Below are 57671 nucleotides of genomic sequence, written 5' to 3' on the forward strand. Positions count from 1 at the left end.
GGTTGCCATCCAACTGACGGATACGGCAAATTCGCTCCATCGCCGCCTTTTCTTCCAGTTTGCAGCCCAGCGCGTAGCCAGAATCCGTTGGGTAAACAATCACCCCGCCCTTGCGCAGCACTTCAACCGCCTGGTTAATCAGACGCTGCTGCGGATTATCTGGGTGAATATAAAATAACTGGCTCATCTGTTACTCCTGAAAATGATACATGCTGGCAACGCGAAAGCTTATTGGGCTGCGGTTTTCGCCTGCTGTGGCCAGTCACGCCACACCGGCTCAACGCCGCCGGGTAGCCACAGCTTTCGTCCCAGTTCGATCCACGAACAGGGCTGATGAAAATCAGAGCCCTGTGACGCCAGTAATTGGTAATCCTGCGCATACTTTGCCAACAACGTGCGTTCATGCGGTGCCTGCTGACACTGCGCCACTTCCATGGCATCGCCACCGTTTTCGGCAAAATGCGCCAGCAAACGCTTGAGCCACTTGGCCGTCAGTTCGTAGCGGCCAGGGTGCGCCATCACGGCTTGCCCACCGGATTGATGAATTACATCAATAGCTTGTTCTATTGTACACCACTGTGGCGGAACATAGCCGGTTTTCCCCTTCGCGAGATACTTTTTGAATACCTGCGCCAGATTATCGGCCACGCCGGTTTGCACCAGATAACGGGCAAAATGACCACGCGTCACCGCGCCATCTCCCGCCAGTTGCTGTGCTCCGGCAAACGCATCGTGAATGCGCGCTTTCGCCAGCCGCACGCCAATCTCCTGCGCTCGCAGGTTGCGGCGCTGCGTCTGTTCGGCCAGCAGTTGGGTCAATGCGGGATGCGCAATGTCCATGCCTAAGCCCACAATATGAATCTCGTGGTTTTCCCACAGGGTGGAAATCTCCACACCGTTGACCAACTGCAACGGCAACGCCTGCTGCACGATCGCCGCAGCAGCCTCTGCCAAACCATTAATAGTGTCATGGTCGGTAATCGCCAACACACCAACGCGCATCTCAACTGCGCGCTGGACCAACTGCGTCGGCGTCAGATAACCGTCGGAGGCGGTGGTATGGCTGTGGAGATCGTACAGGGTAAAAGCGGAAGACTGTGGGCTACTGTCTGTCAAAAGAGATGTCCTGCAATGGCTTGGCTTTCTATCATAACCGTTATAGTAGGCTAGACGGAAATCTATTATCCCTTCGCCTTCAGCCCCAACGCCCTTCCACCTACTCCTGTTTAATGACAAGATTTCATGCTTGGCGCTAAGCTGTTGTGTGAAAAGAGGGTTGACTTTACACTCCCAAACTAGTTTACTAGTACACAAGTTCACGGCAATGGCCGTGCTGGATGATAATCAAGAGAGCATAAGATGATTAAGCAAACTTCTCTTCTTCGTTGGTGGCGTGCCTCCCTTTCACGGGCGGAGTAATCGCGCATACCTGTCATCTGACACTGCAGATTCCCTAAGCCCGCTAGTTACGCGGGCTTTTTTACGGAAAAAATTTAACTGGAACTACCGATGATGAACATCAAACCACAACTTAACCTGCTGACGGCGCAGGCCGATTACCGCGGCGATCCCACGGCGATTTTCCACCAGCTGTGTGGCGCCCGCCCGGCCACCCTGCTGCTGGAATCAGCAGAGATCACCAGCAAGCAGAACCTGAAAAGCCTGCTGGTGATCGACAGCGCTCTGCGCATCACCGCTCTGGGCCGTAAAGTCAGCATTCAAGCACTCACCGCGAATGGCGCGGCGCTGTTGCCGTTACTGGACGAAGCGCTGCCGAGCGCAGTGCAGATCCAGGTGCGCCCGAACAGCCGTGAATTGGTGTTCCCTACCATCGACGCCGTGCAGGATGAAGATGCGCGCCTGCGTTCACTGTCGGTTTTCGATGCACTACGCACCTTGCTGACGCTGGTCGATGCCCCGGCCGAGGAACGCGAAGCCATGTTGCTCGGCGGCCTGTTTGCCTATGATCTGGTCGCCGGGTTCGAAGCGTTGCCGGAACTGCGCCACGACCAGCGTTGCCCTGATTTCTGCTTCTATCTGGCAGAAACCCTGCTGGTTCTCGATCACCAATGCGGCGTTGCCCGTTTGCAAGCCAGCGTGTTCACCGGTGAAAGCAGCGAGTCACAGCGTTTGCAACAGCGTCTTGAACAGATTCAGGCCCACTTGCAGCAGGTTCCCCAAGCGATCCCCCATCAGAAGCTGGAAAACATGCAGTTAAGCTGCAACCAGAGCGATGAGGAATACGGTGCCGTGGTCAGTGAACTGCAGCAGGCGATCCGCCATGGCGAAATCTTCCAGGTAGTGCCTTCACGCCGTTTCTCGCTGCCGTGCCCGGCACCGCTGGCCGCCTACCAAACGTTGAAAGACAGTAACCCGAGCCCTTACATGTTTTTCATGCAGGATGACGAGTTCACCCTGTTCGGCGCTTCACCGGAAAGCGCACTGAAATATGATGCGACCAACCGCCAGATCGAAATTTACCCGATCGCCGGTACCCGCCCGCGTGGCCGCCGTGCCGATGGCTCTTTGGATCTGGATCTCGACAGCCGCATCGAATTGGAAATGCGTACCGATCACAAAGAGCTGGCCGAGCACCTGATGCTGGTCGATCTGGCGCGCAACGATCTGGCGCGTATCTGCGAAGCGGGCAGCCGCTATGTGGCTGACCTGACCAAAGTCGATCGTTACTCCTTCGTAATGCACCTGGTTTCCCGCGTGGTCGGCACCCTGCGCGCCGATCTCGACGTGCTGCACGCCTATCAGGCCTGTATGAACATGGGCACCCTGAGCGGCGCACCAAAAGTGCGTGCTATGCAGCTGATTGCCGCCTCCGAAGGCTCACGCCGCGGCAGCTACGGCGGTGCCGTGGGGTATTTCACCGCCCATGGCGATCTCGATACCTGTATTGTCATCCGCTCAGCCTATGTTGAAGACGGCATTGCCACCGTGCAAGCCGGTGCCGGTGTGGTGCTGGATTCCGTTCCCCAGGCAGAAGCCGATGAAACCCGTAATAAGGCACGCGCCGTGCTGCGTGCCATCGCCAGCGCGCATCAGGCCAAGGAGGTGTTCTAATGGCCGATATTTTGCTGCTCGATAACGTCGATTCCTTTACCTACAACCTGGTTGATCAACTGCGCGCCAGTGGTCATCAGGTAGTGATTTACCGTAACCAGATCGCCGCCGATATCATCGTCGAACGGCTGCAACAGATGGAACAACCGGTGCTGATGCTCTCCCCCGGCCCTGGCACCCCAGCGGACGCCGGTTGCATGCCAGAACTGCTGCAGCGGCTGCGCGGCCAGATGCCGATTATGGGTATCTGCCTCGGCCATCAGGCCATTGTTGAAGCCTATGGCGGCCACGTGGGGCAAGCCGGTGAGATCCTGCATGGCAAGGCGTCTGCTATTACTCATGATGGCGAAGGGATGTTTGCTGGCATGCCGAATCCGCTGCCAGTTGCGCGCTACCACTCGCTGGTCGGCAGTAATATCCCAGCCGAACTGACGGTAAACGCCCGCTTCGGTGACATGGTGATGGCGGTGCGCCACGATCGGCACCGCGTCTGTGGTTTCCAGTTCCACCCTGAATCGATCCTGACTACCCACGGCGCGCGTCTGCTTGAGCAGACATTGGCCTGGGCTCTGACGAAATAATTGAGAGAAAATGACTATGCAACCTATTCTTCAAAAGCTGTATCGATCAGAGTCGATGGACCAGCAGGAAAGCCAGCAACTGTTCAGCGCCATCATGCGCGGCGAACTGGAGCACAGCCAGTTGGCTGCCGCCCTGATCAGCATGAAAATTCGCGGCGAACGCCCTGAAGAGATTGCCGGAGCGGCCAGAGCATTGCTGAATGATGCGCTGCCATTCCCACGGCCGGATTATGATTTTGCGGACATCGTCGGTACCGGCGGCGACGGCACCAACAGCATTAACATTTCGACGGCCAGCGCCTTTGTTGCAGCAGCTTGCGGTGCCAAAATCGCCAAACACGGCAACCGCAGCGTTTCCAGCCGTTCGGGATCTTCCGATCTGCTGGCGGCGTTTGGCATCAGCCTGGATCTGCCAGCCGAAAAATCGCGCCAGGCATTAGATGAGCTCGGCGTGTGCTTCTTGTTTGCACCGCAGTATCACACCGGTTTCCGCCACGCGATGCCGGTGCGCCAACAGTTGAAAACCCGCACGGTGTTCAACGTGCTCGGCCCGCTGATCAATCCGGCGCGCCCGCCGCTGGCGCTGATTGGGGTTTATAGCCCGGAACTGGTGCTGCCCATCGCCGAAACCCTGCGCGTGTTAGGCTACCGACGCGCGGCCGTGGTGCACGGCGGCGGGATGGATGAAGTGGCTATTCATGCCACCACCCACGTGGCCGAGCTGAATAACGGTGAGATTGAAAGCTATCAACTGACGCCACAATCCTTTGGGTTGACGAGTTATTCGCTGGACTCCTTGCTGGGAGGATCACCGGAAGAAAACCGTGACATTCTGGCAAGGTTGTTACAAGGTAACGGTGAACCGGCTCACGCCGCAGCGGTCGCCGCCAACGTAGCGCTGCTGATGAAGTTATTTGGGCAGGAAGATCTGCGCCACAACGCGCAACAGGCACTGGATATGATTCACAGCGGGCAGGCCTATGGCCGCGTCACCGCTTTGGCAGCAAGAGGATAAGTAATGCAGCAGGAAACCGTGCTCAACAGGATTGTTCGTGATAAAGCGCAATGGGTCGCGGCACGAAGCCAACAGCAACCACTCGCCCACTTTCAGCATGAGATTGTGCCAAGCAACCGTGGTTTTTATCAGGCGCTGCAAGGAACCCAAACGGCATTTATTCTTGAATGCAAAAAGGCCTCACCTTCAAAAGGTGTGATCCGCGAAAATTTTGATCCGGTGGAAATCGCTGCGGTCTACAAGGATTTCGCCTCGGCGATTTCTGTGCTCACCGATGAAAAATATTTCCAGGGCAGCTACGATTTTCTGCCGCTGGTGAGCAAAACCGTTACCCAGCCGGTATTGTGCAAAGATTTCATTATCGATCCGTACCAGATCTACCTGGCGCGCTATTATCAGGCCGATGCCATCCTGCTGATGCTGTCGGTCTTGAATGACGAGCAATACCGTCAGTTGGCTGCGGTGGCCCACGGCCTGAATATGGGCGTGTTGACCGAGGTGATCAGCGAAGAAGAGCTGCAACGCGCGGTGCAGCTTGAAGCCAAAGTGATCGGCATCAACAACCGCGATTTGCGCGATCTTTCGATCGATCTCAATCGCACCCGCGTCTTGGCACCCCAGGTGCCGCAGGGCGTTACGGTGATCAGCGAATCGGGGATCAACAACTACGGTCAGATCCGCGAGCTCAGCCACTTTGCCAACGGTTTCCTGATCGGCAGTGCGCTGATGTCGGAAAGCGATCTGCGCAGTGCGGTCTGCCGGGTGATCCTGGGTGACAACAAAGTCTGCGGCCTGACTCGCCCGCAAGATGCCGCCGCCGCCTATCAGGCCGGTGCCAACTACGGTGGGCTGATCTTTGTTGAGCGCTCACCGCGCTGCGTCGACATCGCCCGCAGCCGCGAAGTGATTGCCGCAGCGCCGCTGAAGTACGTTGGCGTCTTCTGCGACGCACCGGTGGAAACCCTGGCGCATACGGCAGAACAGCTGGGCCTGTATGCCGTGCAACTGCACGGCGCAGAAGACCAGGCCTATATCAGCGCCCTGCGCGCCAAGCTGCCCGCGGCCTGCCAAATCTGGAAAGCCTTGAGCGTAAAAGAGCACCTGCCCGCCCGCGATCTGCAGCATGTGGATCGTTATCTGCTGGATAACGGTGCCGGTGGTACAGGAGTGCGTTTCGACTGGGCGCTGCTGCAGGGGGAAACCCTGAGCAATATGATGCTGGCCGGTGGCTTGAATGCCGACAACTGCGCCGCCGCCGCCCAGCTCGGCTGTGCGGGCCTCGACTTTAATTCCGGCGTGGAGAGCCAGCCCGGTATCAAGGATGCGACGCGCTTAGCGGCGGTATTCCAGGCCCTGCGCGCTTACTGAACATAATTTAACGGATAACAACGGGAAACATCATGACGCTGCTTAACCCCTACTTCGGCGAATTTGGTGGTCAGTATGTGCCACAAATTCTGATGCCGGCCCTGAAACAACTTGAAGAAGCCTTCGTCAGCGCACAGCGCGATCCAGAGTTTCAGGCAGAGTTTATCGATCTGCTGAAAAACTATGCCGGCCGCCCAACCGCGCTAACGCTGTGTAAAAACCTGACCGCAGGCACCAAAACCAAGCTCTACCTGAAGCGTGAAGATCTGCTGCACGGCGGTGCGCACAAAACCAATCAGGTACTTGGCCAGGCGCTGCTTGCCAAGCGCATGGGCAAAACCGAGATCATTGCGGAAACCGGCGCCGGCCAACATGGCGTAGCTTCCGCGCTGGCTTGTGCGCTGCTCGGGCTGAAATGCCGTATCTATATGGGCGCAAAAGACATTGAGCGCCAATCTCCGAACGTATTCCGCATGCGCCTGATGGGCGCTGAAGTCATCCCGGTGCACAGCGGCTCCTCCACGCTGAAAGATGCCTGCAACGAAGCGCTGCGCGACTGGTCTGGCAGTTACGATAAAGCCCACTACATGCTCGGTACGGCGGCAGGCCCGCATCCTTACCCTACCATCGTGCGTGAATTCCAGCGGATGATCGGGGAAGAAACCAAAGCCCAGATGCTGGAGCGCGAAGGCCGTTTACCGGATGCGGTGTTGGCCTGTATTGGCGGCGGCTCCAACGCCATTGGCATGTTTGCCGATTTCATCGACGACGCCAGCGTCGGCCTGATCGGTGTTGAACCGGCTGGCATGGGTATCGAAACCGGCCAGCACGGCGCCCCACTGAAGCATGGCCGGGTCGGCATTTACTTCGGCATGAAGGCGCCGATGATGCAAACCTCCGAAGGGCAGATCGAAGAGTCTTACTCTATTTCCGCCGGGCTAGACTTCCCTTCCGTCGGGCCGCAGCACGCCTATCTGAACAGCATCGGCCGAGCGGAATATGTGTCGATTACCGACGATGAGGCACTGGAAGCGTTCAAAGCCTTGTCGCGCCACGAAGGCATTATCCCGGCGCTGGAGTCTTCCCATGCGCTGGCCTATGCGCTGAAAATGATCCGTGAAACCCCGGAAAAAGAGCAGATCCTGGTGGTTAACCTGTCTGGCCGCGGCGACAAAGACATATTTACCGTTCACGATATTCTGAAAGCTCGGGGAGAAATCTGATGGAACGTTACCAGCAACTGTTTAAACGCCTGGAAGGCAACAGAGAAGGCGCGTTCGTGCCGTTTGTCACCCTGGGCGATCCTAACCCGGCGCTGTCACTGCAGATTATCGACACTCTGGTCGAAAACGGTGCCGACGCGTTGGAACTGGGGATCCCGTTCTCCGATCCGCTGGCCGATGGCCCGACCATCCAAGGTGCCGCCCTGCGCGCTTTCGCCTCTGGCGTCACACCAAGCCATTGTTTTGAAATGCTGGCGGCGATCCGCCAGAAGCACCCGACCATTCCCATCGGCCTGCTGATGTATGCCAACCTGGTGTTCCACAAAGGCATCGATGCTTTTTATCAGCACTGCGCAGAAGTGGGGGTGGACTCGGTGTTAATCGCTGACGTTCCATTTGAAGAGTCGGCACCGTTCCGCGCGGCGGCAACGCGCCACGGCATCGCGCCGATCTTTATCTGCCCACCGAATGCCGACGACGATCTGCTGCGTGAGATCTCCTCGCATGGCCGCGGCTACACTTATCTGCTGTCGCGCGCTGGGGTCACCGGCACAGAAAGCCGCGCACAGTTGCCACTGCATCATCTGGTGAACAAACTGCGGGAATACCATGCGGCACCGCCGCTGCAGGGCTTTGGTATTTCTGAACCTTCGCAGGTGAAAGATGCGCTGCAATCTGGCGCTGCCGGTGCGATCTCCGGTTCGGCAATTGTCAAAATCATCGAGCAGAACCAGGCACAACCCGCAGAAATGCTGGCTAAACTGGGCAAGTTTGTGCGCGAAATGAAAGCGGCAACCCACGCCTGATCCCCATCAAATGCCGGGTGCAGCCGTTGGTGCCCGGTTATGAAACCGTTCAATGTCGTGTTGGGTGGGTATACGGCAGATGAAACAGAGAGAGGCACCGCGCGGTGCCTCTTTGCTGTAAAGCGATATTAGAAACGGTAACCCGCACCGAACATGAAGACGAACGGATCCAGGCGCGTATCAATATTCTGATGTTGATCACCGGCGTCAAAGCGAACTTGAGTCTCGATGTTCATCCACCACACTGACATGTTCAACATCCAGTGCTCATCCAGGTTGTAATCCAAACCAGCCTGAGCTGCTACACCCCAAGAGTTTTTCAGGTCCAGATTGCTCAACCCGGCACTCTTGCCTGTGTCATTGAATTTTTCATCAAAGAACATGGTGTAGTTAAGGCCAAGGCCCAGATAAGGACGCAGTTTGTCCTGCTTGTCACCGAAATAGTACTGTGCCATCAGCGTTGGTGGCAGATGTTTCACGCTGGCAATATCACCGCTTACCGCGCTGCCGTTCAGAGATACGTTGTGGCTGAACGGCGTCACCGCCAACAGTTCAACGCCGATATTGTCCGTGACCATGTAACCGAAGGTTAAGCCCAACTGAGTATTGTTGTTGACACCAAACGATCCCTGACCAAGAACATTATCCGAACCCGCATTTGGGCGCACCGTCGCGGTACCCGCACGGAACAGGAAATCACCCGCCTGATGCGCACTTGCAAACATGGGGGCCATCATAGCCGCCAATACCACCAGAGTTGTCTTTTTCATTATCCATTCCATTTGTGTGGTTTACAGTCTCGACGAATATACCTATTAAAGGGTATTTTTGATCCAATCGAGATCACATCTTATGTGTAAAAATTTAAATTCATACCAAAAATAAGGATACCTAAGCCGCTAATAAATCAAGAATTGATCTAAATCAAAAAAGCCGTTTGTTGCAAAAAATGATATGTGCACCAATTTTCAGTTGCTAAAAAAATTACCGCTGAGTAACTTTGTCGTTCATGTTGGTTTTGGTTGGTGGCCGTGAGGAGTCACTGGGCAATCAAGATGAGCGAAATTCAAAATCCCTGTATGAGTTGCGGCGCCTGCTGCGGTTATTTTCGAGTGTCATTCTATTGGGCTGAAGCGGAAGATGGCGGCGGCACCGTGCCTTTATGTGTCACTGAACCCCTAACCCCTTTCCTGCGCTGTATGCAGGGCACCAACGGCAAATCTCCCCGCTGTAGCGCCCTGCTGGGCGAGATCGGTAAAGCGGTATCCTGTTCGATCTATCTCAATCGGCCAAGCCCGTGTCGTGAGTTCACGCAATCTGGGGAGAACGGCGTGCATAATGAAGCCTGCGATCGGGCTCGTGCCTGTTACCAACTGCCACCCCTGCCGTTTTCTGCTCCGAACAGGTTAATCGCCGAAGAAATAGGCGCTGTGCAACTCACGGGGTGCCACAGCGGCGCGGAACAGGGTACAATTACCTACTGATTTGTCTTTGTTCTCGACGCCAAGGAGTCTGCATGCCTATCACGGCCAACACGTTGTACCGTGACAGTTTTAACTTTTTCCGTAACCAACTGGCCAGTATCCTGTTACTGGCTCTGTTGACCGGGCTCATTTCTGTGCTGCTCAATCAGGCTTTCAGCCCGGATGTTGAGCAGTTAAAACTGCTGAGTGCCACGGAAAGTGATTTTACGTCAACCGCCGGTATGGGGATCCAGGAAATCATCCAGCAAATGACACCAGAGCAACAAATGGTGTTGTTAAAAGTCTCTGCGGCCGCGACGTTTTCTGCTCTGGTGGGTAATGTGCTGCTGGTAGGTGGAATGTTGATGCTGATCCGCCTGGTTTCCCAAGGCGTACGCACCAGCGCGCTGCGGGCTATCGGTACTGCTGCACCGCTGCTACCGCGGCTGTTGCTGCTGCTGTTTATCTGCACCCTGCTGATCCAACTTGGCCTAACGCTGTTCATCGTGCCCGGTGTGATCCTGGCGATCTCATTCTCGCTGGCGCCGGTGATTTCTGTTGCCGACCAGAAAGGCGTGTTTGCTTCAATAAGATTGAGCTGCAAGCTGGCCTTCGCCAATGCCCGTGTGATTGTTCCTGCCATGATGCTGTGGTTGGCCGCCAAGTTGCTGGTGCTGTTTATGGTCAGTCATCTGTCGGTTCTGACGCCAAATGTCGCCAGCGTGGTCCTAACGGCACTCAGTAACCTGGTTTCAGCGCTGCTGCTGATTTATCTGTCACGCCTGTATATGTTGCTGCGCGACTAATTTATTCACTGGATATGTCAAGGGCACGCTTCGGCGTGCCCTTTTTGCTTAAGGCTCTGCTTGTTCCTTACTTTGAATCAGCTTCAGGGCCAAATAGAGGTCTGGCACCAGAATCAGGTCCTGATCGCGCCCCACGCGGTTGATACGGAACCAGCGCGTCAGTTCGGTGCGCCGCCCAGCCAGCACCAGCTTTACGTTACGCTGTAACAGATCGCGCTTCAGTTCATCAATGGCTGCCAATACGCTGATATCTGCATGAGTAAAACTGGCGACCGCGTCAATCACCACCCAGCGTGGTTGAAATGGCGTGCTGTCTACCAGGTTCAGGATACGCCGCTTGAAATAAGCCACGTTAAAATAGGTCAGCGGTGAATTGAAACGGTACATCATCACCCCCGCGACCGCTTTCACGCCATTATTATTCCCCATCGAGTGAATCATGCCTTCGTCGTTCACCCCCAGCAATTGCTCGGTTGGGCGGAAAACGGTACGCAGAAATTGCATCAACCCAAGCAATACCGCCAGACCGATGCCACTGATCACCCCCACCAGCAGCACACTGATGAACGTAAACACCGCCAGACGAAACGCCTGCGCGTTGCGCCGACGCAGGATCCAGATACCCCGGATATCAAGCAGCGACCAGGCGGCATACATCAACACCACGCCCAAGCCCGCAACGGGAATAAACTGCAGCGGTTCGGTCAGGAACAGCAGCACGATGGCAATCACTACCGCGGCAATGATCGAAACCAGCTGGCTCTTGCCACCGTTGGCATCGTTTACCGCCGTGCGTGAGTCCGCACCGCTGATAGCGAACCCTTGCGACAGCGCAGAAACAATATTTACCAGCCCCAGCGCGCGGAACTCGGCATCGGCATTCACTTCGTAGCCATTTTTTGCTGCAAAGCTCCGGGCAGTCAGCATCATGCTGACAAAGCTCACCACCGCCAGGTTCAAGGCAGGGATCACCATGTCACGCAACAACCCTGGCTGAAAATCTGGCCACTGAACGATGGGCAGCGTGCCGCTGAAACCGCCAACGGTGATAATACCGTGCTGCTGCAGATTACCCGCCCAAGTGACAAAGGTCGCCAACATGATGGCAAACAGCGGAGCTGGCCAGTTTGGCCGCAGTTTTTTAACGCCGAACAACACGAGCAGCGTCAGCAGAGAAACGCCGATAGTCAGCCAGTCGCTGCGCAATAAGTTACCCGGTAACGCATAAATCCGTTCGATCAGTTGCGCAGGATGGGTGCTGAAACCAGCGACCTTACCAATTTGATCGACAATAATGGTCACCGCCACGCCGTTCAGCAGCCCGCTGAGAATGGGCCGGGATAACAAATCTGCCAGCGCCCCGAAGCGTAAGCGGCTGGCAAGCACGCACCACCCTCCCATCATGGCGGTCATCATGATGGTTAGCTGCCAGTGCAACTCCAGGTTCCCAGCGGCAAGCGGCGTTACCACGGCGGCGATCACCGCACAGGTGGCGGCATCCGGGCCCACGATCAACTGGCGCGATGAGCCGAAAATCGCGTAAGCAATCATCGGCAAAATACAAGAGTAGAGCCCGACGACCGGGCTGACGCCCGCCAGTTCGGCATAAGCAATCGCCACTGGCAACGCCACTGCTGCCACCGACAACCCGGCACGGATATCCGGTTTTAACCAACTGCGTTCATACCCTAACAAATGAGTCAAACCAGGCGTCAGCGCCTGGAGAGATTTCCACTGCATAGCTATTTTCCATAGTAAATTATCTGTCTATTATTAGGTTTACTATGCGATGCATTGGCCTCGCAAGGCAATAACCCTGCAGAGAATCGTAAGTTTATGCAAATTCCGCCCCAGCCAGCGGAAATCTGTTGGCCAAACACCGATAATCAGCGCTTTCCTGCAGTACACAGATCTCGCCGAATCCGGTATAGTCGGCCGATAAACTCATGATGGATTGATTTATGAAGCAGTTTCTTGATTTTCTGCCACTTATTGTCTTTTTCGCTTTTTATAAGCTCTACGATATCTATGTTGCCTCCGGTGCCTTGATCGCCGCTACCGCCTTGGCCTTGGTCTTTACCTGGTTCAAATATCGCAAAATTGAGAAGATGACGCTGATCACCTTCGTGATGGTGGCGGTATTTGGTACGTTGACGCTGGTGTTCCACAACGATCTCTTTATCAAGTGGAAAGTCACCGTTATTTATACCCTGTTCGCTCTGGCGCTGTTGGTTAGCCAACTGATCCTGAAAAAGCCGTTGATCCAGCGCATGCTGGGGAAAGAGCTGACGTTGCCCGATAAAGTGTGGAGCAACCTCAATCTGGCCTGGGCGCTGTTCTTCCTTGCCTGCGGCCTGGCCAATATCTACGTGGCGTTCTGGCTGCCACAAGACGTCTGGGTCAACTTCAAAGTCTTCGGCCTGACCGCACTGACGTTGGTATTTACCCTGGCTAGCGGCATCTATATTTATCGACATATGCCAGCAGAACAAAAAAAATAGCCAGTGCTGATGCCCACGTGATTTGCCGTGGGCGCTATTAATGTGATTCCTTTTTGATAAAGCAGACCGTGATGACACAACAACGACCTTTACCCAGCGGGGAGCTGGTACTGCGCACGCTGGCTATGCCAGCGGATACCAATGCCAACGGCGATATTTTCGGCGGCTGGCTGATGTCGCAAATGGATATCGGTGGTGCGATCCTGGCAAAAGAGATTGCCGAAGGGCGCGTAGTGACCGTACGCGTCGACGGGATGACCTTTCTGAAGCCCGTCGCGGTTGGCGATGTGGTCTGTTGCTATGCCAATTGCATCCGTACCGGCCACAGTTCCATTACCGTTAACATTGAAGTGTGGGTGAAAAAGGTGTCTTCAGCGCCTATCGGCCAGCGCTATCGCGCCACGGAAGCGGTATTCACCTATGTAGCGGTCGATGCTGAAGGTAGCCCGCGAGCACTGCCGGATGGCAAGACGAACTTCCGCACCGGCACCGAAGAATAACTATCACAAAATGCACAAGGGCTGCCAGATACCTCAGGCAGCCCTTTTTAATGCTCAAACAACATCAGTTCAAATCGGTTGAACCATCAATTTTAAAAATAAAGTTTTTCGTCAGATTCTGTGCCGCTTTAGGTTCATAACGCCATTTGCGCATCGCCTGTTTCGCTTCACGCTCGAACATGTTACGCGGCTCTGCCGACAGGATACGGATATTCGTCACGCGCCCATCGCTGTCGATGTCAAACTGTACTTTTACCTTACCTTCAATTTGCAGCGCCAATGCCCGCGCGGGATAGATCGGTTTAGTCAGACTCAACGCCTTTGGCCCCAATTCGCGTGAATTCCCGGGCGCGGGCGCGGCAGGTGCCTGTTTGATCGGCGCGTTGTCGATCGATTTAGCCAGTGAATCACTCTCAAAAGGCGAAGGCTCACGCGGTTCGGCTTTCTTTACTTCACGCTTCACCTGCTTTTCAACCTTTGGTTTGGGCTTCGGTTTCGGTTTTTCAGGCACCGGTTTCGGGATCGCGACCGGCACCGGCAGTGGCTCAGGGAGCGGTTCCGGCTCGGGTTCTGCCTGTGTTTCCGGCTCTGCGGCAGCAGGCGGCGGTGGCTCAGCCAGTGCTGCCATATTGACCATCATGACGCTTATGGGAGCATCTTCTTGTTGCTTGGGCAACTCCATCACTTCTTTTACTGAAGCATAAAGCAAGGCAGCCACCAAGGCACTGTGCAAGCCAACGGAGAGAACGATTGGCACGGAAAAACGGCGAATAAGGAACATCTTCTTTAGCGGCATAATGATTCTATTTCCTCTGGTCCGCCAAGTTTAAATGCAAATGGTAATCATATTCAATAACGAAAACCGAACTATCGGTTTAATCATGACCAAAGCCTGTTAATTAGTAGGGATATTAACCTCTGTTTAGCCTTTATCCTGTGCTTTTTACTCAGATTGCTCATCTTTCGTTTCCAGCAGCACAAAATTGTGTGGATCGGCGTTCCCTTGCCACCCGTTTTACGCTAATTTGGCATCACCGTTCTATAGTAATGATTTTAAAGGTGAAACATGCTTTATCTGATCTACGCGCAAGACGTCCCCGATTCACTGGAAAAACGCTTGGCCGCTCGCCCGGCGCACTTGGCTCGCCTACAGGCGCTGCGTGATGAAGGCAGATTGGTCGTTGCAGGGCCTAATCCGGCGATCGACAGCAACGATCCCGGCAGCGCCGGTTTTAGCGGGTCTACCGTGATCGCAGAATTCGCCTCTCTGGAAGCCGCAAAAGCCTGGGCCCAGCAAGACCCTTACGTCGCCGCTGGCGTGTATGCGGATGTCACGGTAAAACCCTTCAAGCAGGTATTTTAAGCAAAAAAAAGCCAGCACGGAGTGTGGCTGGCTAAGTGGGTTCTTCGAGGGAATTCTTGTTTGTTAAATAGTTATGGATTAAACATACTCCCCGAATGATATGGCCGCCACCTATCGCTGTGATAGGTTAATCATGTTGAACCATTTCGTTGAGAACCCATTTTTGCATATCGGCAAACATATCGTCCCACTCTGATTGTTCAATATCCATAAAACCAAAAAAGCGCAGCATAAAGGCCCCTTCAGTTGCCAGAAATGCCAATCGCGCTTTTCTGCCCTGCTCAGTGTTCAGATCCAACCCTGCAATACGGCCGCGATACCATTCTCGCGTGCTACCCAGATGCTCCGGCGTTTGTATTAATGTGGCCATTAAGCCCGCCGCTTTGGCGCTGGATGCCTGATCGGAACTGCGTGTGGCCTGCATATGTGCCTGCACAACGGTAATCGGAGCCGGATCGTTACCCGCAATGCTGTCAAAAACCCGGTCATAAGCTTTGCCCCAGCGTTCAAACATTGCGTCAATCAAAGCATCCTTATTACCGAAGCAATACTGCACCCCACCTTTAGAAATCCCCATGGCTTTAGCCACCGAATCAATGGTTAACCCAGCGGCACCTTGGGTAGCCACAATCTCCTCTGCTGCATCCAGCACTTTGTCACGATCAATGCTTCGTTGACGTCCCATTAAGAAATCCTCTTTTCAATACGAACGTATGGATTTATATTATAATCAGTATACCACTGCAGACATTGGGTGGTTACCACAAGATGGCGCAGCCGCGCCGTCGGTTTTTTAGGATAAAATTATGCACGCCCAAAACCGCTGGTTAATCCTGGTAATGATCTCCAGCGCATTATTTCTCATTATTACCGATATGACGGTGCTCTATACCGCCTTGCCGCGCCTGACCCAGGCGCTGGATGCCACTGCATCACAAAAACTCTGGATAGTGAACGCCTATCCCCTGGTGGTCGCCGGATTGCTGCCGGGAGCCGGTATGCTAAGCGATCGCCTTGGCCATAAGAATATGTTTATCGCCGGGTTACCGGTTTTTGCCCTGGCTTCGCTGTGCGCCGCCTTTTCCCCCAGCGCGCAGTGGCTGATCGCGGCACGTGCATTTCTGGCCGTCGGGGCTGCCATGATGATGCCCGCCACCTTATCCATCGTGCGCCACGTGTTTACCGATGAGCGTGAACGCGCGCTGGCCATCGGCATTTGGGCGGCGGTTGCCTCCGGTGCCGCAGCGCTTGGCCCCGTCGTCGGCGGAGCCTTACTGGCCTATTTTTGGTGGGGAGCGGTATTTCTGATCAACGTGCCGGTAGTGATGCTGGTACTGCCCTTGGCATGCTATTTGATCCCGCAATGCGGCGGTGATAATAAGCGCCCTTATGATGTGCTGGGTTCGATACAGATCATGCTCGGCCTGGTAGCGGCTATCTATGCGTTAAAAGAATTGAGTAAGCCCAGCCTTTCGCTGCGCGACTTTGCCCTTGCAGTAACGCTCGGCCTCCTGTTTCTGACGCTATTTGTGCGCCGCCAGAAGCACGCCCTGCATCCAATGATCGATTTTTCTCTGTTCCGCAACCGTATGTTTGCCAGCGGTGTCGGTGTGGCGATCATGTCGATGATCGCACTGGTTGGGGTTGAACTGGTCTTGAGTCAACGCCTGCAACTGGTGCTTGGAATGTCGCCTTTAATGGCCGCGCTGTTTATTCTCCCTATTCCAGTCGCCTCTGCGCTGGCTGGCCCATTAGCCGGGATGTTAATGCCACGCTATGGTGAGCGCAGTATGTTGATCGGTGGTTTTATCCTCACCGCGCTGGGTATTCTTGGCGTCGTTCTCTGGTATCAGGGCAACGTGGTAATGCAGCTTATTTGTCTGTTTATTATCGGCTTTGGTCTTGGCGGCGCCATTACGGCCGCGTCTACCGCCATCATGCTGAATGCCCCAGAAGAGAAAGCCGGTATGGTGGCCTCTATCGAAGATGTTTCCTGGGAACTGGGAGGCGTGCTGGGCATCACGCTATTAGGCGGCTTGATGACGGCGGTCTACAGCCATAGCCTGGCACTGCCAGATAGCCTGCCGGTGGGCGATCTGGCCTATGACAGCATTGATGAAGCGCTGCGCTTAGCGGGTAATATGAGTGCTGACAGTGCGTCAGAGCTGATCCAACTGGCGCGCTCTGCGTTCGATCGGGCATTTATCGCCGTATTGATAGCTGCCACCCTGCTGGTGAGCCTAGGCGCCGGGGTATTAAAATTCGCCCTGCGTCAGTAAAGGTTCTACTCTTTTTGTACTATCGGTTTGAGCGATTATAGTGATACTTGCTATCGTCTTTAACCTTGAGATTAATCCAGTTATTGTGTCAACGAGATCATTGGAACCCACAATCAGGAGAAGATCATTATGGCAACGGCAAAGAAAACAGCAAAAACGCATATTGGCCTGGATACCAAGCAATCAGCAAAACTCTCTGACGCTCTGAATGCATTACTGGCAAACTATCAGGTGCTGTATATGAACGTGCGTGGTTATCACTGGAATATTTCCGGGCCGCACTTCTTTGAACTGCACGTTAAATTTGAAGAGACTTACAACGATCTGTTGCTGAAAGTTGATGAGTTGGCGGAACGTATTCTGACCCTGGGTTCGCAACCGCGTCATGCTTTCAGTGACTACCTAAAAACCGCAGACATCAAAGAAGATACCAACGTAACCGACGACAAAGGCACGCTGCGCGGCCTACTGAACGGTTACGCCATTCTGCTGCAGCAGCAGCGTGAACTGCTGACGCTGGCCGCCGATGCCGGTGATGAAGGCACCTCCTCACTGATGAGCGATTACATCAAAGAGCAGGAAAAGCAGGTGTGGATGCTGAACGCCTATCTGGGCAAATAAACCTTACCAAAAACAGTCCCATCGCGGGACTGTTTCTGCTTCACCATTCATAAGCCACAACGAACAACAATGCGCGGCGGTGCTGATCGTCCAACCGGCGGCGCACGCGAATGATATGCCGGTTATTACAGGACTGGCGTTCCAGCCAATGGCGCCTGCGCCGCTGGCTCTGTCGCAGCATCCGCCAGCGCCCTACTTCATTTCTACTGCGTTTCATCGTTCTTTCACCCATCCAATGCCAACCGCGGGTATTATAGTCTTTTCAGGCGGCGATCCAAGTTGCCGATCACGCGCTGTTTGCACACATTGGCTCACAGAAAGTCGCATTTTTATTTTCGGCAAGTGCCTTTCGTCAATCATTTTTATGTCACTTAAGTGCGGGGAAAAGGTTTCACCTTTACCGTTCTGTGCGTACACTCACTGTTAGGGGTTTCTGAATAGGATTTTTCGTCTTTATGACAACATTTTATACCGTAATCAATTGGCTTCTGGTGTTCGGCTACTGGCTGCTTGTCGCCGGTGTCACATTGCGTATCCTTATGAAACGACGCACTGTCCCTTCCGCCATGGCCTGGTTGTTGGTGATCTATATCCTGCCGCTGGTGGGGATCGTCGCTTATTTGTCTTTCGGCGAATTGCATTTAGGCAAACGCCGTGCCGAGCGCGCCAAAGCCATGTGGCCCTCTACCGCCCGCTGGCTGAATGAGCTAAAAGAAAGCCGCCGGATTTTTGCCACCGAATACAGTGAAGTTGCCCGCCCGCTGTTCCAGCTTTGCCATCATCGGCAGGGTATTGACGGCGTCAAAGGCAATCAGTTGCAACTGCTCACCACCACCGACAGTACGCTGAAGACGTTGATTCGTGATATCGAACTGGCACAGCACAACATTGAGATGGTGTTTTACATCTGGCAACCCGGGGGCCTGGCAGATCAGGTGGCGGAATCCTTAATGGCCGCCGCCCGCCGTGGGGTGCATTGCCGCCTGATGCTGGATTCCGCCGGTAGCGTGCAGTTCTTCCGCAGCCCCTACCCAGGCATGATGCGCAACGCCGGAATCGAAGTGGTCGAAGCGCTCAAGGTTAATCTGTTCCGCGTCTTCCTGCGCCGTATGGATTTGCGACAGCACCGTAAGATCGTGCTGATCGACAATTACATCGCCTATACCGGCAGCATGAACATGGTCGATCCGCGCTTCTTCAAACAAGACGCTGGCGTTGGCCAGTGGATCGATCTGATGGCCCGGACCGAAGGCCCGGTGGCCACCACCATGGGGATTGTTTACGCCTGTGACTGGGAGATCGAAACCGGCAAACGTATTCTGCCACCACCGCCCGACGTCAATATCATGCCGTTCGAGCAGGAAACCGGCCATACCATTCAGGTGATCGCTTCCGGCCCTGGTTTCCCTGAAGAGATGATCCACCAGGCATTGCTCACGGCGGTCTATTCCGCACGTGAACAGCTCATCATGACCACGCCCTACTTCGTGCCCAGTGACGATCTGCTGCATGCCATCTGTACCGCCGCACTGCGCGGTGTTGAAGTCAGCATTATCGTGCCACACGACAATGATTCGATGATGGTGCGCTGGGCCAGCCGCGCCTTCTTCTCCGAGCTGTTGGAAGCCGGGGTGAAGATTTACCAGTTCAAAGGCGGGTTGCTGCATACCAAGAGCGTGCTGGTTGACGGCCAACTCAGCCTAGTGGGCACGGTCAATCTGGACATGCGCAGCCTGTGGCTGAACTTTGAGATCACACTGGTGATTGACGATGCCGGTTTTGGTAGCGACCTGGCCTGTGTACAGGATGACTACATCGCCCGCTCGCAGTTGCTGGATGCCCAAGAGTGGCTGAAGCGCCCGTTCTGGCACCGTATCGTTGAGCGTTTGTTCTACTTTTTCAGTCCGTTGCTGTAAAAGCCGCAACGGGCATGGTTTAATAACGCCAATTCATTTGTTATCGGGATTTTTTTATGGATTTGAATAATCGTCTTACCGAAGACGAAACGCTGGAGCAGGCTTACGACATTTTCCTGGAACTGGCTGGCGACAATCTGGATCCGGCGGATATTCTGCTGTTTAATCTGCAGTTTGAAGAACGTGGCGGTGCGGAGCTGTACGATCCGGCAGAAGATTGGCAGGATCACGTCGATTACGATCTGAACCCGGATTTCTTTGCTGAGGTGGTGATTGGCCTGGCAGACAGCGACGGTGAACCCATCAATGACGTTTTTGCCCGCGTGCTGATTTGTCGTGAAAAAGACCACAAGCTGTGCCACATTTTGTGGAAAGAATAAGCGCCTCATCGAGATAAAAAAACCTGCCCAGCGGCAGGTTTTTTATTGGTTACTCGTCAATCAAAGCGGATCTACCTTCAGGCAGGATACCGCATGGCGGAAACTCCCCTCCAGCAGCGGACGCGTCTTGGCGCACTCCGGCCCGGCGATCGGGCAGCGCGTGCGGAACACGCAGCCGGACGGCGGGTTGATCGGTGACGGCAGTTCTCCCTCCAACAGCTGGATCTGCTTGCCCTTCTCTTTGTCTGGATCCGGGATCGGCACCGCCGACATCAGCGCCTTGGTATAAGGGTGCTGCGGGTTATGGTACACCTCATCATAGGTTCCTAACTCCACCGCATGCCCCAGATACATCACCAGCACGCGATCGGAAATGTGCTTTACCACCGCCAGATCGTGAGCGATAAAGATCAGCGACAACCCCATCTCGCGCTGCAGTTGCTGCAGCAGATTCACCACCTGCGCCTGAATCGACACGTCCAGCGCCGAAACCGGTTCATCACAAATCACCAGTTTCGGTTCCAGGATCAGCGCGCGGGCAATACCGATACGCTGGCACTGACCCCCCGAGAACTCATGCGGATAGCGATTGATCAAGTTCGGCAGCAGGCCAACCTTCATCATCATCGCTTTCACTTTGTCCTTCACTTCCTGGCGCGGCATTTTCGGATGATAGGTACGCAAAGGTTCGGCAATGATTTCGCCAATGGTCATGCGCGGGTTAAGCGAAGCCAACGGATCCTGGAAGATCATTTGAATATCGCTGCGGGTTTTGCGCCAGTCGGCATCGCTCATCCCCAGCAGATCTTTCCCCAACCAGGCAACCCGGCCGCTGGTCGCTTTCACCAGGCCGATAATCGCGCGGGCAAAGGTGGATTTACCGCAGCCAGACTCCCCAACCACTCCCAAGGTTTCACCTTCAAACAGCCGTAAGGTAACCCCATCGACCGCTTTCAGGGTTTTCGGCGCCTGCCAGAACCACTGTTTGTCATCGTGAATATCGAAATGCACTTTTAAATCGGCCACTTCGAGCAGCACTTTTTTATCGGTTGCAGTCATACCAATGCCTCCACCGGCTTGAAACAGGCGCGCAGACGCCCTTCACCAAACTGCTCCAGCGGCGGAGCACTCGCGCACTGTTCCATGGCGTACGGGCAACGTGGCTGGAACGGGCACCCCTTGGGTAAACGCAGCAGGTTTGGCGGGTTACCTGGGATGGTCATCAGCGATTCACCTTCAGCGTCCAACCGTGGTACCGCATTCAGTAGCCCAATCGAATAAGGATGGCTCGGGCGATAAAACACATCACGCGCGCTGCCGTATTCCATGGTGCGACCGGCATACATCACCAATACTTTGTTGCAAATCCCCGCTACTACCCCCAAATCATGGGTAATCATGATGATTGCCGTATTGAACTCACGCTTCAGCTCATTCAGCAACGTCATGATCTGCGCCTGCACCGTCACGTCCAGCGCCGTCGTGGGCTCATCGGCGATCAGCAATTTGGGCCGACATAACAGCGCCATGGCGATCATCACCCGTTGGCGCATGCCGCCGGAAAATTCATGCGGATACATGCGCATACGCTTACGCGCCTCTGGCATTTTTACCGCATCCAGCATCTGTACCGATTCTTCAAAGGCTTCGCTTTTGCTCATTTTCTTATGCAGCATCAGCACTTCCATCAGCTGCTCGCCGACGCGCATGTAGGGGTTGAGCGACGTCATCGGGTCTTGGAAGATCATCGAGATCTCTTCAGCCCGCAGCTTGTTCAACTGGCTTTCTGGCAGGTTGAGGATCTCACGGCCGTTAAACTTCGCCGAACCGCCGATGCGGCCATTGCTGGCCAGCAGGCCCATCAGTGCAAAAGCCGTTTGCGATTTGCCGGAGCCGGACTCGCCCACAATACCTAAGGTTTCGCCAGCACGCAGATCGAAGTTAAGATCGTTTACTGCCGTAACGTCGCCATCTGGCGTGGCAAAGGTCACGCGCAGATCGTTGACGTCCAGCAGCAATGGATTTTCAATAATGCTCATGATGGCACTCCTTAGCGATCTTTCGGATCGAGGGCATCACGCAGGCCATCGCCGATAAAGTTGAAACAGAACAGAGTGACCACCAGGAAGCCTGCCGGGAACAGCAGCAACCAGGGTGAAACCTCCATCGAGTTGGCGCCATCGCTGAGTAATGCTCCCCAACTGCTTAACGGCTCCTGCGTTCCTAATCCCAAAAAACTCAGGAAGGATTCGAACAGGATCATGCTCGGCACCAGCAACGAGGCATAGACCACCACGACGCCCAGCACGTTTGGCACGATATGGCGCAACACGATATTGCGCGTCGAAACGCCACAAACCAGCGCCGCTTCGATAAACTCTTTGCGCTTCAGGCTCAAGGTCTGGCCGCGCACGATACGTGCCATATCCAGCCACGACACCATGCCGATCGCCACAAAGATCAGCAGGATGTTTTGCCCGAAGAACGTCACCAGCAGGATCACAAAAAACATAAACGGGAAGGAATTAAGGATTTCCAGCAGGCGCATCATCACCGAGTCGATTTTGCCCCCCAGATAACCGGACATCGCACCATACAGCGTGCCGACCACCACCGCTACCAGCGCAGCGGCCACGCCAACCATCAGCGAAATTCGCCCGCCAATCGCTACGCGCACCAGCAGATCGCGCCCGGAGGAGTCCGTGCCAAAATAGTGTGCCGACTCAATACTTGGCGCGGCCGACATCATCGCCCAATCGGTGTCATCATAAGCAAACGGTGACAACCAGGGCGCAAAGACCACAAACAGGGTAATCAGCGCCAACACAAACAGGCTGGTTACCGCCGCACGGTTATGTATAAAGCGGCGGCGCGCATCCTGCCACAGACTGCGCCCTTCAACTTCCAGCTTCTCACTGAAGTTTTCCAGAGCTTCGCTGTTCTTTTTCGTCAACATGAGACGTGCTCCAGATTAATAACGGATTTTCGGATCGATCACCGCGTACAGCACGTCGACGATCGCATTAAACAGAATGGTCAGAGCACCCACCAGAATGGTCAGGCTCAGTACCAGCGAGTAGTCACGGTTTAACGCCCCGTTGACAAACAGCTGGCCAATCCCCGGCAGACCATAGATGGTTTCAATCACCATCGAACCGGTGATGATGCCAACAAACGCCGGCCCCATATACGACAGCACCGGCAGCAGCGCGGGTTTCAGGGCATGACGGAAAATAATGCGGCGCATCGGCAAACCTTTGGCGCGCGCGGTGCGGATAAAGTTGGAGTGCAGCACTTCGATCATCGAACCACGGGTAATACGGGCGATGCTGGCAATATAGGCCAGCGATAACGCCACCATCGGCAGGATCATGAACTTCGGTGCCCCGCCATTCCAGCCACCGCCGGGCAGCCATTTCAAGGTGATAGCGAAAATCAGCACCAACAACGGCGCTACCACAAAACTGGGGATCACCACGCCGGTCATGGCAAACCCCATTACCGTGTAGTCCCATTTTGTGTTCTGCTTAAGCGCAGCGATCACCCCGGCGCTGACGCCCAGCACCACTGCCAGCATAAAGGCGGCAAAACCCAGCTTGGCTGAAACCGGGAAGGAGGCGGCCACCAAATCGTTCACCGAATAGTCTTTGTATTTAAACGACGGGCCGAAATCGCCCTTCGACAGTTGCACCAGATAATGCCCGTACTGTTTCCAGATTGGGTCGTTCAAATGGTATTTGGCTTCAATATTGGCCATGACTTCTGGCGGTAATGCGCGCTCGCCGGTAAATGGGCTACCGGGTGCCAGGCGCATCATAAAGAAGGAGATGGTGATAAGAATAAATAGCGTCGGGATCGCCTCTAACAGGCGACGAAAGATAAATTTAAGCATAGCCCTGCTCCAGCCTGATAACGGCTTATCGTCTGAAAATGGACCGGCGGCTTACGCCACCGATCCTTACCGTATCAATGCTTGATGATGTACAGGTTTTTGTCGTACACGTTATCAAGCGGGTCGGTCTCGGTGTAACCGCCAACGTAAGGTTTCACCAAGCGGGCATTCACATAGTAATAAACGGGCACAATGGCGGAGTCTTTATCCAACTGAGCTTCGGCTTTCTGATACAGCGCTGCACGTTCCTCTTTGGTTTTGACCTTCAGAGTTTCCGCCATTAGTTTATCGAATGCTGGGCTCTTATAATGTGTTGTATTGTTGCTGCTGTCAGAAAGCACCATATTCAGGAAGGAGGAAGATTCGTTGTAATCTGCACACCAAGCTGCACGTGCTACATCGTAATTCCCCTGATGGCGGCTATCCAGGAAGGTTTTCCACTCCTGGTTCACCAGTTTTACATCCACACCCAGGTTTTTCTTCCAGATTGACGCGGCAGCAATCGCCAATTTTTTATGCAGATCGGAGGTGTTGTACAGCAGCGAGAAGCTCAGCGGTTTATCTGGACCATAGCCTGCCTCGGCTAAGAGTTTTTTCGCTTCTTCGTTACGTTTCTCCTGCGTCCAGCCGAACCACTCTGGCGCTGTCAATTTTGCGCCATCTACATACGGCGGAGTGAAACTGTAAGCCGGGAGATCGCCCTGGTTTTTAACTTTATTGACGATAATGTCGCGATCCAGCCCCAGTTTCAGTGCCTCACGCACGCGTGCATCGGTAAACGGCGCTTTTTGGTTATTCATTTCGTAGTAATAGGTGCAAACATAAGGCGCTACGCGCACTTCGTTCGGGATCTCTTTCTTCAGCTTCTGGAACAGTTCGATCGGCAAGTTATTATAGGTCATGTCAATCTCGCCGGTGCGGTAACGGTTTACATCGGTCACTTCCGATGAGATCGGCAGGAAGGTCACTTTATTGATTACCGTTTTGGCGTTATCCCAATATTCTGGGTTACGCTCCAGCAAGATACGTTCGTTGACGACCCAGTCTTTCAGCTTATAGGCGCCGTTGCTGACGTAGTTTTGCGGCAACGTCCATTTCTCACCAAACTTCTCTACCGCTTCTTTATTAACCGGCTTCATGGCGTAATGCTGGGTCATTTCCACCAGATAAGGCACCGGTTCGGTCAGCGTGACCTGGAAGGTGTGATCGTCAATGGCTTTCACGCCCAAGGTGGATTTGTCTTTTTTACCGGCAATAATGTCATCGACATTCTCTACGTGGGCATATTGCAGGTAGCTGGCATAAGGAGATGCGGTTTTCGGATCGACAATACGCTGCCAGCTATAGACAAAATCCTGCGCCGTCACCGGTTGGCCGTTAGACCACTTAGCGTCTTTACGCAGATGGAAGGTCCACACTTTAAAGTCTTTGTTATCCCAGCTTTCTGCCGCGCCCGGTACGATGGAACCATCCGGCGTAGTGTTAGCCAGCCCTTCGATCAGATCGCGAGTAACGTTGTTCTCTGGCACCCCTTCAATTTTGTGCGGGTCGAGAGACTGTACTTCTGCACCGTTGTTTTTAACCAGTTCCTGCTTGTCTGCCAGCTGTACCCCCGCTGGCACCTCAGCCGCGATCGCACTTCCCATTGCTGTAATCCCCAGCGCGGCAATAATACCGGCAGCCAGGAGTGATTTTTTTGTGATGTTGGTCATATCGTTAACTCCAGTTTTTATTATCACAGAACCATCATGGGTTCTGCGTTGCCCGTTGACCGGGTGGGATTTTGGCCAGCCGCCGCGGAACGACACGGCGCAGCCTTTGCTCTGTATTACCGTTGTTGCCGGTAATACCCGTCGTTACTGCTTGATGATGTAAAAGTTTTTCACATCAACATAATCAAGCGGATCTTTGCCGGTAAAACCGCCGACCGTGGGTTTAACCAAGCGTGCGCTAACCCGGTAATACACCGGGATTAAGGCAGAATCCTTATCCAGCAGCGTTTCTGCCTGCTGATAAATAGCCGCGCGCGCAGCGGCGTCAGGCGCTTTTAGCGTGCTGCCAAGCAGTGCGTCAAACGCCGGGCTCTTATAGAAAAAGGTATTATTGCTGCTGTTTGAAAGCAGCATATTGAGGAAGGCGCTCGGCTCGTTGTAATCCCCGCACCAGGTGGCGCGAGCGACATCGAACTGCCCCTCATGGCGACTCTGCAACGACGTTTTCCACTCCTGATTCTGCAATGTAACCTCAGCGCCCAGGTTTTTCTTCCACATGGAGGCAGCCGCTATCGCCTGCTGTTTATTCTGATCAGACGTGTTGTACAGCAAGGTGAACTGAAGTGGTTTTTCCACGCTGAATCCTGCTGCCTGCAACAGCTTTTTAGCTTCTGCGTTGCGTTTTTCCTGCGTCCAGCCTGCCCATTCCGGTTGGGCAAAGGCTCCCCCGGCGATAAAGCTCGGTGTATAGGTGTAAGCCGGAATTTGCCCCTGGCCCATGATCTGGTTGGCGATAATGTCGCGATCCAACGTCATCTTAACGGCCGCGCGCACGCGCGCATCGGTGAATGGCGCGCGTTGATTATTGATTTCGTAGTAGAAAGTGCACAAATAGGGGTTAACGTGCAGTTGCTCTGGGATCTCGCGCTTCATTTTAGCGTAGAGATTCGGTGGAATGGCGCTATTGGTAATATCAATTTCGCCGCTGCGATAGCGGTTGATATCACTCACCTCAGAGGACAACGGCAGGAACGTCGCCTGTTCAATCACCGTTTTTTTATTGTTCCAATAGCTCGGGCTGCGCTCAAGCACAATGCGCTCGTTAACGATCCACGCTTTCAGGCGGTAGGCACCGTTACCGACGTAGTTCTGTGGCAATGTCCATTTGTCACCGAACTGCTCCACCACAGATTGTTTTACGGGCTTCATCGACGTATGGGAAAGCATGCTGACAAAGTACGGTACCGGCTCACTCAGCGTGACCTGCAGGGTGCGATCGTCAATGGCCTTTACCCCAAGCGCTTGCGCAGGTTTTTTGCCGCTAAGGATCTCGTCAACGTTATCGAGCCTGGCATACTGCAAATAACTGGTATAGGGCGATCCAGTCTTGGGATCGGCCAAACGCCGCCAACTGTAGACAAAATCTTGTGCGGTGACCGGCGAACCGTCACTCCACACCGCGTCTTTGCGCAAATGGAATGTCCAAGTCTGATAATGAGTATTTTCCCAGCGCTCCGCCACGGCCGGTACCAGTTGACCATTGGCATCGGTGCTGACCAAGCCCTCCAGCAGATTGAGGATAATATTACTTTCAGGGTTGCCTTCGACTTTATGCGGATCCAATGAAGCCACTTCCGAACCGTTGTTGATCACGATGTGCTGTTGCTCGGCCAGCGTTACGCCAGTGGGCACATCCGCGGCCTGTACGCAATTAACGCCTGTTCCGCCTAATATTCCAGCAATCATCGCTACCAACGATGTGTACTTGATGGTTTGCTGCATCCTGAAGGTTCCTTTTATCGAGCAAATATGAATTGGTCATACTTTGAAATATTTAGTAAAAAAACCAAATAAAATAATACTCACAAAATTCATTCCTGCTTTACGCGAAAAACTAAGAATTATCAGCAGTGAAGTTGCTCGGAAACTAGCAGAAGCAAAAATCCTTAGCCAATAAATTTTGCAAATTTGTTAAGCGTTTCGCTTTTCACCCCCATAACGTCACTCCCACCCCACCTGATAGAGATCACCCTCTAAATTTAATTTAATGATTTTATTAAGTAAAAAAGGAAATCTTCTGATTACTCGTTGCTGACTCAGCAAAAAAGCCAAAACAGAAACATTTCGTTAACAAAAAAGCAGTTCAAAGAATAAACACCTGCTTATGTGCGGTTTATCACTAATAACACCTGGATGATACGGAGACAAGCCCTACAGAATGATGTGATTAAATTAACAGCAGATTTGATTAGCAAAGGAGAAAAGCGGCAGAAATAGGCTTATAAAAGGTACTGGAAATAATACTAGGTGTTTTATTAGCTACTCAAAGGCGAGCTTTTGCTGCAACAGAGTTAAATAGAATAAAAACCAAGCAGATACCGCTGTTTATTAAAGCAGAACAATATTTATGTTGGATGATTAAAAAGAGTTAAGTCCCTAAGCCGCGAGCCTCAGGAAAGAGGCTCGCAGTTAGCGTATATTCGTGGCTATAACAATCCCGGAAATATCGCTTTGATACCGGTGACAATGAATTCGATACCCAATGCCATCAGCAACAGGCCCATGATACGCGTAACAACGTTGATCCCGGTCTGCCCCAGTAAACGCACCAGCAATGGTGCAGCCCGGAACAGCAACCAGCAGCAGAAAGCAAACACGGCAACGGCCAGGCTGAAACCTAGCAGATTCTGCCAACTGTGGTAACGCGAACTCCAGACAATGGTCGAACTGATCGCCCCCGGCCCCGCCATCAGCGGCAGTGCCAAGGGCACCACACCGATGCTTTCACGAATGGCACTTTCTGATTTTTCTTGCTTGTTCTGTTTGTCTTCACCCAGCTTGCCGCTGATCATCGACATCGCAATGCTCACCACCAGGATCCCACCGGCGATGCGGAAAGAGTCGATGGAAATACCGAACACGCGCAGTATGGCCTCCCCCAAAAACAGCGAAGTCCACAAAATAATCGCTACCGACAGGTTGGCCGTCAGGTTGGTTCTATTGCGCCCTGCCTCCGCCTGATAGCTGGTCATACTAATAAAGACCGGTAAAATACCCACCGGGTTTACCAATGCAAACAAGCCAACAAAGAACTTGATATAGACAGAAAAATCCAACAGAGATTGGCCCACGAAAAACTCCGCATAAATAGCTGTAAAAGAGACACTGCCTGTAACAGGGGAATCAGCGCCCCTCACCGAGTTACCTATCAGTGTAAGCCCCTCGGGGCTGGCTCGCCTGCCGCTGGTTTCGCAACTCCTGCTTGCCCCAGCATACGCGCGCTAATGTAATGGAATCGGGTCCGGTAATCCATCCACTGAGCACAGCATTTTTCTCTGCCACGCCAGAATGTTACAAAGTAATTCTCCATTGTTAACTAAGTGTATGGCCATTGATGTTTTAAGTGTGAAAACACCGATGGCACTCAAACAAATGAGAGTAATTATCAACAAACGATTGCTGAAAGGTGTCAGCTTGCGATTTTTATGATTTAAATCACAAAACAACTACTCAGGAATAGTTAAGCTCTTTGTCATAGTCAGAAGGTAGAACAGGTTTCAGAGCGCATCGCTGTTCCTCTACTGTACTTGAAGCTCTTTAAGTCAATCAGCAGTGCGAGTCGCCAAAGACGAGAAAGCCGTGGTGCCTTAACAGACACCCTTCTCTCACAAGGCTATACTAGTTGCTCGAACGGCTTATTCACTGAAAGAGTTTAACATTATCAGGAGAGCATTATGGCTGTAACGAATGTCGCTGAACTGAACGAGCTTGTAGCACGTGTCAAAAAAGCCCAGCGCGAGTATGCCAACTTCTCGCAAGAGCAGGTTGATAAAATTTTCCGCGCTGCTGCCCTCGCCGCCGCCGATGCCCGTATTCCCCTGGCTAAAATGGCCGTCGAAGAATCCGGTATGGGTATCGTTGAAGATAAAGTGATCAAGAACCACTTCGCTTCTGAATATATCTACAACGCTTATAAAGATGAAAAGACCTGCGGTATCCTCTCAGAAGACGATACTTTCGGTACCATCACTATCGCTGAACCGATTGGTCTGATTTGCGGTATCGTCCCTACCACCAACCCAACCTCTACCGCCATCTTCAAAGCGCTGATCAGCCTGAAGACCCGTAACGGTATTATTTTCTCACCACACCCTCGTGCGAAAAACGCTACCAATAAAGCCGCAGACATTGTGCTGCAGGCCGCTATCGCAGCGGGTGCACCAAAAGATATCGTCGGCTGGATCGATCAGCCTACCGTTGATCTCTCTAACCAACTGATGCATCACCCAGACATCAACCTGATTCTGGCCACCGGTGGCCCAGGCATGGTAAAAGCAGCCTACAGCTCCGGCAAACCGGCTATCGGTGTGGGTGCAGGTAATACGCCGGTGGTGGTTGATGAAACTGCCGATATCAAGCGCGTTGTGGCGTCTATCCTGATGTCGAAAACTTTCGACAGCGGCGTGATCTGCGCCTCTGAACAGTCAGTTATCGTGGTTGACTCTGTGTACGATGCCGTTCGCGAGCGTTTCGCTTCCCATGGTGGCTACCTGCTGCAGGGGAAAGAGCTGAAAGCCGTGCAGGATATCATCCTGAAAAATGGTGGCCTGAATGCCGCCATCGTCGGCCAGTCTGCACCAAAAATCGCTGAAATGGCCGGTCTTAAAGTCCCTGCCAACACCAAGATCCTGATCGGTGAAGTGAAATTGGTTGACGAATCCGAGCCGTTTGCCCACGAAAAACTGTCGCCGACTCTGGCCATGTATCGTGCCAAAGACTTCGAAGACGCGGTCAGCAAAGCCGAGAAACTGGTCGCCATGGGCGGTATTGGCCACACCTCTTGCCTGTATACCGACCAAGACAACCAGACTGCGCGCGTTGAGTACTTCGGCGACAAGATGAAAACCGCACGTATCCTGATCAACACCCCTGCTTCTCAGGGCGGTATCGGTGACCTGTACAACTTTAAACTCGCGCCATCGCTGACGCTGGGCTGCGGTTCATGGGGTGGTAACTCCATCTCTGAAAACGTCGGTCCAAAACACCTGATCAACAAGAAAACTGTAGCGAAGCGAGCAGAAAACATGTTGTGGCACAAACTTCCTAAATCAATCTACTTCCGCCGTGGCTCACTGCCTATCGCGCTGGAAGAAGTGGCTACCGATGGGGCAAAACGCGCCTTTATCGTGACCGACCGCTACCTGTTCAATAACGGCTATGCCGATCAGATCACCAAAGTTCTGAAATCGCACGGTATTGAAACTGAAGTGTTCTTTGAAGTAGAAGCCGACCCAACGCTGAGCATCGTCCGTAAGGGCGCCGAGCAGATGAACTCCTTCAAGCCGGACGTGATCATCGCGCTGGGTGGTGGTTCACCGATGGACGCCGCGAAAATCATGTGGGTACTGTACGAGCATCCTGAAACCCACTTCGAAGACCTGGCGCTGCGCTTTATGGATATCCGTAAGCGTATCTACAAGTTCCCGAAAATGGGTGTGAAAGCGAAGATGATCGCCGTCACCACCACTTCAGGTACCGGTTCAGAAGTGACGCCGTTTGCGGTAGTGACCGATGACGCTACTGGCCAGAAATACCCTCTGGCAGACTATGCGCTGACCCCGGATATGGCGATTGTCGATGCCAACCTGGTGATGAATATGCCGAAATCCCTGTGCGCCTTCGGCGGCCTGGATGCGGTGACTCATGCCTTGGAAGCTTATGTTTCTGTACTGGCCAACGAATATTCAGACGGTCAGGCACTGCAAGCGCTGAAACTGCTGAAAGAATATCTGCCAGCCAGCTATAAAGAAGGTGCGAAGAACCCAGTCGCTCGTGAACGTGTTCACAACGCCGCGACTATCGCCGGTATTGCGTTCGCCAACGCCTTCCTGGGTGTGTGTCACTCCATGGCCCACAAACTGGGCTCCGAGTTCCATATCCCGCACGGCCTGGCCAACGCCATGTTGATCTCTAACGTTATCCGCTATAACGCGAACGATAACCCGACCAAGCAGACCGCATTCAGCCAGTATGACCGCCCACAGGCACGTCGTCGCTACGCTGAGATCGCCGATCACCTCGGCCTGAGTGCTGCTGGCGACCGCACGGCACAGAAGATCGAGAAACTGCTGAAATGGCTGGATGAGATCAAAGCGGAGCTGGGCATCCCTGCTTCTATCCGTGAAGCTGGCGTGCAGGAAGCGGACTTCCTGGCGAAAGTCGACAAGCTGTCTGAAGACGCATTTGATGACCAATGTACTGGGGCTAACCCACGTTATCCGCTGATTGCTGAACTGAAGCAAATCATGCTGGATACCTTCTATGGCCGCGAATTCAGCGAAGCCACAGAAGAGGCTGCGGTAGTGGCTCCGGTTGCCGTCAAGGCAGAAAAAAAGTCCAAGAAGTAACAGGCTCTTTGAGCTGACAAAAACCCGCTGAAAAGGCGGGTTTTTTTATATACTCAAAATAATTCGAGTTGCTTGTAGGCGGCAACTGAGCGAAGCCCCAAGAGCTTACTCAGGTAAGTGGCTGGGGTGAACGACAAATCTGCTTGGCAGATTTGAACGCTGCTTGCAGCGGCCCCAAAGGGGCGAGGCCCAATATGGGCCGAGTCACGCAGCCAACACCCAAGCAACTTGGCGTATGACAGGTATAGACATCCAAACGGCGCTTAACGCCTTCTACGCTCATTTCACGGTAAACCAGCACTAATTATAGGCATTCGGTTAAAACCGCACAGAAGCGAGCTGTGAGCGCCTGAGGCAAGATCACTCCTGGGTCTTTATCGCTTCTTTATAATGTTTACGGCATACGGAGACATAGCTTTCATTGCCGCCGATAACCACCTGCTCGCCCGCATGCAGCGCTTTGCCGTTCTCCCCTAAACGCAGCACCATATTGGCTTTACGGCCGCAGTGGCAGATGGTTTTAAGCTCTACCAGCTTATCTGCCCAAGCCAGCAAATAGTGGCTGCCAACAAACAGTTCGCCAAGGAAATCCGTGCGCAAGCCGTAACACAATACCGGAATATCCAGTTGATCAACCACCTCACAAAGCTCTTCTACCTGCCCTTTAGTCAGGAATTGGCTTTCATCAACCAAAACGCAGTGTACGGGCTGCTGCTGATGTTCTTGGTTAATCATGGCATACAGTTGCGTTTCTTTATTGTAGAGCTGTGCTTGCGACGACAGCCCTATTCGGGAACTGACTTTACCCACACCAAAGCGGTGATCAATCTCAGCCGTAAACACTAAGGTTCGCATACCACGTTCTTGATAGTTATATGAAGATTGTAATAGCGCGGTGGATTTTCCTGCATTCATAGCAGAGTAATAAAAATAAAGTTGAGCCATAGCCCGCGACTCCAGTGGTATAAGAAATATTCAGTCAAAGATGCGTTGACCAGTGTAGCATATCCTTCAGCCAGACTCAGCCTACCCACAAATCATTCTCGGAACAGGTAATAAGCCAGCCAGCAGATGAAGCATTTTGCTGCAAAGCTTGTCCGTTTTTACATCTATTTACAGGATACCCCTACATGACCGCCAAAATTTAATTATTACCAATGGTTAACCAAACTCATTAATGGCAACAAGAGGTTGATGGACAGACCGATGAGATGCGAGCTTGCGAGGAGCGCGCGCGCTATTAAAAACCTTATCACCAATTCCTAAGGTGTTAATTGCATGCTCACATGATATGACGCTCCTTAGGTTATCTTTACGCATATCCCCCCTTTGTTTACAATGTCTGCGCCTCCCGATAGTGATTATGCCCGAAAACTCATCCTCATATTGTTATACAACGCAATTATAACTGCCCAGCAAAATGCCTTTTAGACTGATGAACACGCGACGCAGCGTTAAGAATTTAGCTTAGAGACATGTGGCGTAATAGTTAGGTTCACCGGTACTATTAGCAAGAGAGTTCTCAATATCGGTTTTTTTAAAGATAAATGTGGGACTCTTTCAATTTGGCTATTGCAGAAAAGAAAAGAGCACTCTATTATTATCCAAACGCCCCTCCACCAATATAATTTGAGACTAGAACAATGAGCGAAGCATTAAAGATTTTGAACAACATCCGCACTCTACGTGCACAGGCAAGAGAATGCAGCCTCGAAACTCTGGAAGAGATGCTGGAGAAATTGGAAGTTGTGGTTAACGAGCGTCGCGAAGAAGACAGCCAAGCTCAAGCAGAAATTGAAGAGCGCACTCGTAAGCTGCAGCAATACCGTGAAATGTTGATTGCTGATGGTATTGATCCAAACGAATTGCTGCAGACTATGGCTGCAACCAAAGCCGCAGGCAAAGCAAAACGTGCAGCACGCCCAGCTAAATATCAATATAAAGACGAAAACGGCGAAATGAAAACCTGGACCGGCCAGGGCCGTACTCCGGCTGTGATTAAAAAAGCTATCGAAGAGCAAGGTAAATCCTTAGACGATTTCCTGCTGTAATAGCGGCTTTTAGCGCACTCAAAAAGCTCCCAACGGGAGCTTTTTGCTTTTCAAGAATGTTCCTTCTGGGTTTCCATTGCAAGACGTCAGCCAGATTCTGAAAGCACAAAAAAAGAGGCCGAAGCCCCTTTATTTACCCAGCCATGTATCCACTTACTGAACTTTATAAAACGTTTTATACCATGCTACAAACCGCTTAACGCCTTCTTCAACGCCGATTTCAGGCTTAAAACCGATAGTTTGGTAAAGCTCGTCAGTATCCGCACTGGTATCCATAACGTCGCCAGGTTGCATCGGCAACATATTCTTGCGAGCGGTGATACCTAATGCCTTTTCCAGAGCATGGATATATTCCATCAGTTTCACCGGGCGACTATTGCCGATATTATAAACATGATATGGCGCAGAACTGGTCGCTGGCGAACCTTGTTCAACCGTCCAATTGGCATTAGGCTGAGGAACAATGGCCTGTAAACGTACAACCGCCTCGGTAATATCATCAATGTAAGTAAAGTCACGATGCATTTCGCCGTGGTTATATACATCAATGCTCTCACCCGCCAATATCGCTTTAGTAAATTTAAACAGGGCCATATCCGGACGGCCCCAAGGACCGTAAACGGTGAAAAAACGCAAGCCCGTTGTAGGAAGCCCATATAAATGCGAATAGCTATGAGCCATCAATTCATTAGCTTTTTTGGTTGCGGCGTACAAGGATATCGGATGATCAACCGAATCTTCCGTCGAAAATGGCAACTTACGGTTAAGGCCATATACCGAACTGGATGAGGCATACAGTAAATGCCCTACCTTATTATGCCTACACCCTTCAAGGATGTTCAGATGACCAATCAGGTTTGCATCCGCATAAGCCAACGGATTATCCAACGAATAGCGTACTCCGGCCTGAGCACCAAGGTGAATAACACGCTCAAACTGGTGTGCCACGAAAAGCCCGGCAATACCGCTGCGATCGGCCAGATCCAGCTTGATAAATTGAAATGTCGGTTTATCAGCCAGCAGATCAAGTCGTGCCAGCTTCAAGCCGACATCATAATAATCATTCAGGTTGTCGATGCCGACAACCTGATGCCCAGCGGCTAACAAACGCTCTACTACGTGATACCCAATAAACCCTGCAGCGCCTGTAACCAGGAATTTCATGCTCACCTCTTAAATAACCGGCTGAATCGATGCGCCGCGACCAATACCATAATAAGTAAAACCGCGCGCCTGCAAGCGTTCTGGATCAAACAGGTTACGCCCATCAAAAATTACTGGCTGCTTCAGCGCCTTTTTCATCACGTCAAAGTCTGGCGCACGGAAATTCTGCCATTCGGTGCAGATAACCAAGGCGTCGGCGTCCTGCAATGCCGCCTCTTTGGTCCCCATCAACTTCAAATCAGCACGCTGGCCATAGATACGCTGTGCTTCGGTCATCGCCTCGGGATCGTAGGCCTGCACAGAGGCGCCTAATTCCCACAGGGTTTCCATCAGCACTCGGCTGGATGCCTCACGCATATCATCAGTATTGGGTTTAAAGGCTAAGCCCCAGAGAGCAAAAGTTTTCCCTTTCACATCATGACCAAAGTGACGCTTGATAAACTCCGTCAGTTTATATTTCTGCTGAGAGTTTACCTGCTCTACCGCCTGCAATATCTTCGGCTGATAGCCAATATGTTCTGCCGTGCGAATAAGCGCCTGAACATCTTTTGGGAAACAGGAGCCACCGTAGCCGCAGCCAGGATAAATAAAGTGATAACCGATGCGGGAATCAGAACCGATACCTTGGCGTACTTTCTCGATATCAGCGCCCAGCATTTCTGCCAGATTGGAGATTTCGTTCATAAAGCTGATTTTAGTGGCCAGCATACAGTTAGCCGCGTACTTGGTCAGCTCTGCACTGCGGATATCCATCAGAATCATGCGATCGTGATTGCGGTTAAACGGCTCATACAATTCACGCAGGGGTTCGATAACATCTTTGTTATCGGTGCCAAGAACAATACGCTCAGGACGCATGCAGTCAGCCACCGCCGCCCCTTCTTTGAGAAACTCCGGGTTGGAAACCACGTCAAACGCAATGGAACTGCCGCGTTTACGCAGCGTCTCGGTCATTACTTCACGCACTTTATCTGCAGTGCCTACCGGCACGGTAGATTTATCAATCACAACTTTAGGATCGGTCATATATTCTGCAATGGTGCGCGCCACCGCCGTCACATATTTAAGATCGGCAGAACCGTCTTCATCGGGGGGCGTCCCTACGGCAATAAACTGAATAGCACCGTGGGCCACGCCGGCTTTAGCATCCGTGGTAAAGTGCAGGCGCCCGGCCTCGTAATTCTGTTGCACCAATGGCGTCAAACCAGGCTCAAAAATAGGAATATTTCCCTTCTTGAGGTTCTCCACTTTCTTTTCGTCTACATCGATACACATGACATCGTGGCCAACTTCAGCCAGCACCGCAGCCTGTACCAGGCCAACATAACCAATACCGAAAACTGTTACTTTCATTGGAAAATCCTAGTTTTTCAAATTAAGACCATAAGCTATAAAATTATTTCTGTGCGCTCTTCACCAAGTGTTTCAGCCACAGTGAAAATTCTTGCCCCAAGCTAGCATGACGCAGACCGTATTCAACAAAAGCCTGCATATAGCCTAATTTATTACCACAGTCATGACTCACGCCTTTCAGGTGATAGGCTTCCACAGGTTGTTTCTGCATCAGCATATCAATCGCATCGGTGAGCTGAATTTCATCACCGGCTCCCGGTGGGGTCTTAGCCAGCAGTGCCCAGATATCGGCGGAAAGCACATAACGCCCTACAATTGCCAAGTCAGATGGCGCCTCATCGGGTGATGGTTTTTCAACCACGCTGACCATGGGCGCGCTTTCACCGGGCCGCAGCGTCACTCCTCGGCAATCGACCACGCCATAGTTACCGACATCTTTATGCGGCACCGGTTCAACCATAATCTGGCTGATGCCGGTTTGTTCAAAGCGCTGCAGCATTTCACGCAGGTTGTCTTTTTTCAGATCGGCACTGTATTCATCAATAATGACGTCTGGCAGCACAACGGCGACCGGTTCATTCCCCACCAAGGGATATGCACACATGATCGCATGACCAAGCCCTTTGGCAACGCCTTGACGCACCTGCATCAAGGTGACATTTTTCGGGCAAATAGATTGAATCTCATCCAGTAGTTGGCGTTTCACTCGTTTTTCCAACATCGCTTCGAGCTCAAAACTGGTGTCAAAATGATTTTCAATAGAATTCTTAGAGGAATGGCTAACCAAAACAATCTCATTGATTCCTGCGGCAATACACTCATTCACCACATACTGAATCAATGGCTTGTCAACCAGCGGTAGCATCTCTTTCGGAATGGCTTTCGTTGCTGGCAACATCCGCGTGCCTAATCCTGCTACGGGGATAACCGCTTTTCTGACTTTACGATCTAAAGCAGGCATTATTTCCTCTCCATAATACGAGCTCAAATTATGAACTTAATCTGCTATACAAAAAAACCCACGAAGTATACCAGCTTAAACCTACCGAGCATTACACCAACGACAAATAGTGTGCATTTAAGACAATTACCTAACAGCGAAATTCTGACGTTAAATAGACGTTTTGAATAGCAGAATGTGGCAGGATAAAGGGGTCATTGATGTCTTATTCAGCACTCAGCATCAAACGTAATCGACCACCACTGCCCCATACCTGGCACTGCCAGGCCTCACAACGTTGGCTGATCTGATTCATATACGTCGCCCCCAGCGTCCCTAAAGGTATGCCCGTACTTAGCTGGATTTGATTATCGCCGGTATTTACGCTGGCATGCAAACCGGCCGAAACAAGGATCAGATTTTTATATTCGGCGTGATAATAACCAACCAACAGTGGAAATTGCCCTTCCAGCTTCCCTTGACGCAATAATTGATTAACTTGCTTTAACAATGCTGACATTTGCGGCAGACGATGCTGCTGATTTGCTAAATGATCCTGCAATAACCCATTGAATAATGCACGTAGCAACAAAGCGGCCAATACCCCATTATCACCGGCACGCGTTACATCCAGACAATAAAAAGCCAGATCCTTATCTGATAAGGCGGCAATATCCAACACTAATCCGGGGCTTTCAGCCGTCGTTAACTGGCGATAATTAATACGACAATGAGCAATTGTCTGCTGCACTGGCGGCTGTAATTGCTTAAGCAACCTCACCGCCTCGGAAGGATTTTTGCTCAACGCATCCCAATCTTTGAACAGTTCAACTTCTTCAATGGCCTGAGACGTAAACATATTGGGGTATAAGCACTCCAGTATTGCCTCACGCAAACGGTTCAGATCGGTAAGCGGTTTTAACAGCACATCCTGCACGCCCAGGCGCAATACCTTGGCAATATCCGTCATTTTATCGGTCGCCGAGATCACCAGCACGGGGATTTGTATGCCTTGCAAACGCAGATGTTCAACAAACTCAATACCGTTCATTTCCGGCATAGCCAGATCGCACAGGATTAAATCAGGGTTCACTTCTTCAACCGCACTCAGCGCCAGCAAACCATTGACTGCCTCACTGGTTTGCGCGCCCAACGATTTCAGATAGCCAACAAGCACCGAACGAAACACCTGTTCGTCCTCAACAACTAAGATGCGCTTGTTTGTCAGTGGTAATACCATCGGCCGAGCCTCTTCCCTTTTCATGATGTAATAGTGGCTCATAATGGTCACTTACGCCTGCCGAAAGTCTCCCTAACAGCATCATTCCACTCTAAGAACCGGTAATTATTTATTTTTTATCAATGGTGCCAAGATATCTATCTGTTTTTCGACCGCCAGTCTGCCAGCTTCAATCGCCTCGCTCGCACGATGAAAATCCAACGTGGATATCTGCGGGCAGTACGGTTGTATCAAGACATCAGGGGGATCGCTGGCCATGCGATTGCGTTTTACCCGGTTTTCCAGCATCTGGATCGAGGTACTCATGATCTCCATCGCGGTCGGTGTAAAGCTGGGTTTCTTCAGCATCACTTTGTTGATGCGATCTCGCAGACGCCCGCGCCAGTTATCTATTACGGCATTGTTTACCTCTTCACTGGTAGCGTCTTCACTTGTGTTGTGCACTGAGAATAAATCCTGCTGCATCAGATGCGCATCATGTTGTAAATCCACCGCAATCACAATATCTGCCCCCATCGCACGGGTCAGTGAAATGGGTACCGGGTTCACTAATGCACCATCCACCAGCCAATACCCCTCAAACCATACAGGAGCCAACAACCCCGGCATACTGCACGAAGCACGAATTGCCTGTTGGATATCCCCTTTGGTCATCCACAGTTCACGCCCGGTGCTGAGATTGGTCGTGACAGCGCCAAATTTGAGTGCGCAATCGGCGAAATCATCAACTTTCAATAGTTGACCAACCGCATTGAAGACGCGTTCGCCACGTAATAAGCCACCACGCTGCCAGGTAAGATCCATCAGCCGGATCACGTCCCAATAGCTGAATGAACGCACCCAGTGCTCCATCGCAGGCAGCCGGTGACAAGCAAGCGCTGCACCGACCAGCGCACCCACCGAACAACCGGCAACGATATCAATTTCAATTCCTCGTTTTCGCAGCGCATTGATCACCCCAATATGCGCCCAGCCTTTTGCGGCCCCTGCACCTAATGCCAGCCCGATTTTGATTTTCCGCATTATCTGCCATCCTGTGCTTGGTGAATTCATTCACCCTTGATCGTAGGGTACATTGTCACTGAAGAATAATGTTAGGTAACATATGCGCTATACCCAAAATAATTCGAGCGGCAAACCGGTCAAAGACCGATTTGAACAACGCTGGCCCGTAGGGTGAGCCTCCATGAGGTTCATAATCCCCAGAAGCTCGCTCAAGTAAGTGACTCGGGTGAACGCGCAAATGCAACTTGAAGTATGAAAGGTATAAATTTATTTTAGCTTTGGCTCTGATACACCTCTGAGCCAACCACCTTGAGGCACTCTTGTGACTGAATTATGCCCTTGTGGCAGCGGGCTGGCGTATAGCCTTTGTTGCGAGCCGTTGATTTATGGCAACCAGCACGCCTCTACCCCTGGCAAACTGATGCGTTCACGCTATACCGCCTATGTAAAGCATTGCGCAGATTATCTGATTGCTACCTGGCACCCAGACTGCCGGGCAGAAGAGTCACGTGGCGCGATCGTCGGCAGTTTCGCGCATACCGAATGGCTTGGCCTGACGGTGGTGAACGAACAAGCTGGCAGCAACGCCGACGAAGGCTATGTCGAGTTCGTGGCCCGTTTCGCCGATGACGCAGCTAAGCCTAGTGCGATACATGAACGTTCACGCTTTCTTCGCCTTGGGCAACGCTGGTACTATATCGACGGAATCAACCCCCAACCGGGTCGAAATGCCACTTGCCCCTGCGGTTCAGGCAAAAAATATAAAAAGTGCTGCGGGCAATGAGCCTGCGAGTTAAAAGCCTACTGGGATAGGCTCTAAGTATCAGACAGGATCCACATACCCATGCCACACCAAAATGTACAAAGAAAAATTCTACGCACCATCTGCCCCGATGCCAAAGGGCTGATCGCCAAGATCACCAACATCTGTTACAAGCATGAACTGAATATCGTGCAGAACAATGAATTTGTGGATCACCTGACCGGCCGCTTCTTTATGCGTACCGAACTGGAGGGGATTTTCAACGATGCCACGCTGCTGGCGGATCTGGACGGTGCATTACCCCAAGGTTCGGTGCGCGAGTTACACAGCGCGGGCCGCCGGCGCATCGTGGTGCTGGTCACCAAAGAGGCCCACTGCCTGGGCGATCTGCTGATGAAAAGCGCTTATGGTGGTTTAGATGTTGAAATCGCCGCCGTTATTGGTAACCACGCCACCTTACAGACGTTGGTAGAGCGCTTCGATATTCCTTTCCATCTGGTGAGCCACGAAGGCCTGACGCGCGAACAGCACGATCAGAAAATGGCGGCGCAGATCGATCAGTACTTGCCTGACTACGTCGTGCTGGCCAAGTATATGCGCGTTCTAACGCCGGAATTCGTGCAACGTTACCCGAATCAGGTGATTAATATTCACCATTCGTTCCTGCCCGCCTTTATCGGCGCACGCCCTTACCACCAGGCGTATGAGCGTGGCGTGAAGATTATCGGTGCCACGGCACACTACGTGAACGACAGCCTGGATGAAGGCCCGATCATCATGCAGGATGTCATTCATGTCGATCACACCTATTCGGCAGAAGATATGATGCGTGCCGGGCGCGATGTAGAGAAAAACGTGCTCAGCCGTGCTTTATATCGTGTGCTGGCGCAACGGGTATTCGTGTATGGCAACCGCACGGTGATCCTGTAGTTGTGCAAGAAAGCGGTGTCTTTCGTTCACGGAAACACCGCCAAGAATAAAAAAACGGCAAACAATTCATTTTCTGCATTTCAATGCTTTACACGAGCGCTTCATCTGATATGATGCGCCCCGCTTACCGAGACAGGCATTCGTTAAGCAAGGCCAGTGGTGGGGTTCCCGAGCGGCCAAAGGGAGCAGACTGTAAATCTGCCGTCACAGACTTCGAAGGTTCGAATCCTTCCCCCACCACCATCTTTCTTCTATCGCCGGGAGTGCCGTGAAAAGCGGAGTCTTATCGAATATTGAGGGAAAGATGACAAATCTCGAGCGCGGCGCGGTAATCCTTAGCGTGAAGCACTCAAAAAATTCAGCAGGCTTTTTAATCAATACCCCTGGTGGGGTTCCCGAGCGGCCAAAGGGAGCAGACTGTAAATCTGCCGTCACAGACTTCGAAGGTTCGAATCCTTCCCCCACCACCATCCTTGTATAATCCCCCCAAAGTCACAATCAACTCCGTATACCCATATTTCTTCGCACAGGGGAAGGATGAGAAGCTTCGACCAAGGTTCGAGTCGAGCGCAGCGAGACAACGCGCTTTAGCGCGGTCATCCTTCCCACTCAGCGCTTAAGTCGCTCCAACCAATGAATCCCCTACTTGAACTCCCGCTCACAATTCGTTATACCACTGGCTTCTTTGAAAGCGGTAAGGAACTGTGTATGCGTAACAATATCTGCGTTTTTTGTGGTGCCAGCGAAGGGATTGACCCGGCCTATGCTGAAAATGCGCGTATTCTGGGGCAGGTGATCGCTACTCAGGGGCGGCGTCTAGTCTATGGTGGCGGTAAAAAAGGGCTGATGGGCATTGTCGCCGACGCGGTACTCGAAGCTGGCGGCGAAGTTGTCGGCGTCATCCCCGAACGTTTAGTGGAAGCAGAAACGGCGCATCGTGGTTTAACCAAGCTGGAAGTGGTGCCTGATATGCATACCCGCAAAGCGCGGATGGCCGAGCTGGCTGACGGATTTATTGCTCTGCCCGGCGGTATTGGTACCTTGGAAGAACTGTTCGAAATCTGGACCTGGGGGCAGATCGGCTATCACAACAAGCCGGTCGGGTTGCTGAATGTAAATGATTTTTACCGTCCATTGAGTGGTTTTTTGCAGCAGGTGGCCGATCAGGGCTTCATGCGCCAGGATTACCTCAACACCCTGCACATCAGTCATTCAGCACAAACTCTGTTACAACAGCTTGACGATTACCAAGCCAAAAATTACGACCGTTGGGCAAAATAACACCCCCAGCCAGCGGCCCTCTGCCGCTGGTCCGCGTTACCTTTCCGGCCAAACTCTGCTACTATCTGAACACATTTTTCTGATAAAAACGGCATCGCTCATGAAGTTTGTCTCTTTTAATATCAATGGACTGCGTGCTCGTCCACATCAACTGGCCGCCATTATTGATCAACATCAGCCGGATGTGATCGGCCTACAGGAAACAAAAGTTCACGACGATATGTTTCCGCTGGAAGAGGTAAGCCAGCATGGTTATCACGTGTTCTACCATGGGCAAAAAGGCCACTACGGTGTTGCCCTGCTGACCAAAGAGAAACCGCTTGCCGTGCGTCGTGGTTTTCCAACTGACGAAGACGATGCCCAACGCCGGATTATCATGGCCGATCTGGCAACTCCGCAGGGAACGCTGACGGTGATTAATGGCTATTTCCCACAAGGAGAGAGCCGCGACCACCCGGTCAAATTCCCGGCCAAAACCCGTTTCTATCAGGATCTGCAAAATTACTTGGAGCAGCAGCTTTCTGCGGAATCCCCGGTATTGATCATGGGTGATATGAACATCAGCCCCAGTGATTTTGATATCGGCATCGGCGAAGATAGCCGCAAACGTTGGTTGCGTACCGGCAAATGTTCTTTCCTGCCTGAAGAGCGTGAATGGATGGAACGCCTGTTGGACTGGGGGTTGGTGGATACCTATCGCCACGCCAACCCGGAGCGCAACGACGAATTCTCATGGTTTGATTACCGTTCGCGCGGCTTCGATGAAAACCGTGGGCTGCGTATCGATCTGTTACTGGCCAGCACGCCTCTGGCCGCACGCTGCAAGGCGACGGGTATTGACTATCAGATCCGCGGGATGGAAAAACCTTCCGACCATGCGCCGGTCTGGGCCGAGTTTTCACTGTAATTCCCTGCCCCGTGGTGATAACGGGGCCTTACCGATCATTCATATGAAAATCATCGACGTTGTCGCCGCCATTATGGAAAAAGACGGCAGAATTTTACTCGCCCAGCGCGATAGCAGTAGCGATCAGGCCGGTTTGTGGGAGTTCCCCGGTGGCAAGGTTGAAGCGCATGAGAGCCAGCCACAGGCTCTGGCTCGTGAACTGCACGAAGAGTTGGGCATTGTGGCCTGCGTAGGAAATTACCTTGCCAGCACGCAGTGGCAGCAAGGCGAAAGAATCATCCGTTTGCATGCCTGGCAGATCGAGACATTCAGCGGTGAATTGCAACAGCGCTGCCATTCGGCACTGGCCTGGGTAACGCCGCGGCAAGCACGTGATTACCCCCTCGCCCCGGCGGATATCCCTCTGCTGGAAAGCTATATTGCTACCTTACCCAACTGAGCCAATGGCTGCATGATGATGCAGCTTTGTACTGAGCTAACCCGCACTACGCCTTGGGAGCACTTTTTTTACGTTTTTTCGCCCCTGCGGCAGGCGGAGGTGGTAAACCGCGAAACGCCATGCTGGCCCGGCTTTGTTTGGCCTGATAAATCAGCTCCTGCAGGGTGCCTTCCAGCGGCTGCATAAAGTCCTGATAACGGCAGGATTTCTCGCTGATTTGCGTCAGGGTAGCCTCCCACTGCGCCGTCATATCAGGCCGCGCAGCCAGATCCGGCAGGGAATGAATCAACGCCCGCCCGGTTTCACTGGAATGGATATAGCGCCCTTTCTTGTAGAGAAACGCCCGCTTGAACAATAGCTCGATAATGCCCGCACGCGTTGCTTCCGTGCCTAAACCATCGGTGGCACGCAGAATTTTCTTTAATGCTTTGTCTTGCACAAAACGCGCAATCCCGGTCATGGCAGAAAGCAGGCTGGCATCGGTGAATGGCCGCGGCGGCTGCGTCTGGCGTTCCACCACTTCACCCCGCTCACACAGCAGTTCGTCATCCTTGGCGACCACCGGCAAGGGCGCGCCTTCATTTTCCTCATCACGCTCTTTACTGCCCAGCAGGGTACGCCACCCGGCTTCAGCCAGAAAACGCGCCTTGGCGATAAACTTTCCACCGGCGATATCCAGTTCAATGACGCATTTGCGGAACATCGCATCCGGGCAGAACTGCATCAGATATTGACGGGCCACCAGACCATAGACGCTCAGTTCGTCTTGGCTCAGGTTGGCTTTGCTGGCACGGGCCGTCGGGATGATCGCATGGTGTGCATCCACCTTTTTATCATCCCAGCAGCGGTTACGGCGTTCACTGTCGATCACCGGTTGCGGGTAAAGGTCTGGCTGATGCACGCTGATGGCGTTCAGCACCGCATGGCGCCCGGCGAAATGCTCTTCTGGCAGGTAGCGGCAGTCGGAGCGCGGGTAAGTAATTAACTTATGGGTTTCATACAGCCGCTGGCAGATATCCAGCACCTGCTGGGCACTGAGGTTAAAACGCTTCGCTGCCTCGATTTGCAGCGTGGAAAGGGAAAACGGCAACGGGGCGGTATCTGATTCCCGTTTATCATTATAAGAGGTCACCCGCGCAGGCTGGCCCTCAATACGCTTGACCACGTGCTCGGCCAGCGGGCGATGCAGCAAACGCCCCTCTTCATCCTGATAAGGCTCACAGGAGTCGCTCGGTTGCCACAGTGCAACAAAACGCTCCTCTTTCGGCGTAACGATATGCGCTTTCACTTCAAAGAAATCTTTAGGCACGAAGTTTTCAATCTCTTCGTCACGCCGCACCACTAGCCCTAACACCGGCGTTTGCACCCGTCCAACCGATAGCACCCCGTCATAGCCCGCATTGCGCCCCAACAGCGTGTAGGCTCGGGTCATATTGATGCCATACAGCCAGTCGGCACGAGCACGCGCCAGCGCGGAAACACACAGCGGAATAAAGTCGCGGTTATCGCGCAGGCGTTCGATAGCCCGCTCCACCGCCTGCGGGTTGAGATCGTTGATCAGGCAGCGGCGCACGCTCTGGCGCTTTTCTGGCGTTAACGCCAGGTAATCCAGCACTTCATCAACCAGCAATTGCCCTTCACGATCCGGGTCACCGGCATGGACCACTTCATCGGCTTCCGTTAACAGCCTTTTTATCGCATTTAACTGCTTGCTGACCGAAGGACGCGGCTGCAGCAGCCACTTCTGGGGAATAATCGGCAGATCCGCCAGCGACCAGCGCGCATAACGGCTGTCGTACGCATCCGGCTGCGCCTGCTCTAATAGATGGCCAACGCACCAGGTCACCACATCGTTGTTGCCGCAGGCAATAAATCCATCCCCCCGGCGGTGGGGTTTAGGTAACACATCGGCAATGGCGCGCGCCAAACTCGGTTTTTCGGCAATAAACAGTCGCATTATTCACCGTTATTCTGGCTGTACGTCATCAGGAATTCTCTAACTTCTGCATAGTTACCACGGAAGATCATCCGTTGGGTCTTCTTCTCTAACTGATAGCGATACATTGGATCGTAATAGTGCTGTAACAACGGCACCAGCCATTGCTGGTGAGCATCGCTATTGCCCTGGGTCCGCTGCAACCGCAACGCCTGATCCAACCATTGCGTCAATTGCTGGAAACGCTCCAACCCCAAACGGCGGCGAATCGCGAACAAACCGTGGTGCAGATACTCGACGTATTTTTGCCAACCTTCCTGCTCACCGTAGGCGTGTTCAAAAGCCAAACGCATCTGCTCGATGTATTCCGCCTGCAGGCGGGCCAGACGAACCTCAAACGGATCGTCGATCACCACTAAGGGCGCCTGTTGCATGCCGTTGAACAATGCCAATGGTAAATTATTGGAGCCGATGATCCGGCTTTCATCTTCCAGCACCCAGTGGCGGCAGCCTGCATGCTGCTTTTTCAACATCCGTACGGCCAAGTGGTTCTCAAAATCAATCTGCGTATGTTGTTCCACCAGCGTGCGGCCAAAAGACGATCCGCGATGACGGGCGACACCTTCCAAGTCAATGCCTGCCATCAGCTCATTGATCAACAACGTTTTGCCACTGCCGGTATTCCCACCTACGATCACCATCGGCAGCGCAGCGCAGGACTCCAGAGTCTCCAGCAGGAAGGTACGCAGTGCCTTGTAGCCACCGCTGACTCGCGGATAGTCTACCCCGGCCTCGCGTAACCACTGCTGCACCAGTTGCGAACGCAACCCACCACGGAAGCAATAAATATACCCCTGTGGTTGCCGGGCACATTCGGCGATCCAGGCTTGAGTACGTTGCTCCCGCAAGGAGCCATTAACCAGACGATGCCCAAGAGCAATCGCCGCCTGCTGGCCGTGTTGCTTGTAACAGGTTCCCACCGCCTGTCGTTCATTGTCGTTCATCAACGGCAGGTTAATGGCCGTTGGAAATGCCCCCTGCTGAAACTCGATGGGCGCACGCACATCAATCAGTGGCACATCTTGCAGAAAAATGCGCCGATAGTCGTCGGTATCCTGCCGAGTCTGCATGGCTAACACTACACAACCTCAATCAGCGGTTTGCCCGGCTGGGCGGCGTGCAATTCACCGATGGCCTTCAGCGTGATGCCGTGGCGCGCAGCAATCGCCTGCACCTCGGCCTCAGCTTCCGGCTGCACGGCCAGCAGTAAACCGCCGGAGGTCTGCGGATCGCACAATAACTGGCGCTGCAAATCGCTCATGGTGCCTATCAGGTGACCATAGCTGTCGAAGTTACGGCCGGTACCACCCGGGACGCAGCCCTCGCTGATGTAGCGTTCGATATCGGGCAGTTTCGGCACCTGATCAAACCACACTGTCGCCTGTAACTCAGAACCCTGGCACATTTCGCTGAGATGCCCCAGTAAGCCAAACCCCGTCACATCGGTCATTGCCGTCACACCGGCCACGTCGGCAAAGTCTGCGCCAGGCTTGTTCAACTGGCACATCACCTGCGTCGCCAGCCCTTCGTGCTCTGGCCGCAGTTTGCTTTTCTTCTCTGCCGTTGTCAGCACGCCAATCCCCAGTGGCTTGGTCAGAAACAGTTTCGTCCCTGCCTGTGCAGCGCTGTTTTTCTTCACCCGCTCAGTGCTGACGATACCGGTCACCGCCAGGCCGAAAATCGGCTCAGGTGCGTCGATCGAATGGCCGCCAGCCAGGGCGATTCCTGCCTGCTGGCAGGCATAACGCCCGCCGTCTATCACCTGCTGCGCCACTTCCGCAGGCAGCGTCGCAATCGGCCAGCCCAGGATGGCAATCGCCATAATCGGCTTACCGCCCATGGCATAGACATCGCTGATGGCGTTAGTGGCCGCGATACGGCCAAAATCAAACGGGTTATCGACGATCGGCATGAAGAAATCCGTGGTACTGATAATGCCAACACCATTACCGATGTCATACACCGCCGCATCATCACGGGTTTCGTTGCCCACCAGTAAACGCGGATCAACAAACTTTTCCTGTTCGCTATGCAGTATCGTTTCGAGAACTTTCGGCGAGATTTTGCAGCCGCAGCCAGCCCCGTGGCTGTACTGGGTTAAACGAATGACCGGCGATGTCATAGTCCACTCCCTTTGGGTAATAAGCTTCAGAATATCACAATGGGGTATAGGGTAACGCTTGCCGAGGGGATTGGTAAGAGCAGGCTGGCATTATGCGTATAGCCTGCTCAGAAACAGTACAAAATTGCGGGATATCGCGCACTTTCTGCCAATAGCCCGCAGGCAGGATCAGAAATAGCTGACGAAAGGCGTGCTGTCTGGAGGCACCACTTTGGTGGAGGCTTTCAACTGTGGGGTACCGAGATAAAGGAAACCGACGATCTCATCCTGTTCACGGCAGGCAAAGGCCTCACGCACCAGCGGATGTTCCGTCCAGGCACCGGTACGCCAGATGCCATTGAACCCTTGTGCCAATGCCGCCATCTGCATCGCCTGCACGGCACAACCGGCAGAAATCACCTGTTCCCAACGGGGGACTTTCGGATTTTCGCTGCAATGCGCCACCACGGTAATGATCAGCGGTGCGCGGAACGGGGCCTGCCTGGCTTTTTCAACGGCGGCTTCATCGAGCTCATCATGCTTTGCCGCCGCCTGTAACAAGGTGCTGAAACGCTCCAAACCCTGATTTTCGATCAGCACAAAACGCCACGGCTGCAATGCGCCATGATCGGGAGCGCGTAACCCGGCATTGATAATATTCTGACGCGCTTCACCGCTTGGCGCAGGAGCAGCCAAACGTGATGCCGAACGGCGATTCAGTAAAAGATCCAGTGCATCCATTGTAATCTCCTGATAACAATTTTCATTCGGATCACGTTAACATAGCTCCACAGTGAGTTACAGCCTCTGCAATACTGTCTATAGCTTACGATTTAAAGCTGACATTTCTTCGGCCGCTCATTAGGATAGCGGAACATTCTCGACTCTTGTTGGAGAGCACATGCGCACATTGTGGCGATTCATTGCTGGCGTTTTCAAGTGGACCTGGTGTCTGCTGAATTTTATCAGGGAATTTATCCTGAACTTATTTTTGATTCTGCTGGTCCTGGTTGGGGCCGGCATCTATCTTTCTTTCCAGAGCAGCACGCCGGTGGAAACGCCACGAGGCGCGCTGCTGGTGAACCTGAGCGGCGTTGTGGTCGATCAGCCGTCGATGAACAGCCGCGTTCGCCAATGGGGGCGTGAGTTGCTGGGCGCCTCCAGCAATCGTCTGCAAGAGAACTCGCTGTTTGACCTGGTGGACATGATTCGCAAGGCCAAAGACGATAAAAACATCACGGGTATGGTGTTGCAGCTCAATGATTTCGCCGGTGCCGATCAACCTTCTCTGCAATATATCGGCAAGGCGCTGCGCGAATTCCGCGACAGTGGCAAACCGATCTTTGCCATTGGCGACAGCTACAATCAGACACAATACTATCTGGCCAGCTATGCCAATAAAATCTATCTGTCCCCGCAAGGGGGAGTCGATCTCCACGGCTTTGCGACCAACAACCTGTATTACAAATCCTTGCTGGACACCCTGAAAGTCACGACCCATATTTTCCGGGTCGGGACTTATAAATCCGCGGTGGAACCGCTGATCCGCAACGATATGTCTCCGGAAGCCCGCGATGCCGACAGCCGCTGGGTGGGTGGCCTGTGGCAGAATTACCTGTCAACCGTCGCCGCCAATCGTCAACTGACGCCAGAACAGCTGTTCCCAGGGGCTGCGGCGATCCTCACTGGCCTGCAAGCCGCCGGGGGCGATACGGCCAAGTTTGCGCTGGACAGCAAACAGGTTGATGAACTGGCCTCACGCCCCGAGATTGAAGCTCAGTTGATAAAAACCTTCGGCTGGGACAAGCAGACCAATGATTTCAACGCGGTCAGCATCTACGACTATCAGCCTAAATCAACGCCGGATCAGGGGGGGGAAATCGCCGTCATCTTCGCTAACGGCGCAATCATGGATGGCCAGCAGACTCCTGGAAGCGTCGGTGGTGATAGCACTGCAGCACAGCTGCGCCAGGCGCGCCTGGATCCGAAAATCAAAGCGGTGGTCTTCCGTGTGAATAGCCCTGGCGGCAGCGTGAGCGCTTCTGAGGTGATCCGCTCTGAGCTGGCCGCCGTGCGAGCAGCCGGAAAACCGGTGGTCGTCTCCATGGGCGGGATGGCCGCTTCCGGTGGTTACTGGGTTTCAACACCTGCGGATTACATCATCGCCAGCCCGAGCACCCTCACTGGCTCCATCGGCATCTTTGGTATTATCAACACCTTTGAAAACACGCTGGGCAGCATTGGGGTGCATACCGACGGGGTAGCCACCTCACCGTTGGCCGATTTAGCGATCACCAAGGCGTTACCTGCCGAGTTCTCGCAAATGATGCAGTTGAACATTGAGAACGGCTACAAGAACTTTATCAATCTGGTGGCTAAAGCACGGAACATGACACCAGAGCAAGTTGATCTCATTGCTCAGGGCCACGTCTGGCTTGGCAATGATGCCAAGAAAAATGGCCTGGTCGATCAATTGGGTGACTTTGATGACGCCGTGAAGAAAGCCGCCGAGTTGGCCAAACTGCCACAGTGGCAGCTTAACTGGTTTGTGGATAACCCAAGCCTGGCGGATATGATCCTCAGCCAGTTTGGTGTTTCCATCCATGCAATGCTGCCTGCGGCTCTCCAGTCGATGCTGCCAGCCCCGCTGGCATCGGTTGCTTTGGCAGTGAAGGAGCAACCCGGCCTGTTCAATAATCTGAACGATCCACAGCATCGTTATGCTATCTGCCTGACCTGTGGTGAAGTGCGTTAACACATGGCTCTCTGGCCCGGCATCTGCCGGGCTTATTCCCCTATAATTCAGCTCATCTGAAATCTATTAAGATTTATGCTATGCACAAGAAATCCATTTACGTCGCCTATACCGGTGGCACGATCGGGATGCAACGTTCTGAACACGGCTATATTCCGGTTTCCGGCCACTTACAGCGCCAGCTGTCGCTGATGACCGAATTTCATCGCCCGGAAATGCCCGACTTCACCATCCATGAGTATGCACCGCTGATCGACTCCTCTGATATGACGCCGGAAGACTGGCAGCATATTGCCGACGACATTAAGCAGCATTACGATCAATATGATGGTTTTGTCATCCTGCACGGCACCGATACCATGGCTTTTACCGCCTCGGCGTTATCCTTCATGCTGGAAAACCTGGACAAACCGGTTATTGTGACAGGGTCACAGATTCCTTTGGCAGAACTGCGTTCCGACGGCCAGACCAATCTGCTGAATGCGCTGTATCTGGCGGCCCATCATCCGGTGAATGAAGTTTGTCTGTTTTTCAACAACAAACTGTTTCGCGGCAATCGCACCACTAAAGCCCATGCCGACGGCTTTGACGCCTTCGCCTCACCCAACCTGCCGCCGCTGCTGGAGGCCGGGATCCATATCCGCCGCCAAACCGGCATCGCTTCGCCGGTTTGTCACGGCGATCTGATAGTGCATAACATCACGCCACAACCGATCGGCGTGGTCACCATCTACCCAGGGATTTCCGGTGCGGTAGTGCGTAACTTCTTGCTGCAACCGGTAAAAGCCCTGATCCTGCGCTCTTATGGCGTCGGCAATGCGCCACAGAAGGCGGAATTGGTGGATGAATTGCGCGATGCCTCTGCGCGTGGCATCGTAGTGGTTAACTTGACTCAGTGCATCTCTGGCCGGGTCAACATGGAGGGATATGCCACCGGCAATGCCCTGGCCCATGCTGGCGTGATCAGCGGCTTTGATATGACGGTAGAGGCTGCCTTAACCAAGCTGCATTACCTGTTGAGCCAACCTCTGACACCGGAAGATATTCGCAGCCAGATGCAACAGGATCTGCGTGGTGAACTGAGTCCTGCGGGCTAGCCTGTCGCGGAGTGGAAATGAAAACTGCCCTACTGCTGATTGATTTGCAAAACGATTTTTGCCCCGGTGGCGCACTGGCGGTTGCCGAAGGCGATCGGACCATTGCCATTGCCAATCAGGCGATCGAAGCCTGCCTGGCAAGGCAGGAGGTCGTGATTGCCAGCCAGGATTGGCACCCGGCCAATCACCGCAGCTTTGCGGTGAACTCTCACGCACAACCCGGCACGCTCGGTGAGCTTGAAGGATTGCCGCAGGTCTGGTGGCCGGTACACTGCGTGCAAGGCACTTCTGGAGCCGCATTCCATCCGCAGCTCAAACAACAGGCACTGGCAGCGGTGTTTCGTAAAGGTGAAAACCCGAACATCGACAGCTACAGTGCGTTTTTTGATAATGGCCATCGCACGCAAACGGCTCTTGATAGCTGGCTGAAGTCGCAGGGGATCACCCATCTTGCCGTGATGGGGTTGGCAACGGATTATTGCGTCAAATTCAGCGTGTTGGACGCCTTGCATCTGGGTTACCACACCACGGTGATCACAGAGGGATGCCGAGGCGTCAATCTACAACCGGAAGATAGCCAACAAGCACTATTGGCGATGCAGCAAGCGGGAGCACAATTGGTGACACTGTCACAGTTTATCCAACGCTAATTTTGTGGAGCACTGTTCGCTGCGCCCCGGTTTCTCAAACCTTTAGCCCATAAAGGGATTAGGTGGGGCGATGTTCTGGGAATATGGTGCGGATGATAATAACCGTTTAGCCCATCAGTTGGCTGAAACACTCGGCATCAATACGCTGAAAAAGTGAAACGGCCAGGGCGATGCTGACATCGCCCTGTATGCCAGCTTACTGCGGTTTCAGCTTCACCAAAGGCTCGGCAACAAACTGCTGTTTCAGCTCCTGCTTGCTTTTCATCACTATCTGCCCATCGGTGTCAATGCTCATATGCTGTGGATCGGCATTGTGCATCGACTGCCAGAGCATTACCGCCTGTAGACTGTTTTCTTTCTGTTCCGGCGTCAGGGCAACGCCATCAGGCCATTTACCCAGCTCCACGGCCTGCACCAACCGCCGGTAGATTTCTGGCGTCATGGCCGCAATCAGGTCTTTCACTTCCATCAATGCGTTTCCTCACTCACAGATGAATAATTAGCTGAATCGATTTTGTTGATCAATTGACTCCCTAACCCACCGTTTTCTCACCACTCTCATTGTCGGTGAAACTCAGTGATGCCGAGTTGACACAGTAACGTTCACCCGTTGGCTGCGGGCCATCGGGGAATACGTGTCCCAGATGCGCATCACAATGGCCACATCGGATCTCAACACGATGCATATTATGTGAATTATCATCAAGATAAAGAATGGCATCATCAGAAACCGGCTGGTAGAAACTGGGCCATCCACAGCCAGAATCATACTTGCTGTCGGAGTAAAACAGCGGTGCGTTACAACATAGGCAATGGTACACCCCATCACGTTTGTTGTGCAGCAACTTACCGGAGTAAGGCGCTTCTGTGCCACGCTCCTGCGTAACATAGCGTTGGATTTCATTCAGTTCCGTGACGGGTTGATGAGGCATTGTCTCTTTAGCCATTTGTGCGATTCCCGAAATAGTCGATAACATCAACGAAAACAATAAGTAATGATAACAAAAAATTAACAACGCTGCAGGCCTTTTTAGCCTAAACTATACCGCATAAAGGTTACGCCACAACTAATGTGATCCTGATCACATATATTGTACGCAGTGACTTTATACTTAGTGGTTTGCCCCCATATCAAGATGAGACCAAACGTAAATGGAATGTGCAATAAGCGTGCAAAACCGGGTTTCAGGTTTGACTTGCCGCAAGAATTGACACGATTCCGCTTGACGCTCGGTAAGGTTTTTGTAATTTTACAACCAACCTTTTATTCACTAACAAATAGCTGGTGGAATATATGACTATCAAAGTAGGTATCAACGGTTTTGGCCGTATCGGTCGCATTGTTTTCCGTGCTGCTCAGGAACGTTCTGACATCGAAATCGTTGCAATCAACGATCTGTTAGACGCAGAGTACATGGCTTACATGCTGAAATACGACTCTACCCATGGCCGTTTCAACGGTACTGTAGAAGTTAAAGACGGCCACCTGGTTGTTAACGGTAAGACCATCCGTTGTACCTCAGAAAGAGATCCGGCTAACCTGAAGTGGAACGAAGTCAACGTTGACGTCGTTGCAGAAGCAACAGGCCTGTTCCTGACTGACGAAACTGCGCGTAAGCACATCGCTGCAGGCGCTAAGAAAGTAGTTCTGACAGGTCCATCTAAAGATGACACCCCAATGTTCGTTATGGGCGTGAACCATAAATCTTACGCTGGCCAAGAAATCGTTTCTAACGCTTCTTGCACCACCAACTGCCTGGCACCGCTGGCTAAAGTGATCAACGACAAGTTCGGTATCGTTGAAGCGCTGATGACCACGGTTCATGCGACCACCGCAACTCAGAAAACCGTTGATGGCCCGTCTCACAAAGACTGGCGCGGCGGCCGCGGCGCAGCCCAGAACATCATCCCTTCTTCTACCGGTGCTGCTAAAGCAGTAGGTAAAGTTATCCCAGAACTGAACGGCAAACTGACCGGTATGGCGTTCCGCGTTCCTACCCCGAACGTGTCTGTGGTTGACCTGACTGCTCGTCTGGCAAAACCAGCTTCCTACAAAGAAATCTGTGCTGCTATCAAAACCGCTTCTGAAGGCGAGCTGAAAGGCGTGCTGGGCTACACCGAAGACGAAGTGGTTTCTACCGATTTCAACGGCGAAACACTGACTTCCGTATTCGATGCGAAAGCCGGTATTGCTCTGAGCGACACCTTTGTGAAACTGGTTTCTTGGTACGACAACGAAACTGGTTACTCTAACAAAGTATTGGATCTGATCGCTCACATCTCCAAGTAATTTGGCGTGAGGTGGTAGTGATCATAAGGGCGACATGAGTGTCGCCCTTTTTACTGGTTTTTTGCGGCGAAAAGAAGGCAACTTACGTGTACGAGAAAATCTTCACCCTACCCGTTACCGAACAAATCACTCCCTTTATCAGCCAGCGTCAGCTGGATGAACTGCCGGTGGTGGTAGTGACTCACCCCAAAGTACGAGCAGCCATTAGCTTACAAGGTGCACATTTGCTGGCCTGGCAACCCGACGGCGATCGGCCAGTGATCTGGCTAAGTGACAATACCCCATTCAAACAAGGTATCGCGATCCGCGGCGGTGTGCCGATTTGTTGGCCCTGGTTCGGCACAGCGGGAACCCCCTCCCACGGTTTCGCACGCAATCAGCCTTGGCACTTAACGGCTCACGATGAAGATGAAAACGGCGTGATCCTGACCTTTACGCTGCAAGATAACGCGCAAACTCGCGCCCAGTGGCCGCATGCCTTTACGCTCATTGCCCGTTTCAAGCTGGGCGAAGAATGCGAGATTGAGCTGGAGTCTCAGGGTGATTATCAGGCAACTGCCGCGCTGCACACCTATTTTACAATTGGCGATATCACTCGCATCAGCGTTGCCGGCCTTGGTGAGCACTATATCGATAAAGTAGCGCATATTGCTGACGCACGTCAGGCAGGAGATCTGGTCTTTGTCGGGCAGACCGATCGGGTCTATACCCAGCCCTCGACAAACAGCCTGATCAAAGACCCGGTGTTACAGCGCACCATCGAAGTCAACCATCATGATATGAGCGACGTGATCGCCTGGAACCCAGGTGCTGCATTGTCTGCCAGCATGGTAGATATGACGGATGAGGGATATAAAACCATGGTATGCGTGGAAACTGGCCGAGTGACCACACCACTGCTTGCCTCAGGTGAACAACCAGCTCGCTTGGCGGTGACGTTCCGCAGCCGCAAAGGCAGCTAAACCTGCCTTGAACGCACTGCACTCTCATTGTGCAAAAGGGGCGCTATCGCCCCTTTTTAGTGCAATCGGCGCACAATTATCGTGCGCGCAGACTCAGAAGTTGTAACTCACCCCGGTCAGCAAAATACCCGTATAGGATTTATCGACCATCGGGCTATCCTTAACTTCGTTAGACAAGCTGATATAACGGCCGGTGACAAACGCATTCCAATTCGGGTTGAACCTGTAATTTGCCGTCAGTTCAACATAGGGCGCGAAGCTATTACCTGGCGAATAGCTGTCCAAGCCACTGCGACGGGATTCGTTATCGCTGACGCCATAGTAATAATCGGTTTTATTCTTACTGCTCCAGGCTACCCCGACTCCCGGCACTAACGTCCAGTTATCCAGCATAAAGCGGTGGAGATACGTCACATCCCCCAGCATACCGTTGCTGTTATTCAGCGTATCCGCCGATAATGCAGTACGGATGGTTCCCCACTCTGCATTATAGGAATACGCCAGCCCGGCCATCAGCGTACCACGACGTTTATCTAAGCGTTTCATGCGCTCATCATCAGTGTCGCCAGGCTTAAAGGATTGCGGAAGGTAATACGCCATCACGCTCAATTTGTTCTGCTGATCATTCCACAGATAATAGCCGGCCGTCAGGCTGCGAAAATAGAAGTTGTCATCTTCATAGTTAATGATGGGCAGTGGATAAACGCGGGTTTGATAACCACGGTACGGCTCTGGCGTAACCAATACACCTGCCCCGAGAGACAAGTTCCCTGCTTGAGCAGTGTGCACACACACCATTGCAGAAGCGACAATTGCTAGCGTTTTGAAATGAGATGTCTTCACTGGTTTTTTCCGTAAATAGCAGAGTAAACGATGCATATAGTTTATGTGAAAATGTAACTACCTGCCTAATCTTTACAATATAAAATGACCAAGATCGAATAACTTAGAACGGAAGTATGAATTATTGATGGCAGAACCATGACATATTTCGCCGCAACCCGCGCCAGACAAGGCATTTGGCCACTATGCAATAACTGAGTCATTGATATGACTTAAAAAAAGCTTTTTTTCATGCAGGAAATTTTCCAGTATGCAACTACGCTTAAATCAGAAGGTGAATTTATCCTGGGCTCAGTGGCAATACAGCGCAACTCGTGATAATAAGCGCACCAAGTTGGCATACGAGTTGCTGTACTCAGAGATAACGTCGCTCTTTCGGGAGCCAGAATACCAACACCAGCTCCCTTTAACCTGTGCTAATAACGAAAGGACGGGCATCGCCATGAACATATTTGACCACTATCGCCAGCGCTACGAAGCTGCCAAGGACGAAGAGTTCACACTGCAGGAATTTCTTACCATTTGCCGGCAAGATCGCAGTGCATATGCCAATGCGGCGGAACGTCTGCTGATGGCTATCGGTGAACCAGTCATGGTGGACACCGCGCTTGAGTCACGCATGTCGCGCCTGTTCTCCAACAGAGTGATCGCACGCTATCCGGCATTCGAAGAATTCTACGGTATGGAAGAGGCTATCGAACAGATAGTTTCTTACCTGAAACACGCCGCTCAGGGCCTTGAAGAGAAGAAACAGATCCTTTACCTGCTGGGCCCGGTGGGCGGCGGTAAGTCATCGCTGGCAGAACGTTTGAAAGCGCTGATGCAACGCGTGCCCATTTACACCCTGAGCGCCAATGGGGAGCGCAGCCCGGTCAATGACCATCCGCTGTGCCTGTTCAACCCGCAGGAAGATGCCAATATTCTGGAAAAAGAATACAACATCCCCATGCGCTATCTCGGCACCATTATGTCGCCGTGGGCAGCGAAACGCCTGCATGA

The 57671-nt window shown here is 52.7% G+C and carries 55 protein-coding genes, 2 tRNA genes, 1 other RNA gene and 1 other annotated feature (2 of these 59 cut by a window edge); of the genes, 31 read left to right on the forward strand and 27 right to left on the reverse strand.

Annotated features, from left to right (window positions below; translation table 11 throughout):
• Both WG891_RS10805 and rnm read right to left on the reverse strand, forming a co-directional pair.
• Positions 1–187 carry the beginning of an L-threonylcarbamoyladenylate synthase gene (locus WG891_RS10805; RefSeq protein WP_337262371.1) on the reverse strand. Its footprint begins 434 nt before the window's first position, so only the first 187 of its 621 coding nucleotides appear in the window; its start codon is at positions 185–187; its stop codon lies beyond the left edge, outside the window.
• A 41-nt stretch (positions 188–228) separates the two neighbouring features.
• Complete coding sequence (gene rnm, locus WG891_RS10810; RefSeq protein WP_337262370.1) at positions 229–1116, reverse strand: RNase RNM; 888 nt, start codon at positions 1114–1116, stop codon at positions 229–231.
• Between the two features lie 264 nt (positions 1117–1380).
• Positions 1381–1484, forward strand: a sequence feature (Trp leader region).
• 25 nt (positions 1485–1509) lie between these two features.
• Here rnm and WG891_RS10815 point away from each other — a divergent pair.
• Genes WG891_RS10815 through trpA form a run of 6 tightly spaced genes read left to right on the forward strand, consistent with a single transcriptional unit; the run spans position 1510 to position 8065 of the window.
• On the forward strand, positions 1510–3072 hold the full coding sequence (locus WG891_RS10815) for an anthranilate synthase component 1 (protein WP_337262369.1): 1563 nt from the start codon (positions 1510–1512) through the stop codon (positions 3070–3072).
• On the forward strand, positions 3072–3653 hold the full coding sequence (locus WG891_RS10820; RefSeq protein ID WP_076940210.1) for a glutamine amidotransferase-related protein: 582 nt from the start codon (positions 3072–3074) through the stop codon (positions 3651–3653). The genes WG891_RS10815 and WG891_RS10820 overlap by 1 nt, the downstream gene beginning before the upstream one ends.
• 16 nt (positions 3654–3669) lie before the next feature.
• Complete coding sequence (gene trpD, locus WG891_RS10825; protein WP_337262368.1) at positions 3670–4668, forward strand: anthranilate phosphoribosyltransferase; 999 nt, start codon at positions 3670–3672, stop codon at positions 4666–4668.
• Positions 4669–4671: 3 nt separating this feature from the next.
• Positions 4672–6036: a bifunctional indole-3-glycerol-phosphate synthase TrpC/phosphoribosylanthranilate isomerase TrpF gene (gene trpCF / locus WG891_RS10830; RefSeq protein ID WP_337262367.1), complete on the forward strand. Its 1365-nt coding sequence runs from the start codon at positions 4672–4674 to the stop codon at positions 6034–6036.
• A gap of 32 nt (positions 6037–6068) precedes the next feature.
• On the forward strand, positions 6069–7259 hold the full coding sequence (gene trpB, locus WG891_RS10835; protein ID WP_337262366.1) for a tryptophan synthase subunit beta: 1191 nt from the start codon (positions 6069–6071) through the stop codon (positions 7257–7259).
• Entirely contained in the window at positions 7259–8065 is an 807-nt protein-coding gene (gene trpA, locus WG891_RS10840; protein WP_337262365.1) for a tryptophan synthase subunit alpha, read from the forward strand. Before trpB ends, trpA begins: the two co-directional genes overlap by 1 nt.
• Positions 8066–8193: 128 nt before the next feature.
• Here trpA and ompW read toward each other — a convergent pair whose 3' ends face one another.
• Positions 8194–8835 (reverse strand): outer membrane protein OmpW, encoded by a 642-nt coding sequence (gene ompW, locus WG891_RS10845; RefSeq protein WP_337262364.1) that lies wholly within the window; start codon positions 8833–8835, stop codon positions 8194–8196.
• A 285-nt stretch (positions 8836–9120) separates the two neighbouring features.
• Between ompW and WG891_RS10850 the strand changes: the two genes are divergently transcribed.
• A complete protein-coding gene (locus tag WG891_RS10850) occupies positions 9121–9549 on the forward strand; it encodes a YkgJ family cysteine cluster protein (RefSeq protein ID WP_337262363.1) in 429 nt (142 codons plus the stop codon).
• Positions 9550–9581: 32 nt separating this feature from the next.
• Positions 9582–10334: a YciC family protein gene (locus WG891_RS10855; RefSeq protein ID WP_337262362.1), complete on the forward strand. Its 753-nt coding sequence runs from the start codon at positions 9582–9584 to the stop codon at positions 10332–10334.
• Positions 10335–10382: 48 nt separating this feature from the next.
• Here WG891_RS10855 and WG891_RS10860 read toward each other — a convergent pair whose 3' ends face one another.
• A complete protein-coding gene (locus WG891_RS10860) occupies positions 10383–12074 on the reverse strand; it encodes a SulP family inorganic anion transporter (RefSeq protein WP_337262361.1) in 1692 nt (563 codons plus the stop codon).
• 221 nt (positions 12075–12295) lie between these two features.
• On the opposite strand from WG891_RS10860, the gene WG891_RS10865 reads away from it, so the two are divergent.
• Both WG891_RS10865 and yciA read left to right on the forward strand, forming a co-directional pair.
• On the forward strand, positions 12296–12835 hold the full coding sequence (locus WG891_RS10865; protein ID WP_337262360.1) for a septation protein A: 540 nt from the start codon (positions 12296–12298) through the stop codon (positions 12833–12835).
• A gap of 71 nt (positions 12836–12906) precedes the next feature.
• Positions 12907–13335: an acyl-CoA thioester hydrolase YciA gene (gene yciA, locus WG891_RS10870; protein WP_337262359.1), complete on the forward strand. Its 429-nt coding sequence runs from the start codon at positions 12907–12909 to the stop codon at positions 13333–13335.
• Between the two features lie 64 nt (positions 13336–13399).
• Here the strand turns inward: yciA and tonB are convergent, their stop codons facing one another.
• Entirely contained in the window at positions 13400–14131 is a 732-nt protein-coding gene (tonB, locus tag WG891_RS10875; RefSeq protein ID WP_337262358.1) for a TonB system transport protein TonB, read from the reverse strand.
• Positions 14132–14401: 270 nt separating this feature from the next.
• Between tonB and WG891_RS10880 the strand changes: the two genes are divergently transcribed.
• A complete protein-coding gene (locus WG891_RS10880; RefSeq protein ID WP_337262357.1) occupies positions 14402–14698 on the forward strand; it encodes a YciI family protein in 297 nt (98 codons plus the stop codon).
• A 127-nt stretch (positions 14699–14825) separates the two neighbouring features.
• Here the strand turns inward: WG891_RS10880 and WG891_RS10885 are convergent, their stop codons facing one another.
• Positions 14826–15383 carry a TetR/AcrR family transcriptional regulator gene (locus WG891_RS10885; protein ID WP_076940223.1) on the reverse strand — a complete coding sequence of 186 codons (558 nt, stop codon included), beginning with the start codon at positions 15381–15383 and terminating at the stop codon, positions 14826–14828.
• Positions 15384–15504: 121 nt separating this feature from the next.
• On the opposite strand from WG891_RS10885, the gene WG891_RS10890 reads away from it, so the two are divergent.
• Complete coding sequence (locus WG891_RS10890; protein WP_337262356.1) at positions 15505–16977, forward strand: MFS transporter; 1473 nt, start codon at positions 15505–15507, stop codon at positions 16975–16977.
• A 129-nt stretch (positions 16978–17106) separates the two neighbouring features.
• Positions 17107–17598, forward strand: a complete 492-nt coding sequence (locus WG891_RS10895) for a Dps family protein (RefSeq protein ID WP_076940225.1) — start codon at positions 17107–17109, stop codon at positions 17596–17598.
• 40 nt (positions 17599–17638) lie between these two features.
• On the opposite strand, the gene WG891_RS10900 is transcribed toward WG891_RS10895, so the two are convergent.
• Entirely contained in the window at positions 17639–17815 is a 177-nt protein-coding gene (locus WG891_RS10900) for a YciY family protein (protein ID WP_337262355.1), read from the reverse strand.
• Positions 17816–18053: 238 nt separating this feature from the next.
• Here WG891_RS10900 and cls point away from each other — a divergent pair, with 238 nt between their 5' ends.
• A complete protein-coding gene (gene cls / locus WG891_RS10905; protein WP_337262354.1) occupies positions 18054–19514 on the forward strand; it encodes a cardiolipin synthase in 1461 nt (486 codons plus the stop codon).
• Between the two features lie 56 nt (positions 19515–19570).
• Entirely contained in the window at positions 19571–19894 is a 324-nt protein-coding gene (locus tag WG891_RS10910; protein WP_337262353.1) for an HI1450 family dsDNA-mimic protein, read from the forward strand.
• Between the two features lie 60 nt (positions 19895–19954).
• On the opposite strand, the gene oppF is transcribed toward WG891_RS10910, so the two are convergent.
• The 7 genes from oppF to WG891_RS10945 all read right to left on the reverse strand — a co-directional run bounded on the left by oppF (position 19955) and on the right by WG891_RS10945 (position 28629).
• Positions 19955–20953 (reverse strand): murein tripeptide/oligopeptide ABC transporter ATP binding protein OppF, encoded by a 999-nt coding sequence (oppF, locus tag WG891_RS10915; protein WP_076940228.1) that lies wholly within the window; start codon positions 20951–20953, stop codon positions 19955–19957.
• Complete coding sequence (locus WG891_RS10920) at positions 20950–21933, reverse strand: ABC transporter ATP-binding protein (RefSeq protein ID WP_076940229.1); 984 nt, start codon at positions 21931–21933, stop codon at positions 20950–20952. Before WG891_RS10920 ends, oppF begins: the two co-directional genes overlap by 4 nt.
• Positions 21934–21944: 11 nt before the next feature.
• On the reverse strand, positions 21945–22850 hold the full coding sequence (gene oppC, locus WG891_RS10925; RefSeq protein ID WP_337262352.1) for an oligopeptide ABC transporter permease OppC: 906 nt from the start codon (positions 22848–22850) through the stop codon (positions 21945–21947).
• A gap of 15 nt (positions 22851–22865) precedes the next feature.
• Entirely contained in the window at positions 22866–23786 is a 921-nt protein-coding gene (gene oppB, locus WG891_RS10930; protein WP_076940231.1) for an oligopeptide ABC transporter permease OppB, read from the reverse strand.
• Positions 23787–23860: 74 nt separating this feature from the next.
• The gene (oppA, locus tag WG891_RS10935; RefSeq protein ID WP_337262351.1) at positions 23861–25498 is read right to left on the reverse strand and encodes an oligopeptide ABC transporter substrate-binding protein OppA; all 1638 of its coding nucleotides are present in this window, start codon (positions 25496–25498) and stop codon (positions 23861–23863) included.
• Between the two features lie 144 nt (positions 25499–25642).
• Entirely contained in the window at positions 25643–27280 is a 1638-nt protein-coding gene (locus WG891_RS10940) for an ABC transporter substrate-binding protein (protein ID WP_337262350.1), read from the reverse strand.
• A 704-nt stretch (positions 27281–27984) separates the two neighbouring features.
• Entirely contained in the window at positions 27985–28629 is a 645-nt protein-coding gene (locus tag WG891_RS10945; protein WP_076940234.1) for a YchE family NAAT transporter, read from the reverse strand.
• 603 nt (positions 28630–29232) lie between these two features.
• On the opposite strand from WG891_RS10945, the gene adhE reads away from it, so the two are divergent.
• Positions 29233–31905 (forward strand): bifunctional acetaldehyde-CoA/alcohol dehydrogenase, encoded by a 2673-nt coding sequence (gene adhE, locus WG891_RS10950; RefSeq protein WP_337262349.1) that lies wholly within the window; start codon positions 29233–29235, stop codon positions 31903–31905.
• 360 nt (positions 31906–32265) lie between these two features.
• Here the strand turns inward: adhE and WG891_RS10955 are convergent, their stop codons facing one another.
• Complete coding sequence (locus WG891_RS10955; protein ID WP_337262348.1) at positions 32266–32850, reverse strand: thymidine kinase; 585 nt, start codon at positions 32848–32850, stop codon at positions 32266–32268.
• Between the two features lie 698 nt (positions 32851–33548).
• Between WG891_RS10955 and hns the strand changes: the two genes are divergently transcribed.
• Positions 33549–33956, forward strand: a complete 408-nt coding sequence (gene hns, locus WG891_RS10960) for a histone-like nucleoid-structuring protein H-NS (protein ID WP_021181225.1) — start codon at positions 33549–33551, stop codon at positions 33954–33956.
• Between the two features lie 153 nt (positions 33957–34109).
• Here the strand turns inward: hns and WG891_RS10965 are convergent, their stop codons facing one another.
• From WG891_RS10965 to rssA, 5 genes are all read right to left on the reverse strand, one after another.
• Positions 34110–35120, reverse strand: a complete 1011-nt coding sequence (locus tag WG891_RS10965; protein WP_337262347.1) for an NAD-dependent epimerase — start codon at positions 35118–35120, stop codon at positions 34110–34112.
• 9 nt (positions 35121–35129) lie between these two features.
• On the reverse strand, positions 35130–36473 hold the full coding sequence (locus WG891_RS10970) for a UDP-glucose dehydrogenase family protein (protein WP_337262346.1): 1344 nt from the start codon (positions 36471–36473) through the stop codon (positions 35130–35132).
• A 43-nt stretch (positions 36474–36516) separates the two neighbouring features.
• Entirely contained in the window at positions 36517–37434 is a 918-nt protein-coding gene (galU, locus tag WG891_RS10975) for a UTP--glucose-1-phosphate uridylyltransferase GalU (RefSeq protein ID WP_337262345.1), read from the reverse strand.
• A gap of 205 nt (positions 37435–37639) precedes the next feature.
• Entirely contained in the window at positions 37640–38653 is a 1014-nt protein-coding gene (gene rssB / locus WG891_RS10980; RefSeq protein WP_337262446.1) for a two-component system response regulator RssB, read from the reverse strand.
• A 105-nt stretch (positions 38654–38758) separates the two neighbouring features.
• The gene (gene rssA, locus WG891_RS10985; protein WP_337262344.1) at positions 38759–39676 is read right to left on the reverse strand and encodes a patatin-like phospholipase RssA; all 918 of its coding nucleotides are present in this window, start codon (positions 39674–39676) and stop codon (positions 38759–38761) included.
• Between the two features lie 304 nt (positions 39677–39980).
• Between rssA and WG891_RS10990 the strand changes: the two genes are divergently transcribed.
• From WG891_RS10990 to WG891_RS11020, 8 genes are all read left to right on the forward strand, one after another.
• Positions 39981–40442 carry a YchJ family protein gene (locus WG891_RS10990; RefSeq protein ID WP_337262343.1) on the forward strand — a complete coding sequence of 154 codons (462 nt, stop codon included), beginning with the start codon at positions 39981–39983 and terminating at the stop codon, positions 40440–40442.
• A 60-nt stretch (positions 40443–40502) separates the two neighbouring features.
• Positions 40503–41351 carry a formyltetrahydrofolate deformylase gene (gene purU, locus WG891_RS10995; protein ID WP_076940241.1) on the forward strand — a complete coding sequence of 283 codons (849 nt, stop codon included), beginning with the start codon at positions 40503–40505 and terminating at the stop codon, positions 41349–41351.
• Positions 41352–41509: 158 nt separating this feature from the next.
• Positions 41510–41594, forward strand: a tRNA-Tyr gene (locus tag WG891_RS11000).
• Positions 41595–41736: 142 nt separating this feature from the next.
• Positions 41737–41821: transfer RNA gene (locus tag WG891_RS11005), tRNA-Tyr, on the forward strand.
• Positions 41822–41867: 46 nt separating this feature from the next.
• Positions 41868–41967: non-coding RNA, RtT sRNA (locus WG891_RS27035), on the forward strand.
• A gap of 92 nt (positions 41968–42059) precedes the next feature.
• Complete coding sequence (locus WG891_RS11010; protein ID WP_337262342.1) at positions 42060–42632, forward strand: TIGR00730 family Rossman fold protein; 573 nt, start codon at positions 42060–42062, stop codon at positions 42630–42632.
• A 100-nt stretch (positions 42633–42732) separates the two neighbouring features.
• Positions 42733–43539 carry an exodeoxyribonuclease III gene (gene xthA / locus WG891_RS11015; RefSeq protein WP_337262341.1) on the forward strand — a complete coding sequence of 269 codons (807 nt, stop codon included), beginning with the start codon at positions 42733–42735 and terminating at the stop codon, positions 43537–43539.
• 43 nt (positions 43540–43582) lie between these two features.
• Entirely contained in the window at positions 43583–43978 is a 396-nt protein-coding gene (locus WG891_RS11020; RefSeq protein WP_337262340.1) for a pyrimidine (deoxy)nucleoside triphosphate diphosphatase, read from the forward strand.
• 46 nt (positions 43979–44024) lie between these two features.
• Here WG891_RS11020 and WG891_RS11025 read toward each other — a convergent pair whose 3' ends face one another.
• From WG891_RS11025 to WG891_RS11040, 4 genes are all read right to left on the reverse strand, one after another.
• Positions 44025–45935, reverse strand: a complete 1911-nt coding sequence (locus WG891_RS11025; RefSeq protein WP_337262339.1) for a DNA topoisomerase III — start codon at positions 45933–45935, stop codon at positions 44025–44027.
• On the reverse strand, positions 45935–47044 hold the full coding sequence (gene mnmH / locus WG891_RS11030) for a tRNA 2-selenouridine(34) synthase MnmH (protein WP_443006107.1): 1110 nt from the start codon (positions 47042–47044) through the stop codon (positions 45935–45937). The genes WG891_RS11025 and mnmH overlap by 1 nt, the downstream gene beginning before the upstream one ends.
• An 8-nt stretch (positions 47045–47052) precedes the next feature.
• Positions 47053–48096, reverse strand: a complete 1044-nt coding sequence (gene selD / locus WG891_RS11035) for a selenide, water dikinase SelD (RefSeq protein ID WP_337262337.1) — start codon at positions 48094–48096, stop codon at positions 47053–47055.
• Positions 48097–48264: 168 nt separating this feature from the next.
• Complete coding sequence (locus WG891_RS11040) at positions 48265–48816, reverse strand: NAD(P)H nitroreductase (RefSeq protein ID WP_337262336.1); 552 nt, start codon at positions 48814–48816, stop codon at positions 48265–48267.
• Positions 48817–48976: 160 nt separating this feature from the next.
• On the opposite strand from WG891_RS11040, the gene sppA reads away from it, so the two are divergent.
• The 3 genes from sppA to pncA all read left to right on the forward strand — a co-directional run bounded on the left by sppA (position 48977) and on the right by pncA (position 52577).
• The gene (gene sppA, locus WG891_RS11045) at positions 48977–50830 is read left to right on the forward strand and encodes a signal peptide peptidase SppA (RefSeq protein ID WP_337262335.1); all 1854 of its coding nucleotides are present in this window, start codon (positions 48977–48979) and stop codon (positions 50828–50830) included.
• An 80-nt stretch (positions 50831–50910) separates the two neighbouring features.
• Positions 50911–51927 carry an asparaginase gene (gene ansA / locus WG891_RS11050; RefSeq protein WP_337262334.1) on the forward strand — a complete coding sequence of 339 codons (1017 nt, stop codon included), beginning with the start codon at positions 50911–50913 and terminating at the stop codon, positions 51925–51927.
• Positions 51928–51944: 17 nt separating this feature from the next.
• A complete protein-coding gene (gene pncA / locus WG891_RS11055; protein WP_337262333.1) occupies positions 51945–52577 on the forward strand; it encodes a bifunctional nicotinamidase/pyrazinamidase in 633 nt (210 codons plus the stop codon).
• A gap of 196 nt (positions 52578–52773) precedes the next feature.
• On the opposite strand, the gene WG891_RS11060 is transcribed toward pncA, so the two are convergent.
• Positions 52774–53046, reverse strand: a complete 273-nt coding sequence (locus WG891_RS11060; RefSeq protein ID WP_337262332.1) for a YeaC family protein — start codon at positions 53044–53046, stop codon at positions 52774–52776.
• 64 nt (positions 53047–53110) lie between these two features.
• Positions 53111–53524: a peptide-methionine (R)-S-oxide reductase MsrB gene (gene msrB, locus WG891_RS11065; protein WP_076940251.1), complete on the reverse strand. Its 414-nt coding sequence runs from the start codon at positions 53522–53524 to the stop codon at positions 53111–53113.
• A gap of 347 nt (positions 53525–53871) precedes the next feature.
• Here msrB and gapA point away from each other — a divergent pair, with 347 nt between their 5' ends.
• Both gapA and WG891_RS11075 read left to right on the forward strand, forming a co-directional pair.
• Entirely contained in the window at positions 53872–54867 is a 996-nt protein-coding gene (gene gapA / locus WG891_RS11070; RefSeq protein WP_337262331.1) for a glyceraldehyde-3-phosphate dehydrogenase, read from the forward strand.
• An 86-nt stretch (positions 54868–54953) separates the two neighbouring features.
• Positions 54954–55829: a D-hexose-6-phosphate mutarotase gene (locus WG891_RS11075; protein ID WP_337262330.1), complete on the forward strand. Its 876-nt coding sequence runs from the start codon at positions 54954–54956 to the stop codon at positions 55827–55829.
• Positions 55830–55922: 93 nt separating this feature from the next.
• Here the strand turns inward: WG891_RS11075 and WG891_RS11080 are convergent, their stop codons facing one another.
• Complete coding sequence (locus tag WG891_RS11080) at positions 55923–56627, reverse strand: MipA/OmpV family protein (protein ID WP_337262445.1); 705 nt, start codon at positions 56625–56627, stop codon at positions 55923–55925.
• Between the two features lie 487 nt (positions 56628–57114).
• Between WG891_RS11080 and yeaG the strand changes: the two genes are divergently transcribed.
• Positions 57115–57671, forward strand: partial view of a protein kinase YeaG gene (gene yeaG / locus WG891_RS11085; protein WP_076940255.1) — the start only. 1378 nt of this gene lie beyond the right edge of the window; 557 of the gene's 1935 nt are visible here — the first part of the coding sequence; its start codon is at positions 57115–57117; the stop codon falls past the right edge of the window.

The organism is Serratia sp. MMO-28 (assembly GCF_037199905.1).
Classification (GTDB): Bacteria; Pseudomonadota; Gammaproteobacteria; order Enterobacterales; family Enterobacteriaceae; genus Chania; species Chania oryzae.

Excerpts from the sequence above, each read along its gene's own strand:
- WG891_RS10815 (WP_337262369.1), top strand. The coding sequence starts at position 1,510 with ATGATGAACATCAAACCACAACTTAACCTGCTGACGGCGCAGGCCGAT.
- WG891_RS10820 (WP_076940210.1), top strand. The coding sequence starts at position 3,072 with ATGGCCGATATTTTGCTGCTCGATAACGTCGATTCCTTTACCTACAAC.
- trpD (WP_337262368.1), top strand. The coding sequence starts at position 3,670 with ATGCAACCTATTCTTCAAAAGCTGTATCGATCAGAGTCGATGGACCAG.
- trpCF (WP_337262367.1), top strand. The coding sequence starts at position 4,672 with ATGCAGCAGGAAACCGTGCTCAACAGGATTGTTCGTGATAAAGCGCAA.
- trpB (WP_337262366.1), top strand. The coding sequence starts at position 6,069 with ATGACGCTGCTTAACCCCTACTTCGGCGAATTTGGTGGTCAGTATGTG.
- trpA (WP_337262365.1), top strand. The coding sequence starts at position 7,259 with ATGGAACGTTACCAGCAACTGTTTAAACGCCTGGAAGGCAACAGAGAA.
- ompW (WP_337262364.1), bottom strand. The coding sequence starts at position 8,835 with ATGAAAAAGACAACTCTGGTGGTATTGGCGGCTATGATGGCCCCCATG.
- WG891_RS10850 (WP_337262363.1), top strand. The coding sequence starts at position 9,121 with ATGAGCGAAATTCAAAATCCCTGTATGAGTTGCGGCGCCTGCTGCGGT.
- WG891_RS10855 (WP_337262362.1), top strand. The coding sequence starts at position 9,582 with ATGCCTATCACGGCCAACACGTTGTACCGTGACAGTTTTAACTTTTTC.
- WG891_RS10860 (WP_337262361.1), bottom strand. The coding sequence starts at position 12,074 with ATGCAGTGGAAATCTCTCCAGGCGCTGACGCCTGGTTTGACTCATTTG.
- WG891_RS10865 (WP_337262360.1), top strand. The coding sequence starts at position 12,296 with ATGAAGCAGTTTCTTGATTTTCTGCCACTTATTGTCTTTTTCGCTTTT.
- yciA (WP_337262359.1), top strand. The coding sequence starts at position 12,907 with ATGACACAACAACGACCTTTACCCAGCGGGGAGCTGGTACTGCGCACG.
- tonB (WP_337262358.1), bottom strand. The coding sequence starts at position 14,131 with ATGCCGCTAAAGAAGATGTTCCTTATTCGCCGTTTTTCCGTGCCAATC.
- WG891_RS10880 (WP_337262357.1), top strand. The coding sequence starts at position 14,402 with ATGCTTTATCTGATCTACGCGCAAGACGTCCCCGATTCACTGGAAAAA.
- WG891_RS10885 (WP_076940223.1), bottom strand. The coding sequence starts at position 15,383 with ATGGGACGTCAACGAAGCATTGATCGTGACAAAGTGCTGGATGCAGCA.
- WG891_RS10890 (WP_337262356.1), top strand. The coding sequence starts at position 15,505 with ATGCACGCCCAAAACCGCTGGTTAATCCTGGTAATGATCTCCAGCGCA.
- WG891_RS10895 (WP_076940225.1), top strand. The coding sequence starts at position 17,107 with ATGGCAACGGCAAAGAAAACAGCAAAAACGCATATTGGCCTGGATACC.
- WG891_RS10900 (WP_337262355.1), bottom strand. The coding sequence starts at position 17,815 with ATGAAACGCAGTAGAAATGAAGTAGGGCGCTGGCGGATGCTGCGACAG.
- cls (WP_337262354.1), top strand. The coding sequence starts at position 18,054 with ATGACAACATTTTATACCGTAATCAATTGGCTTCTGGTGTTCGGCTAC.
- WG891_RS10910 (WP_337262353.1), top strand. The coding sequence starts at position 19,571 with ATGGATTTGAATAATCGTCTTACCGAAGACGAAACGCTGGAGCAGGCT.
- oppF (WP_076940228.1), bottom strand. The coding sequence starts at position 20,953 with ATGACTGCAACCGATAAAAAAGTGCTGCTCGAAGTGGCCGATTTAAAA.
- WG891_RS10920 (WP_076940229.1), bottom strand. The coding sequence starts at position 21,933 with ATGAGCATTATTGAAAATCCATTGCTGCTGGACGTCAACGATCTGCGC.
- oppC (WP_337262352.1), bottom strand. The coding sequence starts at position 22,850 with ATGTTGACGAAAAAGAACAGCGAAGCTCTGGAAAACTTCAGTGAGAAG.
- oppB (WP_076940231.1), bottom strand. The coding sequence starts at position 23,786 with ATGCTTAAATTTATCTTTCGTCGCCTGTTAGAGGCGATCCCGACGCTA.
- oppA (WP_337262351.1), bottom strand. The coding sequence starts at position 25,498 with ATGACCAACATCACAAAAAAATCACTCCTGGCTGCCGGTATTATTGCC.
- WG891_RS10940 (WP_337262350.1), bottom strand. The coding sequence starts at position 27,280 with ATGCAGCAAACCATCAAGTACACATCGTTGGTAGCGATGATTGCTGGA.
- adhE (WP_337262349.1), top strand. The coding sequence starts at position 29,233 with ATGGCTGTAACGAATGTCGCTGAACTGAACGAGCTTGTAGCACGTGTC.
- WG891_RS10955 (WP_337262348.1), bottom strand. The coding sequence starts at position 32,850 with ATGGCTCAACTTTATTTTTATTACTCTGCTATGAATGCAGGAAAATCC.
- hns (WP_021181225.1), top strand. The coding sequence starts at position 33,549 with ATGAGCGAAGCATTAAAGATTTTGAACAACATCCGCACTCTACGTGCA.
- WG891_RS10965 (WP_337262347.1), bottom strand. The coding sequence starts at position 35,120 with ATGAAATTCCTGGTTACAGGCGCTGCAGGGTTTATTGGGTATCACGTA.
- WG891_RS10970 (WP_337262346.1), bottom strand. The coding sequence starts at position 36,473 with ATGAAAGTAACAGTTTTCGGTATTGGTTATGTTGGCCTGGTACAGGCT.
- galU (WP_337262345.1), bottom strand. The coding sequence starts at position 37,434 with ATGCCTGCTTTAGATCGTAAAGTCAGAAAAGCGGTTATCCCCGTAGCA.
- rssB (WP_337262446.1), bottom strand. The coding sequence starts at position 38,653 with ATGGTATTACCACTGACAAACAAGCGCATCTTAGTTGTTGAGGACGAA.
- rssA (WP_337262344.1), bottom strand. The coding sequence starts at position 39,676 with ATGCGGAAAATCAAAATCGGGCTGGCATTAGGTGCAGGGGCCGCAAAA.
- purU (WP_076940241.1), top strand. The coding sequence starts at position 40,503 with ATGCCACACCAAAATGTACAAAGAAAAATTCTACGCACCATCTGCCCC.
- WG891_RS11010 (WP_337262342.1), top strand. The coding sequence starts at position 42,060 with ATGCGTAACAATATCTGCGTTTTTTGTGGTGCCAGCGAAGGGATTGAC.
- xthA (WP_337262341.1), top strand. The coding sequence starts at position 42,733 with ATGAAGTTTGTCTCTTTTAATATCAATGGACTGCGTGCTCGTCCACAT.
- WG891_RS11020 (WP_337262340.1), top strand. The coding sequence starts at position 43,583 with ATGAAAATCATCGACGTTGTCGCCGCCATTATGGAAAAAGACGGCAGA.
- WG891_RS11025 (WP_337262339.1), bottom strand. The coding sequence starts at position 45,935 with ATGCGACTGTTTATTGCCGAAAAACCGAGTTTGGCGCGCGCCATTGCC.
- mnmH (WP_443006107.1), bottom strand. The coding sequence starts at position 47,044 with ATGCAGACTCGGCAGGATACCGACGACTATCGGCGCATTTTTCTGCAA.
- selD (WP_337262337.1), bottom strand. The coding sequence starts at position 48,096 with ATGACATCGCCGGTCATTCGTTTAACCCAGTACAGCCACGGGGCTGGC.
- WG891_RS11040 (WP_337262336.1), bottom strand. The coding sequence starts at position 48,816 with ATGGATGCACTGGATCTTTTACTGAATCGCCGTTCGGCATCACGTTTG.
- sppA (WP_337262335.1), top strand. The coding sequence starts at position 48,977 with ATGCGCACATTGTGGCGATTCATTGCTGGCGTTTTCAAGTGGACCTGG.
- ansA (WP_337262334.1), top strand. The coding sequence starts at position 50,911 with ATGCACAAGAAATCCATTTACGTCGCCTATACCGGTGGCACGATCGGG.
- pncA (WP_337262333.1), top strand. The coding sequence starts at position 51,945 with ATGAAAACTGCCCTACTGCTGATTGATTTGCAAAACGATTTTTGCCCC.
- WG891_RS11060 (WP_337262332.1), bottom strand. The coding sequence starts at position 53,046 with ATGGAAGTGAAAGACCTGATTGCGGCCATGACGCCAGAAATCTACCGG.
- msrB (WP_076940251.1), bottom strand. The coding sequence starts at position 53,524 with ATGGCTAAAGAGACAATGCCTCATCAACCCGTCACGGAACTGAATGAA.
- gapA (WP_337262331.1), top strand. The coding sequence starts at position 53,872 with ATGACTATCAAAGTAGGTATCAACGGTTTTGGCCGTATCGGTCGCATT.
- WG891_RS11080 (WP_337262445.1), bottom strand. The coding sequence starts at position 56,627 with ATGGTGTGTGTGCACACTGCTCAAGCAGGGAACTTGTCTCTCGGGGCA.